At 43.0% G+C, this 51,615-nt stretch carries 49 protein-coding genes, 1 other RNA gene, 1 pseudogene and 1 riboswitch; of the genes and pseudogenes, 43 read left to right on the top strand and 8 right to left on the bottom strand.

Annotation, left to right across the window (positions count from 1 at the left end):
- Nucleotides 1-129: 129 nt before the first annotated feature.
- A pseudogene (locus ACTNB3_RS13075) lies at nt 130-741 on the top strand (cytidylate kinase family protein); the annotation flags it as partial.
- Here ACTNB3_RS13075 and ACTNB3_RS13070 read toward each other — a convergent pair.
- Together ACTNB3_RS13070 and ACTNB3_RS13065 are read right to left on the bottom strand one after the other, a co-directional pair.
- Nucleotides 741-1,301, bottom strand: coding sequence for a hypothetical protein (locus tag ACTNB3_RS13070; protein WP_441026216.1), 561 nt, complete (start codon nt 1,299-1,301; stop codon nt 741-743). The pseudogene ACTNB3_RS13075 and the gene ACTNB3_RS13070 overlap by 1 nt on opposite strands.
- Before the next feature lie 109 nt (nt 1,302-1,410).
- Nucleotides 1,411-1,749, bottom strand: coding sequence for a P-II family nitrogen regulator (locus ACTNB3_RS13065; RefSeq protein ID WP_441026214.1), 339 nt, complete (start codon nt 1,747-1,749; stop codon nt 1,411-1,413).
- A gap of 327 nt (nt 1,750-2,076) precedes the next feature.
- On the opposite strand from ACTNB3_RS13065, the gene ACTNB3_RS13060 reads away from it, so the two are divergent.
- The 4 genes from ACTNB3_RS13060 to tadA all read left to right on the top strand — a co-directional run bounded on the left by ACTNB3_RS13060 (nt 2,077) and on the right by tadA (nt 6,130).
- Nucleotides 2,077-3,144 (top strand): hypothetical protein, encoded by a 1,068-nt coding sequence (locus ACTNB3_RS13060; RefSeq protein ID WP_441026212.1) that lies wholly within the window; start codon nt 2,077-2,079, stop codon nt 3,142-3,144.
- A 15-nt stretch (nt 3,145-3,159) separates the two neighbouring features.
- The gene (locus ACTNB3_RS13055) at nt 3,160-4,584 is read left to right on the top strand and encodes a deoxyguanosinetriphosphate triphosphohydrolase (RefSeq protein WP_427820461.1); all 1,425 of its coding nucleotides are present in this window, start codon (nt 3,160-3,162) and stop codon (nt 4,582-4,584) included.
- Between the two features lie 66 nt (nt 4,585-4,650).
- On the top strand, nt 4,651-5,646 hold the full coding sequence (locus tag ACTNB3_RS13050; RefSeq protein WP_427806153.1) for a hypothetical protein: 996 nt from the start codon (nt 4,651-4,653) through the stop codon (nt 5,644-5,646).
- Nucleotides 5,627-6,130, top strand: a complete 504-nt coding sequence (gene tadA / locus ACTNB3_RS13045) for a tRNA adenosine(34) deaminase TadA (protein WP_427806152.1) — start codon at nt 5,627-5,629, stop codon at nt 6,128-6,130. Before ACTNB3_RS13050 ends, tadA begins: the two co-directional genes overlap by 20 nt.
- Before the next feature lie 45 nt (nt 6,131-6,175).
- On the opposite strand, the gene ACTNB3_RS13040 is transcribed toward tadA, so the two are convergent.
- From ACTNB3_RS13040 to ACTNB3_RS13030, 3 genes are all read right to left on the bottom strand, one after another.
- Nucleotides 6,176-6,598, bottom strand: a complete 423-nt coding sequence (locus tag ACTNB3_RS13040) for a bacteriohemerythrin (RefSeq protein ID WP_441017463.1) — start codon at nt 6,596-6,598, stop codon at nt 6,176-6,178.
- A 133-nt stretch (nt 6,599-6,731) separates the two neighbouring features.
- Nucleotides 6,732-6,995: signal recognition particle sRNA large type (gene ffs / locus ACTNB3_RS13035), an RNA gene on the bottom strand.
- A gap of 51 nt (nt 6,996-7,046) precedes the next feature.
- Complete coding sequence (locus ACTNB3_RS13030; protein WP_441026209.1) at nt 7,047-8,576, bottom strand: nitrite/sulfite reductase; 1,530 nt, start codon at nt 8,574-8,576, stop codon at nt 7,047-7,049.
- 146 nt (nt 8,577-8,722) lie between these two features.
- Here ACTNB3_RS13030 and ACTNB3_RS13025 point away from each other — a divergent pair, with 146 nt between their 5' ends.
- From ACTNB3_RS13025 to ACTNB3_RS13000, 6 genes are all read left to right on the top strand, one after another.
- A complete protein-coding gene (locus ACTNB3_RS13025; protein WP_441026207.1) occupies nt 8,723-10,537 on the top strand; it encodes a B12-binding domain-containing radical SAM protein in 1,815 nt (604 codons plus the stop codon).
- Nucleotides 10,538-10,726: 189 nt separating this feature from the next.
- Complete coding sequence (locus tag ACTNB3_RS13020; protein ID WP_427806148.1) at nt 10,727-12,256, top strand: VanW family protein; 1,530 nt, start codon at nt 10,727-10,729, stop codon at nt 12,254-12,256.
- A gap of 3 nt (nt 12,257-12,259) precedes the next feature.
- A complete protein-coding gene (locus tag ACTNB3_RS13015) occupies nt 12,260-13,240 on the top strand; it encodes an AIR synthase-related protein (RefSeq protein WP_427806147.1) in 981 nt (326 codons plus the stop codon).
- A gap of 46 nt (nt 13,241-13,286) precedes the next feature.
- Complete coding sequence (locus ACTNB3_RS13010) at nt 13,287-13,784, top strand: Lrp/AsnC family transcriptional regulator (protein WP_427806146.1); 498 nt, start codon at nt 13,287-13,289, stop codon at nt 13,782-13,784.
- Nucleotides 13,784-14,965 carry an aminotransferase class I/II-fold pyridoxal phosphate-dependent enzyme gene (locus tag ACTNB3_RS13005; RefSeq protein WP_427806145.1) on the top strand — a complete coding sequence of 394 codons (1,182 nt, stop codon included), beginning with the start codon at nt 13,784-13,786 and terminating at the stop codon, nt 14,963-14,965. Before ACTNB3_RS13010 ends, ACTNB3_RS13005 begins: the two co-directional genes overlap by 1 nt.
- Before the next feature lie 24 nt (nt 14,966-14,989).
- A complete protein-coding gene (locus tag ACTNB3_RS13000; RefSeq protein ID WP_427820456.1) occupies nt 14,990-15,487 on the top strand; it encodes a tRNA (cytidine(34)-2'-O)-methyltransferase in 498 nt (165 codons plus the stop codon).
- Between the two features lie 93 nt (nt 15,488-15,580).
- Here the strand turns inward: ACTNB3_RS13000 and ACTNB3_RS12995 are convergent, their stop codons facing one another.
- On the bottom strand, nt 15,581-16,465 hold the full coding sequence (locus tag ACTNB3_RS12995) for an aldo/keto reductase (protein WP_427806143.1): 885 nt from the start codon (nt 16,463-16,465) through the stop codon (nt 15,581-15,583).
- 255 nt (nt 16,466-16,720) lie between these two features.
- On the opposite strand from ACTNB3_RS12995, the gene ACTNB3_RS12990 reads away from it, so the two are divergent.
- The 10 genes from ACTNB3_RS12990 to atpC all read left to right on the top strand — a co-directional run bounded on the left by ACTNB3_RS12990 (nt 16,721) and on the right by atpC (nt 23,799).
- On the top strand, nt 16,721-16,948 hold the full coding sequence (locus ACTNB3_RS12990) for an AtpZ/AtpI family protein (protein ID WP_427806142.1): 228 nt from the start codon (nt 16,721-16,723) through the stop codon (nt 16,946-16,948).
- Nucleotides 16,949-16,973: 25 nt separating this feature from the next.
- Nucleotides 16,974-17,366 (top strand): ATP synthase subunit I, encoded by a 393-nt coding sequence (locus ACTNB3_RS12985; protein ID WP_441026204.1) that lies wholly within the window; start codon nt 16,974-16,976, stop codon nt 17,364-17,366.
- Between the two features lie 18 nt (nt 17,367-17,384).
- Nucleotides 17,385-18,101: a F0F1 ATP synthase subunit A gene (gene atpB / locus ACTNB3_RS12980; RefSeq protein ID WP_427806140.1), complete on the top strand. Its 717-nt coding sequence runs from the start codon at nt 17,385-17,387 to the stop codon at nt 18,099-18,101.
- A 67-nt stretch (nt 18,102-18,168) separates the two neighbouring features.
- Nucleotides 18,169-18,432 (top strand): ATP synthase F0 subunit C, encoded by a 264-nt coding sequence (gene atpE / locus ACTNB3_RS12975; protein WP_441017481.1) that lies wholly within the window; start codon nt 18,169-18,171, stop codon nt 18,430-18,432.
- A 46-nt stretch (nt 18,433-18,478) separates the two neighbouring features.
- Nucleotides 18,479-18,994, top strand: a complete 516-nt coding sequence (atpF, locus tag ACTNB3_RS12970; protein ID WP_427806138.1) for a F0F1 ATP synthase subunit B — start codon at nt 18,479-18,481, stop codon at nt 18,992-18,994.
- Nucleotides 18,982-19,527: an ATP synthase F1 subunit delta gene (gene atpH / locus ACTNB3_RS12965; RefSeq protein WP_427806137.1), complete on the top strand. Its 546-nt coding sequence runs from the start codon at nt 18,982-18,984 to the stop codon at nt 19,525-19,527. Before atpF ends, atpH begins: the two co-directional genes overlap by 13 nt.
- Before the next feature lie 41 nt (nt 19,528-19,568).
- The gene (gene atpA / locus ACTNB3_RS12960; protein ID WP_427806136.1) at nt 19,569-21,071 is read left to right on the top strand and encodes a F0F1 ATP synthase subunit alpha; all 1,503 of its coding nucleotides are present in this window, start codon (nt 19,569-19,571) and stop codon (nt 21,069-21,071) included.
- Between the two features lie 16 nt (nt 21,072-21,087).
- Nucleotides 21,088-21,960 carry an ATP synthase F1 subunit gamma gene (gene atpG, locus ACTNB3_RS12955; protein ID WP_427806135.1) on the top strand — a complete coding sequence of 291 codons (873 nt, stop codon included), beginning with the start codon at nt 21,088-21,090 and terminating at the stop codon, nt 21,958-21,960.
- A 36-nt stretch (nt 21,961-21,996) separates the two neighbouring features.
- The gene (gene atpD, locus ACTNB3_RS12950; RefSeq protein WP_441026202.1) at nt 21,997-23,388 is read left to right on the top strand and encodes a F0F1 ATP synthase subunit beta; all 1,392 of its coding nucleotides are present in this window, start codon (nt 21,997-21,999) and stop codon (nt 23,386-23,388) included.
- A gap of 12 nt (nt 23,389-23,400) precedes the next feature.
- Nucleotides 23,401-23,799: an ATP synthase F1 subunit epsilon gene (gene atpC, locus ACTNB3_RS12945; RefSeq protein WP_427806133.1), complete on the top strand. Its 399-nt coding sequence runs from the start codon at nt 23,401-23,403 to the stop codon at nt 23,797-23,799.
- Between the two features lie 41 nt (nt 23,800-23,840).
- Here atpC and ACTNB3_RS12940 read toward each other — a convergent pair whose 3' ends face one another.
- Nucleotides 23,841-24,614 carry a DUF6062 family protein gene (locus tag ACTNB3_RS12940; RefSeq protein WP_441026200.1) on the bottom strand — a complete coding sequence of 258 codons (774 nt, stop codon included), beginning with the start codon at nt 24,612-24,614 and terminating at the stop codon, nt 23,841-23,843.
- A 140-nt stretch (nt 24,615-24,754) separates the two neighbouring features.
- Between ACTNB3_RS12940 and ACTNB3_RS12935 the strand changes: the two genes are divergently transcribed.
- From ACTNB3_RS12935 to bcp, 18 genes are all read left to right on the top strand, one after another.
- Complete coding sequence (locus ACTNB3_RS12935; RefSeq protein WP_441026198.1) at nt 24,755-26,947, top strand: DNA topoisomerase III; 2,193 nt, start codon at nt 24,755-24,757, stop codon at nt 26,945-26,947.
- Nucleotides 26,948-27,016: 69 nt separating this feature from the next.
- Nucleotides 27,017-27,442: a hypothetical protein gene (locus ACTNB3_RS12930; RefSeq protein WP_427806130.1), complete on the top strand. Its 426-nt coding sequence runs from the start codon at nt 27,017-27,019 to the stop codon at nt 27,440-27,442.
- A 118-nt stretch (nt 27,443-27,560) separates the two neighbouring features.
- Entirely contained in the window at nt 27,561-28,067 is a 507-nt protein-coding gene (locus tag ACTNB3_RS12925; protein ID WP_427820464.1) for a shikimate kinase, read from the top strand.
- Nucleotides 28,068-28,320: 253 nt separating this feature from the next.
- The gene (locus ACTNB3_RS12920; RefSeq protein WP_441017493.1) at nt 28,321-29,613 is read left to right on the top strand and encodes a UDP-N-acetylglucosamine 1-carboxyvinyltransferase; all 1,293 of its coding nucleotides are present in this window, start codon (nt 28,321-28,323) and stop codon (nt 29,611-29,613) included.
- Nucleotides 29,614-29,749: 136 nt separating this feature from the next.
- A riboswitch (SAM riboswitch) is annotated at nt 29,750-29,852 on the top strand.
- A gap of 157 nt (nt 29,853-30,009) precedes the next feature.
- Complete coding sequence (gene metK, locus ACTNB3_RS12915) at nt 30,010-31,197, top strand: methionine adenosyltransferase (RefSeq protein ID WP_441026195.1); 1,188 nt, start codon at nt 30,010-30,012, stop codon at nt 31,195-31,197.
- Between the two features lie 93 nt (nt 31,198-31,290).
- Nucleotides 31,291-32,445 carry a sensor histidine kinase gene (locus tag ACTNB3_RS12910; RefSeq protein ID WP_427820450.1) on the top strand — a complete coding sequence of 385 codons (1,155 nt, stop codon included), beginning with the start codon at nt 31,291-31,293 and terminating at the stop codon, nt 32,443-32,445.
- Entirely contained in the window at nt 32,442-33,131 is a 690-nt protein-coding gene (locus ACTNB3_RS12905) for a response regulator transcription factor (protein WP_427806126.1), read from the top strand. The genes ACTNB3_RS12910 and ACTNB3_RS12905 overlap by 4 nt, the downstream gene beginning before the upstream one ends.
- 1 nt (nt 33,132) lies before the next feature.
- Nucleotides 33,133-34,506: a TrkH family potassium uptake protein gene (locus ACTNB3_RS12900; protein ID WP_441017496.1), complete on the top strand. Its 1,374-nt coding sequence runs from the start codon at nt 33,133-33,135 to the stop codon at nt 34,504-34,506.
- Between the two features lie 37 nt (nt 34,507-34,543).
- The gene (locus ACTNB3_RS12895) at nt 34,544-35,203 is read left to right on the top strand and encodes a potassium channel family protein (protein WP_427806124.1); all 660 of its coding nucleotides are present in this window, start codon (nt 34,544-34,546) and stop codon (nt 35,201-35,203) included.
- Nucleotides 35,200-35,994, top strand: a complete 795-nt coding sequence (locus ACTNB3_RS12890; RefSeq protein WP_427806123.1) for a TrmH family RNA methyltransferase — start codon at nt 35,200-35,202, stop codon at nt 35,992-35,994. Before ACTNB3_RS12895 ends, ACTNB3_RS12890 begins: the two co-directional genes overlap by 4 nt.
- Before the next feature lie 4 nt (nt 35,995-35,998).
- Nucleotides 35,999-38,101 (top strand): ornithine carbamoyltransferase, encoded by a 2,103-nt coding sequence (gene argF / locus ACTNB3_RS12885; RefSeq protein ID WP_441026193.1) that lies wholly within the window; start codon nt 35,999-36,001, stop codon nt 38,099-38,101.
- Between the two features lie 4 nt (nt 38,102-38,105).
- Nucleotides 38,106-39,086: a biotin--[acetyl-CoA-carboxylase] ligase gene (locus tag ACTNB3_RS12880; protein ID WP_427806121.1), complete on the top strand. Its 981-nt coding sequence runs from the start codon at nt 38,106-38,108 to the stop codon at nt 39,084-39,086.
- 17 nt (nt 39,087-39,103) lie between these two features.
- Nucleotides 39,104-39,442 carry a DUF6145 family protein gene (locus ACTNB3_RS12875; protein WP_427806120.1) on the top strand — a complete coding sequence of 113 codons (339 nt, stop codon included), beginning with the start codon at nt 39,104-39,106 and terminating at the stop codon, nt 39,440-39,442.
- Nucleotides 39,439-40,407, top strand: a complete 969-nt coding sequence (gene dusB / locus ACTNB3_RS12870; RefSeq protein ID WP_427820446.1) for a tRNA dihydrouridine synthase DusB — start codon at nt 39,439-39,441, stop codon at nt 40,405-40,407. Before ACTNB3_RS12875 ends, dusB begins: the two co-directional genes overlap by 4 nt.
- Before the next feature lie 175 nt (nt 40,408-40,582).
- Nucleotides 40,583-41,065, top strand: coding sequence for a transcription elongation factor GreA (gene greA / locus ACTNB3_RS12865; protein WP_427806118.1), 483 nt, complete (start codon nt 40,583-40,585; stop codon nt 41,063-41,065).
- Between the two features lie 52 nt (nt 41,066-41,117).
- Nucleotides 41,118-43,073, top strand: coding sequence for a lysine--tRNA ligase (gene lysS, locus ACTNB3_RS12860; RefSeq protein WP_441026190.1), 1,956 nt, complete (start codon nt 41,118-41,120; stop codon nt 43,071-43,073).
- Nucleotides 43,074-43,290: 217 nt separating this feature from the next.
- Complete coding sequence (locus ACTNB3_RS12855; RefSeq protein ID WP_427820051.1) at nt 43,291-44,610, top strand: ATP-binding protein; 1,320 nt, start codon at nt 43,291-43,293, stop codon at nt 44,608-44,610.
- Nucleotides 44,611-44,681: 71 nt separating this feature from the next.
- Nucleotides 44,682-45,140 carry a thioredoxin-dependent thiol peroxidase gene (gene bcp, locus ACTNB3_RS12850; protein WP_427820050.1) on the top strand — a complete coding sequence of 153 codons (459 nt, stop codon included), beginning with the start codon at nt 44,682-44,684 and terminating at the stop codon, nt 45,138-45,140.
- Nucleotides 45,141-45,537: 397 nt separating this feature from the next.
- On the opposite strand, the gene ACTNB3_RS12845 is transcribed toward bcp, so the two are convergent.
- The gene (locus ACTNB3_RS12845) at nt 45,538-46,992 is read right to left on the bottom strand and encodes an IS6 family transposase (RefSeq protein ID WP_441026188.1); all 1,455 of its coding nucleotides are present in this window, start codon (nt 46,990-46,992) and stop codon (nt 45,538-45,540) included.
- Nucleotides 46,993-47,621: 629 nt separating this feature from the next.
- Between ACTNB3_RS12845 and ACTNB3_RS12840 the strand changes: the two genes are divergently transcribed.
- The 4 genes from ACTNB3_RS12840 to ACTNB3_RS12825 all read left to right on the top strand — a co-directional run bounded on the left by ACTNB3_RS12840 (nt 47,622) and on the right by ACTNB3_RS12825 (nt 51,555).
- Nucleotides 47,622-48,119 carry a PBECR4 domain-containing protein gene (locus ACTNB3_RS12840; RefSeq protein ID WP_441026186.1) on the top strand — a complete coding sequence of 166 codons (498 nt, stop codon included), beginning with the start codon at nt 47,622-47,624 and terminating at the stop codon, nt 48,117-48,119.
- 346 nt (nt 48,120-48,465) lie between these two features.
- On the top strand, nt 48,466-48,639 hold the full coding sequence (locus ACTNB3_RS12835; RefSeq protein ID WP_427820049.1) for a hypothetical protein: 174 nt from the start codon (nt 48,466-48,468) through the stop codon (nt 48,637-48,639).
- Between the two features lie 7 nt (nt 48,640-48,646).
- Nucleotides 48,647-49,228, top strand: coding sequence for an NUDIX hydrolase (locus ACTNB3_RS12830; protein WP_441026184.1), 582 nt, complete (start codon nt 48,647-48,649; stop codon nt 49,226-49,228).
- A gap of 62 nt (nt 49,229-49,290) precedes the next feature.
- Nucleotides 49,291-51,555, top strand: coding sequence for a type I restriction endonuclease subunit R, EcoR124 family (locus ACTNB3_RS12825; protein ID WP_441026182.1), 2,265 nt, complete (start codon nt 49,291-49,293; stop codon nt 51,553-51,555).
- Nucleotides 51,556-51,615 lie beyond the last annotated feature (60 nt).

Below are 51,615 nucleotides of genomic sequence, written 5' to 3'. Positions count from 1 at the left end.
AGAACCGCGGGGCACGCGGGGATAGCTTATTGATACTTAGCCCTATCGGGTTATTGAGTAAGAAGCCCCTACTTCAAAGCTTTAGGGCTTAAGTAGTGGGAGCATGTCACTCCGGTGTTAGGAATTGCTATGATTCTTGTTATATTGAATTTGGGTGCACCGTTGGATTATCATCTGATTCTGGGAGCGGGAATGTTTACGGCTGTTTATATTCTGTCGCGTGCATTAGGAAAATATTTTGGCGCTTATTTCGGGGCGGCCGTTACAAAGTCTCCGCAGACAGTAAAAAAATATCTTGGTTTTACACTGCTCCCACATTCTGGAGTTTCTCTTGTATTTACGGGAATTGCGGTTTCCGTTTTGAGCGGTTCCGCGCCGGAATGTGCGCAGATCATACAGGGAACGATCGCGGCGGCAGCGGTGATCAATGAAATCATTGCAGTGATCATGGCGAAAAAAGGATTTGAATGGGCTGGGGAACTGAATCAGAGTGGTGCGGACAATGCATTGGAAGAGAAAGCTTCAGCTCCACTTGTTATTACAATCAGTCGGCAATACGGAAGCGGTGGACGAGATATTGCTATGAAATTGTCGAAAGATCTGGGGATTCCGTTTTATGATAAAGAGATCATCGAAATGGCAGCTCAGACCAGTTCGATTGAGCGTTCATTTTTTGAAAATTATGAGACGGATAAATCCAATAAAGTGCTGAACGAGCTGGCAAGTAATGTGACGAATCATTACTCATTGGATGACCGGGTGTTTGAACATAATGTGAAAACGATACGGAGGATTGCGGAGACGTTGCTTACGCAGTCACATCCGGCTGTGATGGCAACTAATCCTGCGAGGGAGCCGTTGAAGGTCATGGATACGTCTGGTTTGCCGTAGCGGATCCATGTTACGATCAGTGCTGCGAGGGTTGCGGCAGTCGCACAGAATACAATATGGAAAATGATAAATACGCCGATTGGAAGACCGTTGAATAATCCGTCAGCATCGGCAAGTTTGGTCGGATCTAAGAAGCCGGTTGAACCGATGATTCCGTTCCAGTCACTTCCATGCATGATTGCAAACCCGAATATAAAGAAGAAAAGACTTCCCAGGACAAAGTCCATCATATTTTTCATCAAAATGTTACCTGTGTTTTTGGCTCTTGTAAAACCGGCCTCACACATAGCAAAGCCTGCCTGCATGAAATAAACCAATATTGCACCTACAATTGTCCATACTACATTCAGAAGAAGCTCTGTTGCTGCCGTGGCTTCCATGCCGCTTTCAATTAATGCTGTTAATCCCATAATACTACCTCCTCTTTCTGTTATAAAAAAGGATACCTGATGCATCAGATGCACAGCTATCCTCATTGATAACAAATATGAATTTTTTTATTTATATGTACCATTTTGATTAAAGAGCTGCGGTACCGCGCTCATCAGTACGAATGCGGACAGCATCTTCCACTTCATACACAAAGATTTTGCCGTCGCCGTATGCTCCGGTTTGGATTTCCTCAACGATTTTCTGAATCAAAGGTTCTGCAACAGAAGGGTCAACGACTGTTTCAACTTTTACTTTCGGGAGAAGATTCACGCTGTATTCAGCTCCGCGATATATCTTTCTGTGCCCTTTTTGATTGCCGTATCCCATGATGTTGCTGATCATAACGCCGTTTGCGTTGGAAGCGTCAAGAATTGCTTTCAGGTCTTCAAGCTTCTCCGGCTGGATGATGATTTCCAGTTTTTTCATAATAACACCCTCCTTTTCTGGAAAACAAAAAGGCGCTTTCCGTGTTAGGAAAACGCCCTTGTTTTTGGATATCCGCTATTATACACAAGGGGAGTGATTTATCAAAGGTATTTTTATAAAAATTTTATAATTTGTAAATCATGAACAGAAATAAATAAAATGAGAGAAAAAAGTTGTGAAAATCGCAAGTGTAGAATATCCGAGTCAGGAGGAAGAAAAAGAGCAAAAAATAAAGAAAAAAATGACGACTGTTGACGGATAAATTGTCATTTGCTACAATAAAAAATAGGGAAAATGGTGCTGAATTAATAAGGAGGAGAAGATGGCATGATAAGTCTCACATTTGGGGAGCAAGTAAAAATTGTTTTAAGCAGAAAAGGTATGACAATCAAGGAGCTGGCAGAACAGATTGAGGAAAGAACTGGGAAAAAGATGTCCAGACAGAATCTGACACAGCGTCTTGGAAGAGATAATTTTCAAGAGCAGGATATGCGCATGATTGCAGACATTCTGGGGTGTTCGTTCCAACTCAGTATTCTTGCAAGTCAGGAAGCGGCAGAGAGGGCATCTGTAATTGAAGAAGTTCCACCGACAAGTAAAGAACTGGATAAGCTTGCAGCAAAGAAGGAAAGAAAAGCGGCACGTGCTGAAGCGAAGGAAGCGGAACGAGATATTACAGTGGGCGAGATCGTAGATATGATGGAAGAACCGCAGGAGCAGGAGGGAGAAAAAGAAGCTGCTCCGGCCACGGAACCTGTGGTAGAGCAAATGATTGATACAACGGTTGACACAGAGACAGAAACTGTAGTAGAGGAAATATCTGAACCTGAGGAAAAGACGGCAGGCGAGGAGGAAGCAGCTAAGGAAGCTGAAGTTAAGGAAGAACTGGTTCATGGCGAGCCGGAAGAAGATGCAATCGGAGAAGAAGTGCTGGAGGAGACAGTGGCAGAAGCACCGACAGAGGAGGAAAGAATATCGGAATCTGTGATGGAAGAAGCTACGGATGTACAGCCGGAAGCAGAGCCAGAGGAAACCATGAAAGGGGAAACAGCGAAGACTGAGCATAGGGAATCGCGTTTCTCCAGAATAACAAAGATTATTTCTTCGCCAAAGAGAGAAGAAAAGCGTCACGAAAAAGCAAAAGATTTTCAGCCGATCAAGAAACGTGTGGATGAAGATGAAGATCTTGTAAATGGTGATGTGAATCCGTATACAGGTCATGAATATCAATCGAACAGTGTTCGGATGCATCCGAAGCGCATCGGTTATGTTCAGGTTTATGACCGTAAGGAACATAAATGGACAGATATGACGGAATGGGCATTCCTTGGATTTGAAGAGCGTAAAAAAGCAACGCTTGGCAAGGATTATGAACCGCCAATCTATCTGGATTAATGACAGAGGGCTGTTATGGAGTGGGAAAAGCTTTTATCAGCAAAGAGGGACCGGCAGAGTGTACATCGTGCCGGTTCTGTTAAATCTACAGATTTGCGCAGTGAATTTGAGAAGGATTATCATCGAATCATAGGAAGTGCGTCGTTCAGACGGCTTCAGGACAAAACGCAGGTATTTCCTTTGGATAAAAGTGATTTTATTAGAACGCGTCTGACTCATTCACTGGAAGTATCATCATTTGCCAAGTCTTTGGGACAGAATATCGGTGAAAATATACTGACGTATGGCCTGGATCCGGGATTTAGTCCGAGAATGAAAGAGGATATCTGTAGTATTCTTCAATGTGCAGGCCTGATTCATGATATAGGAAATCCGCCATTCGGGCATTTCGGGGAGCTTGCTATTCGGGAATGGTTTGCAGAGAATCTGGGAAAACTGGAATTTTGCGGGCAAAAGGCAGAAGAACTGTTAGAACCGCAGATGCGAGAAGATTTATATCATTTTGAAGGAAATGCGCAGGCACTGAGGCTTGTGACTAAGCTGCATTATCTCGTGGATGAACGGGGAATGAATCTGACATATGCGCTTTTGGGGAGTATAATCAAATATCCGGTTTCTTCGCTGGAAATCAGGCCGGAGAGCGGGAATATTAAGGATAAAAAGTTAGGATATTATTATGCAGACCGAGATATTTTCTATGATGTACAGGAAACGACCGGGACCAATGGATGTCGGCATCCGCTGACGTTTATTCTTGAGGCTGCTGATGATATTGCATACAAAACGGCCGATATCGAAGATTCATTTATTAAAGGATTTATTTCGTTCCATAAGCTGAGAGAAGAACTGGAAAATCTTAATACGGAGACAGGAGAAACTGGAGGTCCGTTTGATGCGTTGTATGAACTTGACAAATTCTATATGAGGGGAAAAGAGCGCGGAGAACGGAAACCAGAGGAGTATGCGGTCAAGAACTGGATTGTTCGTGTACAAGGTTTCATGATTACTTGTGCAACCGATGGGTTTACATCGAATTATGAAGCGATCATGGATGGAAGATATGAACATGATCTTTTTTATGGGACGTATGGAGAAAAACTGATGGATCTGCTTGGAAGTCTGGCATTTCGCGAGGTGTTTACTTCGGCGCAGATTTATAAAATGGAAATGAAAGAGTCGGTTATGCTGAATTTTTTGATGGATAAGTTTTCGGCAGCTGTCATGAAATTTGATAACCCTTATGAGAAACCGGGAACAATCGATAAAAGGATTATTTCTTTTATATCAGATAATTATAAAAGTGCATATTATTTTCACAGTAAAGGAAAAAGTGAATCGGAAAAGCTGTATCTCCGTCTCCTGCTTGTGACGGATTATATTTGTGGAATGACGGACAGTTATGCAAAACGTCTGTATCAAGAACTCACAGCGATTTTTTAGTCATGATTTCGGATTATTCTGAATAAGTTAGAGTAGGTATGTTTTTTGAAGGAGTGCACTCTTGCTATGAAGAAATTTATCCGGTATCTGTATGAATATCAAAATGGGAAACGAATCAGAAATGTAGGATTTGTGCGGACAGAAGAATCTGATGATTCGGCAGTGATCCAGATTTACGGACAGGGATTTCCGGTGTCGGACGGACAGACACTGGAAATCTTCCTTTTTTATCTGATGGGAAATCAGACAGTGGGAATTTATATGGGCGAAATCCCGGGAACAAGATCTGCTTTTGGGTATCGACTTGCGTATTCTGCGGAAGACGCAGGTGGTATTGATTTTTTCAACAAGATTGAAGGAATGATTCTCCGGAAGAAAAGAAACGAGGAAGAAGAATGGTATGCGGCTGTTTGGAATGAACGACGGGTTGATGTTGAAAATATGATAAGACGGGAGGAAATATTGCGGCGGGAGACGAAAGAGGAAACGAAGCAGTCGGAGAAAGAAGAATTGCCGGAAGATGTGGAGCTTTCAAAGAAAGAGGACATTCCGGAGAATCCGGAAAGCTCCGGGGAGAAAGTGCCAGCGGATACGGAGGCTCCGGAGGAAGAAGAACTGACGGAAAATGTGGAACAATCAGAGCCTGTCGAGAAGCTGGAAGATGATAGGGAGTCCTTGACGGAAGAAGTAACAGAAAAGGAAGAAGGATACAGGGAACAGATTTTCAAAATCAGCAGACAGGACCTCGCCCAGCTTCCACGCAGGGAGTGGCGTCTGGCAAACAATCATTTCCTGCTTCACGGATATCACAACTATCATCATCTGGTTTCATTTCGGAAAGATGGGAGATGCTGGCTCGGAGTTCCGGGGATTTATCATCCCAGAGAGGAATGCGCAGCCGGTGCATTTGGATTTCGGCAGTTTATGAAGCCGGAAAAAGGAGAAATGGAATGGACAGAAGGAGAACGCAGTCAGTCGGAAGATTTTGGGTATTGGTGTCGTGAAATCAGTAATGTGATAAAAAAAACGAGGAGAGAAGAGGATGAAGAGACAGCTCACTGAGGATGAAAAGTATATGAGGGAAGCAATCAGGCAGGCAAAAAAGGCATGGAAAATTGAGGAAGTACCAATTGGCTGTGTGATTGTTTATGAAGGAAAGATTATTGGACGTGGATATAACAGGCGTACCACAGATAAAAATCCGCTTGCACATGCAGAAATTCTTGCCATCAAAAAAGCTAGTAGGAAAATGGGGGACTGGAGATTGGAAGACTGCACCTTATATGTGACGTTGGAACCATGTCAGATGTGTGCAGGAGCAATCGTACAGGCACGTATGAAACGAGTCGTGGTTGGATGCATGAATCCGAAAGCAGGATGCGCCGGGTCGATACTGAATCTTCTTCAGGTTGCAAAGTTCAATCATCAGGTGGAGCTGGAAACCGGCGTACTGGAGGAGGAATGTTCTCTGATGATGAAAGGATTTTTTAAAGAGCTCCGCGAAAAGCAAAAACGAAAAAAGGAACTGGAAAAAGAAAATCTCTGATTGGAAATTGAGGACTCCAATCAGAGATTTTAATGTCTTTATTTTTTACAGTTTTTCATCGTTGAGAGTCATATTCTTGTACTCTGCAACAGAACGGTCAAATCCTTTGATATGGTTATAAAGCCAGTCAACGACATTCTTCTGAACCTGCGCAACGAAAGCCTCGGACGGACCTTCCTCTTCCTCGAGCATAGCGTGAAGTTCGGAAACGACCTGACGGAGTTCTTCATGTTTCTGCTTATGTTCAGCAATTCCCGGGTATCCGATCTCTTCCTGAAGTTTTTCTTCAGCTGAAAAATGGAAATCAGTGTAGTCTGCAAGGTAACCCAGTGTCTGGATTGCAGTTACTTTACCGGAGCTCTGCTCACAGCTCTTCAATAAGTCATTAATTTTGTCAATCAGCTCTTTATGCTGAGAGTCGATCATCTCATTACCAGTTACTAAAGTTTCGTCAAATTCTGCGTACATCGCAATCTCCTCCTTGATTTACATCGGCATTTCAGAAAAATAATATCTGAAGTCGGTTCATATTATATAGAATAAGCGTAGTTGATTATCGGGGGAAAGTCAAGTGATACTAATAAGAAAACGAGATTATTTTTCGTGCGCTGTGCGTCGAACAATTTCCCCCCAAACGGTACTCCGGCTGTAAACTCAACCCAGGCTACCTTACGGCACCCAGAAGCATCTGCTTAGTGCTGCTTCGTTCCCGACCTGACACGGTTCACAGAGATCCGCCGCGTAAGACCCAGATATCAACGCCACGAACCGGAGGCAGCTTTGACAAGAAAAGCCCTCGGCACAGCATCACCCCTACTATAGCGGATTGTAGGTACAGGGTACCGCTAACACCCCGGCTGCACGGAATATAATTGTAACTTGTTTTCGCCAAAATGTCAACGGCTATGCTTTCATTTTATAAATATTTGCCTGCAATTTCTTTGAAGCGTTCCGGATTCTTTGCATACCAGTCATCATACAGCATACCGGAAGCGGAGATCTCTTCTCCAAGGTCTTTGAAAAATGCAGGGATATCGGTTTCCAGTATCGTTCCGAGCTGTTCGCCAAAACGTTCATGATTCTCTTCATCTTCTCCGTTGACCGTCATCACAAATGCAGAGACCGGTTTCCCGTCTACTTTCTTCATACCGCCGCGGAAGCCGATTTTGCCGATTTGGTGAGTTCCGCAGGAAGATGGACAGCCGGAAATGTGAATCTGAGGAAGAACACCGTCAGCAAAATCCCATTTTCTGGATTCGTTTACCAGAGTGGCAAGGAGAGCCTGAGAGTCACGGACACCTACCTGGCAAATAGAAGCGCCGATACATGCAACGGAAGACTCGAATACGGTTCCGGCACTGTCGGATGTGATCTCCAGAATTCTCTCAGCTTCCTTTCCGGTACAGTTTATGATATATGCGCCTTCGTCCGGAGTGAGGCGAAGCTCAACACCATCCATGTCACAGATTGCTTCATAAAGGTCAACCAGTTTTTCTGGAGAAGGGCATCCGCCGATTGGATGATACTTGACAGCGTATAAACCATTTTGCTTTTGAGCAATAATTCGGGGAGAAACCACTTCAGAACCATCGCTGAATTTTGGAGAAACGCTATCGGAGATATGAAGAGTCAGATCCGGACACTCTGCTTTTGCATCTTCTAGTTTCTTCAAATATTCTTCCGGCAGTTTGTCACCAAGCACATCCTGCATATAACGGGTTCTTGCTTTGGCACGATTCTCATAATTTCCATATGTGGTGAATAAACGAACCATTGCTTCAATATAATAGAGAATCTGGTCGGGACGGATTTTTTCAGCTACTGGAACCCCCATTTTAGGGTTGTTGCCCAGTCCACCTGCGCAGTACACGTCAAAGGTGCCGTCTTCTCTTGCGCAGAAACCAAGATCGCGGAATGTTGCGTGCGTCTGATTGGCAGGAGAATTTGAGAAACATACTTTTAATTTGCGGGGGAGTTTGACTGTTTTGATCAGCCCCATCAAGTAATCGGCAGCTGCATTGGCATATGGCATCACATCAAAATATTCGCCCTTTTCCACGCCACTCAGCGGAGAGACCATAACATTTCTTGGAAAATCACCGCCGCCTCCACGGGTCACGATGCCGGCGTCAAGCGCTGAAACGGACAGCTCACAGACTGTATCCGCGTTCAGATTGTGAAACTGGATGGTCTGACAGGTGGTAAAATGTACTTTGTCTATATGATATTTTCGGATTGCATCTGCAATAAATCCGAGCTTTTCTTTTGTGACACGTCCTCCAGATAGACGCAGACGAAGCATGCTGGATTTCCCGCCGCGCTGTGCATAGCTGCCGAATCCTCCGGAAAACCCCTTATATTCAGGAACTGTTACTTCGCCTGCATAAAATTTCCTTGTGACTGCTTCAAATTCTTCATAATCTTTTTGCCATTTGGTTGTCTGCATAGTTATACTCCTTTGATAAAGAATTTAAGATATCTATATAATAGCCAGTTTATATAAAAAAATCAATTTACTTTCAATATTTTACAAATGACTCGATTTGCTATATAGTGATGAGTAACAGCTAGTGGTAAGCGAGGAGGCAGAGTATGAAAGTTTTGTTAACTGCTATAAATGCAAAATATATACATTCTAATCTTGCTGTTTATAGTCTGAAAGCGTATGCCGAGGAGAAGATGCAAGGTACGGAGAAAGAGAATGATGTCAGGATAGAAATTGCGGAATATACGATCAATCAGCAGACGGATGAGATATTAATGGATATTTATAAAAGAAAGCCGGATATGCTATGCTTGTCATGTTATATTTGGAATTTGATCTATGTTGAAGAGATTGTGCGCGAAATACGCAAAATTTTGCCGGATGTGATCCTGTGGCTGGGGGGCCCGGAGGTATCTTATGATGCGGCAGATGTGTTGAGACGGCTCCCGGAAGTGGATGGTGTGATGATGGGGGAAGGCGAGAAGACTTTTGCAGAGCTTCTGATGCATTATAATAAAAGCAGTCGGAATCAGACAAAAGAACTGGCCGAGATTCCGGGAATCACTTATCGGCGGTTCTCAGATGTAATTCAGACGGAAGAGATAGGCGAAAATGAATGGCGGCCGGTAATGAATCTGAGTGATGTTCCGTTTGTATATCATAATATGAAAGATTTTGAAAACAAGATCATATACTACGAATCCAGCAGGGGATGTCCGTTTTCATGCAGTTACTGTCTGTCATCGGTGGATAAGTGCCTGAGATTTCGCAATTTAGAACTGGTAAAAAAGGAGCTGCAATTTTTGATTGATCATAAAGTACCGCAAGTGAAATTTGTTGACAGGACATTCAATTGTAGTCATAACCATGCGATGACGATCTGGAGCTATATCATGGATCATGATAATGGCATTACGAATTTTCATTTTGAAGTTTCTGCGGATCTTCTGAATGAAGAGGAACTGGAACTGATGAGCCGGATGCGCCCGGGACTGATTCAGCTGGAAATTGGGGTACAGTCTACAAATCTTGAGACGATCCGTGAAATACACCGTACAATGCGTTTTGGAGAAGTGGCGCGGATCGTGAAGAGAATTCATTCATTTGGAAATATTCACCAGCACCTGGATCTGATTGCCGGGCTTCCGTTTGAAGACTATGAAAGTTTTGAAAGATCGTTTAATGATGTTTATGCTCTGCAGCCGGAGCAGCTTCAGCTGGGATTTTTAAAAGTGCTGAAAGGATCCTATATGGAAGAACATAAAGAAGAATATGAACTGGCTGCGAAAAGTCTTCCGCCTTATGAAGTGCTGCACACAAAGTGGCTGCCCTATGATGATATACTACGACTTAAAGGAATTGAAGAGATGGTTGAAATGTATTATAACAGCAGACAGTTTTGCCATAGTTTACCGTATATCATCCGTTTATATGAAAGCCCATTTGCTTTTTTTGAGGATCTGAGCCGCTTTTATGAAGAAAGAGGAATGAATCTTGTGAGCCATTCCAGAGTAACTCGTTATGAGATACTTCTGGATTTTACAGAAGAACGGGATCCCGAACATACGGAGGAATATCGACAGTTGATGACGTTGGATTACTTCCTTCGGGAAAACGCGAAAAACCGGCCGGAATTTGCAGGAGAAGAACGAATTTCAAAAGAAGAGGAAAAGGAATTCTATGATCAGGAAGCAAAGAAACACCGGTATCTGGCTGGATATGAGGACTACGACAGAAGGCAACTGCGAAAAATGACACATCTCGAAGCGTTTTCCTTTGATGTACTTGGAAATATGAGTTCCAGACGGGTGATTCTGTTGTTTGACTATCAGAACAGGAGTCCGCTGAATCATGAGGCAGCGATTTATACGATCTGTGAAGAGGTCTATGAAAAAAGCGAGGCTTGTGTATTGCAAAAATGAGGCAAAGAGTATAGAATGTAAAGAAATATGCATGTAGAGGTGAAAACAATGTTCAATCGTAAAAAGACACAGAGAGCAGCAGCAGTGATCATCCTCGTAGTCATTGCGGCGATGGTGGTTACGATGGTACTGCCGTATTTGATTTAGGAGCGGTAAAACAAGAAGTGCAGCAAAGAGGGGAAACTGGCAATGCCGAAGCGTAAAAGAAAACCGCATTTGAGCAAAAAAGCGAGAAGAAGGAAAAGACAGAGAATCGCCTATCTAAGCGGTTTGTTTTTGCTGTGTATTTTGCTGGTTTGCGGTATCTCTTATGGTTTGCTTTATCGTTATGTGAATAAAACAGAGGAAGATAAAATCAGTAATCATATCTACATAGGGAAAGTAGAACTGTCTGGTATGACAAAAGAGCAGGCAAAAGATGCTGTAGAGAAAAAGATGGCGGAATACAGACAGCTCAAAGTAACTCTCAAAGTTGGAGAACAGACCGCTAAGACAACACTTGGTGATCTGGGAATTGAAATGAAAGATGTGGATAAGCTGATAGAAGAGGCAGTCTCTTATGGGAAAGAGGGATCAGTCTGGAAGCGTTTCCGGCAGATCCGGAAGCTGGGAAAAAATGAACTGGTGCTTGACGACACGTATCAGCTGGATGGAGAGAGTGCAAAATCAGTTTTAACTGAAAAGGCGCTTCCTATGGAGACGCGTGCTGTGGATGCTACGATTACTCATAAAGGTTCCGGATTTGAGATTACGGATGAGGCGGCGGGAAATAAGATTAAAATCGAAGAATCTCTGGCGAATCTTGAAAAATATTTAAATGAAAAATGGAAATATAAAGAAATTACGCTGGAACTGGTTCAGGAATCGGAAGCACCCTCGGTGACAAGAGCAGATCTGGAATCAATCCGGGATGAACTGGGGTCTTATTCCACACAAGCCGGATACGGTGACCGGGTGAAAAATATCCGAAGAGCAGCAGAGCTTCTCAATGGAACACTTTTGATGCCGGGCGAAGAACTCTCGGTAGAACAGACCTTGGCACCGTATACAGAAGAGAATGGATATGTGGCCGGCAGCGCTTATGAGAACGGGCAGGTCGTTCAAAATATCGGAGGAGGTCTCTGTCAGGTATCTACGACGCTGTATAACGCGGTTCTTTATTCGGAACTGGAAGTTACTGAGCGATGTGCACATTCTATGATCGTCAATTATGTGGAGCCATCGAGGGATGCGGCAATTGCAGAAGGTGTGAAAGATTTTAAATTTAAAAATAATTATGATACCCCGATCCTGATTGAGGGATACGTTGACAGTAATAATAAGGTCTGGTTCTATATTTACGGAAAAGATACCAGGGCCGAAGGCCATTCAGTAGAATTTGAAAGTGAAACACTCGAGCGCACAGAATATTCGAAGAAATATGTAGAAGATCCGGATAGTGCGATCGGTTCGATGGAAGAAGAGGGAACAGCAATCAATGGACGTACGGCAAGGCTTTGGAAAGTTGTTTATGAGAATGGACAGGAGGTCAGTCGCGACGTTATTAATAACAGTACATATAAAGCTTCGGAAGTAACAGTGAAAGTCGGAACGGCTTCGGGAAGTGCAGAAGCATCCAAGCTGATAAGAACTGCAATTCAGAGTCAGAATGAAGATAAGATCCGGGAAGCTGTAAGTGAGGCAAGAACACTTCAGAGTGGTTCCGGGGAAGGAGAATAGCGGATGAAACCGGGAAAGATATCGCAGACCGTATACAGACGGTCCGTCTTGAAACAATTGAATACAGACGTACATGCGGCATTTTTTCCGCCGGCTAAGGAGGAGTGCTGTTATGGGATTAAGGCTGATCCGGGTGAGATGATTCTTTCATCTGGCGTTTCTCTCTATGGCAATGAAAAAGATTTGTGTGTGTTTGCCATAGCACAGGTATGTAATGCGCTTGCGACAAGAGGAGCATCACCGAAAGGAGTCAGCATTCAGATCATGTTGCCTGAATTTGCGTATGAATCCAGATTGAAAGCGATGATGCAGACATCTTCGGAAGCTGCAAAAGAATATGGCATAGAGATTCTTGCGGCAGACGTACAGAATGTTCCTGGAATACAGACGACGATCGTGAACGTGACGGCAGTGGGAACGACAAAGAGAATACTGCAGAGCTGCAAGGCGCCTGCAGGGCAGGATATTGTGCAGATCAAGTGGATCGGTCTGGAGGGAACGTTAAGAATATTAAAGGCCAGACAGGAAAGTCTTGCTAAGCATTTTCCATCTGCGTTTTTGAAACAGACTGCGTCTTATGAAAAAGAGCTCATTTCGCTCAAAGAAATGAAAGCTGCTGATGCCATAGGCGTATCTGCCATGCATCAGATTGGAGACGGTGGAATCCTTGCGGCACTCTGGGAACTGGCAGAAGGAGCGGATATCGGTCTTTCTGTAGACATGAGGAGGATTCCCGTAAAACAGGAAACAATCGAAGTGTGTGAATATTTTCATCTCAATCCTTATCAGCTTACCAGTACGGGAAGTATCCTGGTAATTACGCCGAAAGGGGAAGAGTTGGCAGATACGCTTACAAGGGAAGGAATGGCGGCAGCCGTGATCGGACATACGACGGCGGGCCGTGAAAGAATCATCCTGAACCAGGGAGAAATACGGTATATTGATCGCCCTGCACCGGATGAATTGACGAAGATTTTAATTTAGACGGGATCGACATGACCCGTTATCGGATATTCTGGAGGATAGAATCATGGAAAATAAAGAAACAAGAAGAGCAATTCTGAATTATATTGAGCGTAATAGCAAAGCGAACCTTGGCGAACTTGCTATTATGCTGGGAACGGATGAAGTAACGGTAGCAAATGAGATTGCCGCTATGGAGAAGGAAAAGATCATTTGTGGATATCATACGATTATTGACTGGGATAAAGCAGGTTCAGATATGATTACGGCATTGATCGAAGTAAGAGTGACCCCGCAGAGAGATCAGGGCTTTGATAAAATTGCTGAGAGAATTTACAATTTTCCGGAAGTGACTGCTGTGTACCTGATTTCAGGCGGTTATGATTTGATGGTCATTCTGGAAGGATGGACATTGAAAGGGGTATCTCAGTTTGTGTCTGAGAAACTGGCGCCGATCGAATCAATTATTGGAACATCTACATATTTTATCTTGAAGAAATATAAAGACCATGGAACCATCATGGTACCGCAGAAGAAGGAAGAAAGGATGTTGGTGACACCGTAATGAGAAATCCATTATCACAGAAAGTAGTACAATTAGAACCATCAGGGATTCGTAAGTTTTTTGATATTGTAAATGAAATGAAGGATGCGATTTCACTGGGCGTTGGAGAACCGGATTTTGATACGCCATGGAGAATCCGTGAAGAAGGAATCTATTCGTTGGAAAGAGGACGTACATTTTATACATCGAATGCAGGGCTTAAGGAACTGAAGATCGAGATTGCAAATTATCTGAAAGACAGGGTAAATGTAGAATATGATCCTTATCACGAAGTCCTCGTGACTGTAGGAGGCAGTGAAGCGATTGATATGATGTTTCGTGCTATGCTGGATCCGGGAGATGAAGTGTTGATACCGCAGCCGAGTTATGTGTCCTATCTTCCGTGTGCATTTATGGCAGACGGAGTGCCGGTTGTAATTCCCCTGAAGAACGAGAATCAGTTTAAACTGACGGCAGAAGAACTGGAAGCGGCGATTACACCGAAGAGCAAGATTTTGGTCATGCCGTTCCCGAATAATCCCACGGGAGCAATTATGACTTCCGAGGATCTGAAGCCGATTATGGATGTGGTGATCAAGCATGATCTGTTTGTGCTCTCGGATGAAATCTACTCTGAATTAAGTTATATGGGAGATCATGTTTCCATTGCAAGTTTTCCGGGAATGAAAGAAAGAACGATTCTGGTTAACGGCTTTTCAAAGGGGTTTGCCATGACCGGATGGAGATTGGGGTATGCCTGCGGACCGGCAGAAATCATTGCACAAATGACAAAGATTCATCAGTATGCAATTATGTGCGCACCGACAAACAGTCAGTATGCAGCAGTGGAAGCGCTCAGAAACTGCCGCGGAGAAGTGGCTAAGATGCGCGAAGCTTATAATCAGAGAAGACGTTTTCTGGTTCATGAATTGAGAAGAATGGGATTGGAATGTTTTGAACCATACGGTGCTTTTTATATTTTCCCAAGTATCAAGGAATTTGGAATGACTTCGGAAGAATTCGCCACAAGATTCCTTGAAGAGGAGAAGGTGGCGGTCGTTCCGGGCACCGCTTTCGGAGCCAGCGGAGAAGGATTCGTGAGAATTTCTTATGCATATTCTCTGGAAGATCTGAAAGAAGCGCTTGGACGTCTGGAACGGTTTATTACAAGGCTGCGTACACAGAAAATAAAAGAAGTCTAACTTTTATGACAGAGGAGAACTGGGATGCTGAATATTGTATTGTTTGAACCGGAGATACCTGCGAATACAGGCAATATTGGCCGCACCTGTGTTGCGACGAACACCAGGCTGCATCTGATAGAACCACTTGGTTTTAGGCTGGATGAGAAAAGCCTGAAGCGTGCGGGAATGGATTACTGGAAGGATCTGGATGTTACCACATATATCGATTACCAGGATTTTATGGAGAGGAATCCGGGAGTGAAGATTTACATGGCGACCACGAAATCTCCGAATTTATATACGGACGTGCATTATGAGCCTGACTGCTACATTATGTTCGGAAAAGAAAGCGCCGGAATTCCTGAGGAGATTCTGATTCATCATAAAGAGGATTCGATACGGATCCCGATGGTAGGAGACATTCGTTCATTGAATCTGGGAAATTCTGTCGCGATTGTATTGTATGAGGCGTTGAGACAGAACGGATTTGCGGGGATGAATACAGAGGGACATCTTCACAGACTGGAATGGGATGTATAAGAAGAAAGGTTTTGCATCGTAAAATAACAGTCGGGAAACAGATAAGAACTTGTCTGTTCCCCGACTGTTTTAATGTGTTGAAAAATCTTATCCTTACTGCTCAGGATTACTTTTGCGAGTCGGAATGTAGAAATCAGGATGTTCACCCAGCCATGTGGTCTGAGGCATACAGGTCATGATCCACATATCTTCTTCGGAAATAGAAAAATCAAAGATATCCATATTACTCTTCATATGTGCTTCGGTAGAAGCTTTTGGAATCGGAATGATGCCTTTTTGAAGAAGAAAACGGAGGTTGATCTGAGGAATACTTTTTTGATATTTTTTAGCGAGCTTCGCAAGAAGTGCATTCCCGGCTAAAGCATTTTCGCGGCCTCGTCCGAGCGGGCTCCAAGCCATCGGACGGATATCGTGGGCGAGTAAGTAGCTGACGGCTGCTTCCTGAGAATACCCGGGATGAAGTTCCAACTGGTCGACCACCGGTTTTATTTTGCATCCGGAAAGTAGATTGTCCAGGTGATGCGGAAGGAAATTGCTGCACCCAAGACTCCTGATTTTACCCTCTGCATGCAGATCTTCCAGCGCCCGCCAGGTTTCCAGGTCCAATTCTTTCCAGTTTTCATTTTCGTCGCCGGTCTGGCGTGGCCAATGGATCAGGTAAAGATCCAGATAATCCATCTGAAGACGATCCAGCGTTGCTTCAAATGCCCTTTTGGCATTTTCATAGCCCATTTCATCGATCCATAATTTGCTTTCAATAAAAAATTCTTCACGTGGAATACCACTTTCTTTGATAGCCTGACCGAGCACTCTTTCTGTCTCATAGATGGAGGCCGTGTCAAAGAAACGGTATCCGGTTCGGATGGCAGTGCGGATGATTTCCAGATTGTCTCCGTCTTTCTCATTGTAAGTTCCGAAGCCGAAGCAGGGGAGTGATGTACCGTTGTTTAACGTATAACAGTCATTAATTGAATTCATATGCAACCTCTTTTCAAAAAAATCTGATTTTATTTTAAATGTAAGACAGAAAAAATGCAAGTTTTATTATGTACGCAAAAAAGAACAATTATTTGCTATCTTTCTATGATTTTACCAAAATACATCCCTTGTTTCGGACAACATTTTTTAAAAAATGTATAAAAAAAATTAAGCTTTAGAATTAAATTGCTAGACATCGGACACGAAAACAGATATAATAGGATACAGAGAAATTTCAGAAAGTGGGGAATCGGTATGAATTATAAACAAAGTGTGTTCCGTACTTTAGCCTTAATTTCACAGGTGGGTATAAGTATACTGGTCCCTATTTTGTTGTGCACGTTTCTCGGAGCATGGCTGGAGGAGAGAATATCTTTTCCGGTTTTTATCCCATTAATTATTGTTGGTGTGCTGGCGGGGGGAAGAAATGCATATTATTTAGTCAGGCATGCAAATGAAGATCCGGAAGACAGAAAAGAGTAGGATTGGCAGGAAGAAGGGAACGGGTATGGAGAGATCAGATGAGAGAGTGTTGAAAGACATGATCATGACCATGGTCATATACGGAATTATAGCACAGATTATCTGTCTGTTTATACCGGGAGATCATCTGAGGATGGCGGTAGGGCTCTGGATCGGAGTCGCGACCGGAATCGGGATGGCAATCCATATGAAGCAGTCTTTGGATGAGGCATTGTATCTTGACGAGAAGGGCGCCTCAAAGTACATGCAGAAAGCGTATGCGAAAAGGTATATTGCAGTGATCATTCTGTTTATAGGAGTCACTTACTTTAACCTTGTTAATATATTAACGCTTATTGCAGGAGTAATGGGATTAAAAGTTGCAGCATATTCGCAGCCGATTATGCACAAACTTTTTCAAAAGCTTAAAAAATCTTAAGTAAAGGAGGTTAAAAATGTGGGGAATAGCTTAGGGATACTGGCGGCGAAAGAACCGGATTTCCAAATCCACGGTCTCGTCAAGTTCGAACTGTTTGGACAAGAGCTTTGGCTAACCACCACCCATGTCAGTATCTTGATCGTTATTGCGTTAATGCTGATATTTGCGCTGGTTGTCCGTTCTAAGCTAAGTAATGCGGAAGGCAAGCCGGGAGCGTTACAGAATGTTGCGGAGTTTATTGTTGAAATGCTCGACAATATGACATACGGCAGCATGGGCAAGGAACTGGGAACAAAGTACCGGAATTACATTGGAGTGCTGTTCCTGTTCCTGATCGTATCGAATATTTCCGGACTTTTAGGACTCAGGCCGCCAACGGCAGATTATGGCGTTACATTGCCGCTTGGTCTTATCAGTTTTACTTTGATTCAGTACAACAATATCAAGTACAACAAAGCTGGAGCATTTACGAGTTTGTTCCAACCGTTGCCACTCTTGTTCCCGATTAATCTGATCGGTGAGATCGCAGTGCCGATTTCGCTTTCACTGCGTTTGTTTGGTAACGTGCTTTCCGGAACGGTTATCATGGGACTCTTATATGGACTGTTATATAAGATTACATGGGGCTGGCCGGGAATTTTACACGTATACTTTGACCTGTTCTCAGGTTGTATTCAGGCATACGTGTTTGCAATGCTGACAATGGTATTTATTAAAGACAAGGTACCCGATTAGCAGATGCTGAAAAAAATTCAAATCCAGAAAGAGATTAAGACAAAAAGAAAACAGGAGGAAGATTATTATGAATATTTCTAATGAAGGTTTAATTTTAGCGTGTTCAGCAATTGGAGCAGGTCTTGCGATGATCGCAGGTATCGGACCTGGAGTTGGACAGGGTATCGCTGCCGGACATGGTGCAGCAGCAGTAGGACGTAATCCGGGAGCAAAATCTGACGTAACATCTACCATGCTTTTAGGACAGGCCGTAGCAGAGACAACCGGTCTTTATGGTCTGGTTATCGCATTGATTCTCTTATTCGCTAACCCACTGCTTGGAAAACTGTAAAAAGAGTGGTTATGCCTTGACAAAATAAGAGAAAGGAGGCCAGGCTTTGGAGCGTTTATTTAACTTGGATGCGCAGCTTCTTTTTGATGCAGCCGTAATGGCCTGCAGTATGTTTGTACTGTTCACATTGCTCTCTTATCTGTTATTCGATCCGGTTCGTAAGGTTCTGGAAGATCGTCGGAAGAGAGTTGCAGCGGAGCAGGAAACTGCAAAGAAAGAAAAAGAAGAAGCTATCGTATATAAAGAAGAATATGAGCAGAAATTAAAAGAAGTCGATAAAGAAGCTCAAGAAATCCTGAGTGAAGCCCGCAAGAAAGCGATGAAAAACGAAGCAAAGATCATCGCTGAGGCGAAGGAAGAGGCGGCTCGCATTATTGAACGCGCGAATGTTGAAATTGAACTGGAGAAGAAACGTGCTCTGGATGATATGAAGCAGGAGATGATCTCGATCGCGTCTATGATGGCTGGAAAGGTTGTTGCAGCTTCCATTGACACTAGTGTTCAGGATAGTCTGATTGATGATACATTAAAAGAAATGGGTGAACAGACATGGCTAAGTTAGTATCAAAGGTTTACGGCGACGCCCTGTTTGAAGCTGCCCGTGAAGCCGGACGTATGGATGATATGTATGAGGAGGTTTTGGAACTTCAGAAGCTTCTTCAGGCAAACGAAGAACTCCAGAAGATGATGGAGAATCCGAAAGTCATACGTGAGGATAAGGAAAATGTCATTGAAACCGTCTTCCGCGGTCGGATTTCCGATGAGATCGTGGAATTGATGAAACTGATGATTGCCAAAGGGCGTTACAGTAATATTGAATCCGTGTTCGATTATTTTATCGGACTGGTAAAAGAAGAAAAGAAAATCGGAATTGCCTATGTGACAACAGCGGTAGAGCTGACAGATGGGCAGAAGGATGAGATAGTCAGACGGCTGCTTGAAACAACAAGATATGAATCATTTGAAATGAATTATGCGGTTGATGCATCATTGATCGGCGGAATGGTTATTCGTATCGGTGACCGTGTTGTGGATTCAAGTATCAAGACAAAGCTGTACGAGCTGTCAAAGAGCCTGAGAAAGATACAGGTTTGATTTATCCTTGAAAATTTAGAGAAAGAAGGTGGATTCGCTCCATGAACTTAAGACCAGAAGAGATTAGTTCTGTGATTAAAGAACAGATTCAGAGATACGCGTCTGAGCTTAATGTTTCTGACGTGGGAACCGTTATTCAGGTAGCGGATGGTATTGCGCGTGTCCACGGCCTTGAAAATGCGATGCAGGGAGAACTTCTGGAGTTCCCTTCTGAAGTATATGGTATGGTGCTGAACCTGGAGGAAGACAACGTTGGTGCCGTTCTTCTGGGAGATCACAAGAACATTAATGAAGGGGATACCGTTAAGACGACCGGACGAGTTGTTGAGGTTCCGGTAGGCGACTGCATGCTGGGTCGTGTAGTAAATGCACTTGGACAGCCAATTGATGGCAAAGGACCGATTCAGGCGGAGAATTACCGTCAGATCGAACGAGTAGCACCGGGTGTTATTACCCGTAAATCAGTAGATACCCCTCTGCAGACCGGTATCAAAGCGATCGACTCCATGATTCCGATCGGACGTGGACAGCGTGAGCTTATCATCGGTGACAGACAGACCGGTAAGACTGCCATTGCGATTGATACGATTATCAATCAGAAAGGGCAGGGAGTAAAATGTATCTATGTAGCAATCGGACAGAAGGCTTCTACCGTTGCTAACATTGTAAAGACACTGGAGAGCTATGGCGCTATGGATTACACCACCGTAGTAGCTGCGACAGCAAGTGAACTGGCACCTCTGCAGTACATTGCACCATATTCAGGATGTGCAATGGGTGAAGAATGGATGGAGAAGGGCGAAGACGTTCTGATCGTTTATGATGACTTGTCCAAACATGCAACTGCATACCGTACACTTTCCTTGCTGCTTCGTCGTCCGCCAGGACGTGAGGCTTATCCTGGAGACGTTTTCTATCTGCATTCAAGACTTCTGGAAAGAGCTGCGCGTCTTTCTGATGAACTTGGCGGAGGTTCTCTTACTGCACTTCCGATCATCGAGACTCAGGCAGGTGACGTATCAGCTTACATTCCGACCAACGTAATTTCAATTACAGATGGTCAGATCTATCTGGAAACAGAAGCTTTCAATGCCGGTTTCCGTCCGGCTATCAACGCGGGTCTTTCTGTATCACGAGTTGGTGGTTCCGCACAGATCAAGGCTATGAAGAAGATTGCAGGTACGATCCGTACAGACCTTGCTCAGTATCGTGAGCTGGCATCTTTCGCCCAGTTCGGTTCTGATCTTGACGCTGATACGGCAGAACGTCTTGCACAGGGCGAGCGTGTTCGTGAAATTCTGAAGCAGCCACAGTATCAGCCGATGCCGGTTGAATACCAGATTATTATCATTTACGCTGCTGTTAAGAAGCTGATTCTTGATATCCCGGTTGAGGATGTTCTTCGTTTTGAAAAGGGATTATTTGAATATATTGACACAAAATATCCGGAAATTCCAGAATCTATCAGAACAAAGAAAGTTATGACTGAGGAAGTAGAAGAGACACTGAAGAAGGCAATCAGCGAATTTAAAAAAGAATTCTAGGAAGAGGTGACAGATCATGGCATCTATGAGAGATATCAAGCGGCGTCGGACCAGTATCCAGAGTACGCAGCAGATTACAAAAGCCATGAAGCTTGTTTCTACCGCTAAATTACAGAAAGCAAGAAGCCGTGCCGAGGATTCGAAAGCATATTTTAATTGTATGTACCAGACAATGACCTCATTGCTTGCCAAAGCAGGCAATCTCGATCATCCGTATGTAAAATCAAATGGTTGCGAGAAAAAAGCGATCGTTGTAGTTACTTCTAACCGAGGTCTTGCCGGAGGGTACAATTCAAATATCGTAAGACTGATTACCGGCAGTGATTTTAAGAAAGAGGACGTTCGCATTTATGCGGTCGGAGGAAAGGGACTGGAACTGCTGAAGCACAGAGGGTACGAAGTGGTTGCCGATTATTCGGAGATCATTGAAGAACCGGTTTATGATGATGCGAAAGTAGTTGCAACCCGACTTCTTGACGATTTTGCCAAGGGCGAGATCGGAGAGATTTACCTTGCCTATACTTTCTTTAAAAATACGGTCAGCCATATACCGACTCTGATGAAAGTGCTTCCGGTTGAAGCACAGGAGGCAGAGGAAGGGGAAGAGGAAGCAAATGCAGTGGACAAGATTACTCCGATGAATTTCGAACCGGAGGAAGAGGAAGCTGTCCGGCTTCTTGTTCCAAAGTATATCAGCAGCATTCTGTATGGCGCTTTTATAGAAGCGGTTGCAAGTGAAAATGGTGCCCGTATGCAGGCAATGGATTCTGCTACAAGCAATGCAGAAGAAATGATTAATGATTTGGAATTGAAATATAACAGAGCACGTCAGGGTGCTATTACTCAGGAACTTACGGAGATTATTGCCGGTGCGGAAGCAATCGGTTAGTAATCAAGCAAGGGCCTTGTAAGTAAGGAGGAAAAAATGGCAGATAAGAATATAGGGAAGATCACCCAGGTTGTCGGTGCCGTACTTGACCTCAAGTTTTCAGAAGGAAAATTACCGGAAATCAACGAAGCGGTTGAAATTACGAGAAAAGACGGAAGAATCCTTGTGGTAGAAGTTGCACAGCATCTGGGTGACGACACAGTAAGATGTATTGCCATGGATTCAACGGACGGTCTGGTTCGCGGTATGGAAGCCGTTGCAACCGGAGGACCGATTTCCGTACCAGTTGGCGAAGCAACACTTGGCCGTATCTTCAACGTACTTGGTAAGCCAATCGACGAAAAGCCTGCACCGGAAGATGTAGAGTATATGCCGATTCACAGAAAAGCTCCAAGTTTTGAAGAACAGGCAACAGAGACCGAGATGCTGGAGACCGGTATCAAAGTCGTTGACCTTCTTTGCCCATATCAGAAGGGTGGAAAGATCGGTCTGTTTGGAGGTGCCGGAGTAGGAAAAACGGTACTTATCCAGGAACTTATTACAAATATTGCAACAGAACATGGTGGCTATTCTGTATTTACAGGTGTAGGTGAACGTACCCGTGAGGGAAATGACTTATATGGTGAAATGACAGAATCCGGAGTTATTAAGAAAACGGCCATGGTATTCGGACAGATGAACGAACCGCCTGGAGCGCGTATGAGAGTAGGTCTTACCGGACTGACTCTTGCTGAATACTTCCGTGATAAAGGTGGAAAGGACGTACTTCTTTTCATCGACAATATTTTCCGTTTCACACAGGCAGGTTCTGAGGTATCTGCGTTGCTTGGACGTATGCCTTCAGCCGTAGGTTACCAGCCGACACTGCAGACAGAGATGGGGGCTCTTCAGGAGCGTATTACTTCAACAAAGAGTGGTTCTATCACATCCGTACAGGCTGTATATGTACCGGCCGATGACTTGACTGACCCGGCTCCGGCTACAACATTTGCCCATCTGGATGCGACGACCGTACTTTCACGTGCTATCGTAGAACTTGGTATTTATCCGGCTGTAGACCCGCTGGAGTCTACATCCCGTATTCTCGACCCGCATATTGTTGGCGAGGAACACTATAAAGTTGCCCGTGGTGTACAGGAGATTCTTCAGAAATACAAAGAACTGCAGGATATTATCGCAATTCTTGGTATGGATGAGCTTTCAGAAGAAGATAAGCTGGTTGTATCTCGTGCTCGTAAGATTCAGAGATTCCTGTCCCAGCCGTTCCATGTAGCTACGCAGTTCACCGGCCTGGAGGGACGTTATGTTCCGATCAGCGAGACGATTCAGGGCTTCAAGGAAATTCTGGAAGGAAAGCATGATGATATTCCGGAAGGATATTTCCTGAATGCAGGTAATATTGATGACGTGCTTGCCCGTGTGAAATAGGAGGGACGTCCTATGGCAGAAAAGTTTAAACTGAGTATCATTTCTCCGGACAGAGTGTTCACAGAAGGCGAAGCTGAATTCCTGGAATTCACAAGCACAGAAGGAGAGCTCGGTATCTATGCTCAGCATATACCGCTTACGACCATTCTGGAACCGTGTGTGATGAAAATTCACAATGAAGGGGAAGTGAAGAAAGCAGCAATTCTTGGAGGATTTGTAGAAATCCTGAAAGATAAGATTACCGTACTTGCTGAAGATGCCCAGTGGCCGGATGATATTGATGTAGCCCGTGCAAAAGCGGCAAAGAAACGCGCGGAAGATCGGCTTACTGCAAAACAGGAAGGAACAGATATGCTTCGTGCAGAAGCGGCACTGAAACGTGCAATTGCACGAATCAATACGGTGGATTAATAAGAATAAAAGGGAGCTTTTGGCTCCCTTTTGTTTTACGATTATTTAGCCTGATACGGAGGATCTGCAGGATAACCGCTCCCGATTTTTTGCATGGCACGTTGTACGGAATCTCTGGAATTTTTCCAGTCAGCATCTTGAAAACGATAATCAAATTTCTTTTGGAACCAGTCGATATCCTCCTGTATACGTTCCAGATTCTTTTCCATCTGAGGGAAGAGAATCGAACGCAGTTCTTCCTGCTTTTTATCATTTAAGTAAAGCGAGGAAGCGTCCAGCAGTTTCGCAAAATGTGTAAGACAAAACCCTTTGCTGCTCTTTACAAGCTCCATGAATTCAGGTTCCCCCTTTTTAAAAAGTTCAAAAAAAGTTGCCAGATAGCGGTCATGAGTCTGATGCATATAGTCACAGATATAACAAGAATGATTCTGCTTTTGGATCCATATGCTGACGTTATTGCTTCCGCTGACTGCGGAAGTGTTTTTGCGGAAACGATCAGCCAGATTTGGTTTGGCGGAAGAGGAATAGTTCTTCATTTCCTTTTTTAGTTCACCGGTGAGCTTTTTCAAATGAGTTTCCAGAATTAAAGCACTGCCAAGCCTGTTCCCATAAGAAAACATTTTTTGATAGTGTTCACGACAAAAACCGGCTTGATCGGTTGCAGCGCGAATATCATCGCGCATATAGGATGCGCCTGATCCAAGAACAAAATCGAGGGCATGCTGTTCGAGGTCTCTTTCAATGAAACAAAACGGGCATTCATCATTTGCACGAAATGCATCCATTAAGGGAATAGTGTATAATTGTTCTTTCATATGTAAATTCCTTTCAGTAAAATGAGATAAAGAGTTTATATAATATTTATTTTACTTTATTGGATATCGTTATACAATCATGTTATTATAAGATGATAAAAATAAATTGAAAAGTTAGATAGATGGAACGGAGGAATAGGATGAAATCGTTGGTTATTGCCGAGAAACCGTCTGTAGCCCGTGATATTGCACGGGTATTAAAGTGCAGTAAAAAGCTGAATGGAGCAATTGAAGGAAATAGGTATATTATAACCTGGGGGTTGGGACACCTGGTAACGCTGGCAGATCCGGAAGATTATAATGTGAAATATAAAGAATGGAAGATGGAACATCTTCCTATGATGCCCAATCCCTTTAAATTAGAAGTAATCGGACAGACCGGAAAACAATTTTCAGCAGTCAAGAACCAGATTCACCGAAAAGATGTAGAGGAAATTATTATCGCTACAGATGCAGGGAGAGAGGGAGAACTGGTGGCCCGTCTGATCCTTGAAAAAGCGGGGAGTAAGAAACCGATTAAACGTCTGTGGATATCCTCTGTTACAGACAAAGCGATTTCTGACGGATTTGCGCATCTGAAAAATGGGCATGACTATGATTCGCTGTATGATGCGGCAATGTGCCGGGCAGAAGCTGACTGGCTGGTCGGAATTAATGCTACGCGTGCGTTAACCTGTAAATATAATGCACAGCTTTCCTGTGGTCGTGTTCAGACACCGACACTGGCTATGATTGCAAAAAGAGAAGCACAGATTAAGGAATTTAAGCCGGTTCCATTCTATGGAATGACGGCAAAAACGGGCGGACTGACATTAACATGGCAGGATCAAAAATCAAAAAGTTACCGGTCATTTGATAAAGAGCGAATGGAGAAACTGGTGTCGCAGCTTAGAGGGGAAGAAGCTGTAGTGACTGCGATTAAAAAGACACCGAAGAAAACACCGGCTCCGCTATTGTATGACCTTACAGAGCTTCAGCGAGATGCAAATAAAAAATATGGTTTTTCTGCCAAGGAAACACTGAATATTATGCAGCGATTATACGAAAATCATAAGGTGCTTACTTATCCGAGAACAGATTCACGCTATCTGAGCAGCGATATTATACCGACTCTGAAAGACAGGCTGGCAGCATGTCAGACAGGCCCTTATCGGAAAATGGCTCTCATGGCATCCAAACAGACTCTGCCGGGAAAACCTGCGTTTGTAAATGACGCAAAGGTATCGGATCATCATGCCATTATTCCGACTGAGCAATCGGCACAGTTAAGTTATATGACAAATGAGGAATGGAAAATATATGATCTGGTAGTAAGAAGGTTTATGGCAGTGTTCTTTCCTCCGTTTCAATATGAACAGACTCAGGTAACTGTAGAAATTGCAGGAGAGCATTTTGTTGCGTCCGGCAAAATAATAAAGAGTCAAGGATGGAAGGAAGTGTATGGAGATCTTCAGACGACGGAGGACGAAACGGAAAATGAAGAGGATCGAAGCTTAAAAGATCAGACTTTGCCGGAGATAAAAGAAGGAGATCGTTTGCCGGAACTGTATATTTCTATGACAGAAGGAAAGACAAAGCCGCCGGCTCCATTCAACGAGGCAACTCTGCTTTCCGCTATGGAGAATCCGATCGCTTTTATGGAATCCCACGACAAGAAAATGGCGCAGACTCTGGGAGAGACAGGCGGACTCGGAACGGTTGCCACAAGAGCAGATATCATTGAGAAATTATTCGGAAGTTTTCTTCTGGAAAAACGAGGGAAAGATATTTATCTCACATCCAAGGCAAAACAGCTTTTGGAATTGGTTCCGGAAGAACTGAAAAAGCCGGAACTTACAGCTGATTGGGAAATGAAACTGTCACGTATTGCAAAAGGACAGATGAAGAAACAGACATTTATGAAAGAGATTGAAGGATATACGCAAGAAATTCTGGATGAGATCAAATGTGGTGAGGGAACTTTCCGTCATGATAACTTGACAAATACAAAATGCCCCAGATGCGGAAAACGTATGCTGGCAGTAAAAGGCAAAAACAGTGAGATGCTGGTTTGTCAGGACAGAGAATGCGGATATCGCGAGACGGTTGCAAAGACGACAAATGCTCGCTGTCCTGTATGTCATAAGAAAATGCAGCTCCGCGGAAAAGGTGAAAGTCAGATTTTTGTATGTGTTTGCGGGCACAAAGAAAAACTGACAGCATTCCAGGAAAGGCGTAAAAAAGAAGGCGCCGGTGTCAGCAAAAAAGATGTGCAGAAATATCTGAAAAAGCAGAAGGAAGAACCGGTCAACAACGCATTTGCAGATGCATTTGCCAAATTGAATCTCAAATAGAAAGCAAAGCACCATCTGACACGATTCACATATAATAAAGTATATTCTGATGAAATGGAAGTGCCTGAGATGGACATAAAGATGCCTTATTATATGACATATCCGATGCCGTTTCTGTTTGATGATGAAAAGGAAGCAGATCGTGATTATGAATACCTGAGAAGCATGTATCCGGAACTTGCAAAGCAGATTATCCCTTATGTTGAGGAAGAATGCGATCGGTTGGATTATGAAGGAAGTATGATTTTTGATGAATATCCGGATAAACTTCAACTCCGTTTAATCTGTAGCAGAGTTTATGAAAAAGTAATGGAACAAGAGAAAATCAAGGAATTCTCTCTGGAGGATAATCAGATACAAGAGCAGGTGAGAAGACCGGTCCGGAGTCGCAGAAAACCAGACCGGATCAGGGATATCATAGAATTATTGACATTTCATGAGCTGATGCGAAGAAGAAACAGGCATAGAGAGCAGCAAAGAAGGCGCTACTGGTAAATAAGATGCCATTCCAAACTATTATAGAAAAAGATTGATAAAATACAGAGGTATGTGCTATAATAGCTGAGCGGCAAAATCAGGAGGCTATGTGATTAGAAAAAATGCGGAGGTACATATGAAAAATATTGTTTTTATCGGAATGCCCGCAGTAGGCAAAAGTACAGTAGGAGTCGTTGTGGCGAAGCGGCTTGGTTATGAATTCATAGACACTGATTTGCTGATACAGAAACAGGAACAAAGGCTGTTGAGGGAGATTATTGAACAGGAAGGAATTGATAATTTCCTGAAGATTGAAAATCAGGTAAACAGAGATATCGAGGTGGAACATGCAGTCATTTCTCCCGGAGGGAGTGTTGTCTATTGTGAAGAAGCTATGCGCCACTTTAAAGAAAATGGAATTATTGTTTACCTGCAGGTGTCGTTTGACACTATTAATTCCCGCTTGAAGAATGCAAAAAAACGCGGTGTAACGCTCAGGAACGGCCAGACGCTCAAAGATCTATATGATGAAAGGATCAGCCTTTTTGAAAAGTATGCTGACATTACCGTTTCTGAAGAAGGATTAGAGCTGGAAGAAACCATAGAAAAGGTACTTGATGAGCTGGAGAGCATGGAAAAATAGTAGAAAAAGTTTCAAAAATGTTACGAAGTGGTTACATCCGGTTCATATATCAATAGAAAAAATTTTACAAAATTATATTAGTGTGCTATACTATTCAAGAAAGAGATGAAAAGTACAAAAGTATCCCCATACATTTCTTCACAGTTGTGGCAAATTTATAATAGTATGAGGGTTTTTGTTTTTGAGATAATAATAGATAAGTGACATAGATAACAACATTTAAGAGGGAAGAAAACGTCTGTAGAGGTGTAATATGGAACAGTATATAATTAAGGGTGGCAATCCATTGGTTGGCGAGGTTGAAATTGGTGGAGCAAAGAATGCAGCACTCGCTATTTTAGCTGCGGCAATAATGACGGATGAGACTGTAATGATCGATAATCTTCCGGATGTAAATGATATCAATGTATTATTGGAAGCCATTGAAGGGATTGGAGCCAGAGTTCAGAGAATCGACCGGCATACAGTTAAGATCAATGGAAGCCATATTACCGATTTTGACATCGAGTACGACTATATTAAGAAGATCAGAGCTTCTTATTATTTGCTCGGAGCTCTGCTTGGAAAATATAAAAGAGCGGAGGTTGCTCTTCCGGGTGGATGTAATATCGGAAGTCGTCCGATCGACCAGCATTTAAAAGGATTCAGAGCACTCGGAGCATATGTGGACATTGAACACGGAAAGATCATTGCCGAGGCTGATCATCTGAGAGGAAAACACATCTATTTTGACGTGGTCAGTGTCGGAGCTACGATCAATGTAATGATGGCTGCATCCATGGCAGATGGCCTTACAATTATGGAAAATGTGGCAAAGGAGCCGCATGTTGTTGATGTTGCCAATTTCCTGAACAGCATGGGTGCGAATATTCGCGGGGCAGGAACGGATGTTATTAAGATCCGTGGCGTGTCTAAGCTTCATTCTACAACGTATTCCATCATTCCGGATCAGATTGAGGCGGGAACATTTATGTTCGCGGCAGCAGCGACCCGCGGGGATGTAACTGTGTTAAATGTCATTCCAAAACATCTGGAAGCTACGATCGCAAAGTTGGTTGAGATCGGCTGTGAAGTAGAAGAGTTTGATGACGCGGTTCGCGTGGTTTCGAAAGGAGCTCTGCGCAATACGCAGGTTAAGACACTTCCTTATCCGGGATTCCCGACAGATATGCAGCCGCAGATCGGTGTTACACTTGCTCTTTGCAAAGGGACAAGTACGATTACAGAAAGTATTTTTGAAAACCGTTTTAAATATCTGGATGAGCTGGCAAGAATGGGCGCGAATGTCAAGATTGAAGGCAATTCCGCGACGATTGAAGGCGTGAATGGATTTTCAGGAGCCAGAGTCAGCGCACCTGACCTCAGAGCCGGAGCCGCACTGGTAATAGCCGGACTTGCGGCAGATGGAATTACGATTGTGGATGATATTGTTTATATCCAGAGAGGGTATGAACGGTTTGAAGAAAAACTTAGAAGTCTCGGAGCACAGATTGAGAAGGTAAGTACAGAGCGGGAAATTCAGAAATTCAAACTGAAAGTATGTTAATTGTACTGAGAATATTGAAAAAAGCATACAGATATTAAAAAATGTAGGGAGCACAGCAGCAAAAATGTTGTGTTCCCTATTGACGTATATAACAACAAGTGATATGATGTGTAGCGGAACAGAATAAAGAAGCTTTCTCTTATTCAGAGTGGTGGAGGTACAAAGGATCTGTGAAGCCACGGCAACCCCATTTTAACAATGGAAGGTGCCAACCTGAGCGAGTAATCGAACAATAAGAGGATTGATGATGAAATATCGGGTCAGTCCTTTTGGGACTGATTTTTTTTGACACATTGGATTCGAATAGATGATCCGGTATGTCAAATCCTTAAAAAGGAATACGATTTTGTGTACAATCATATAAGAGAGAGTGGCAGAAAAAGAAAGGAAAAGAAGATGGAAAGAGTATTATTTACTTCAGAATCAGTAACCGAAGGACATCCGGATAAGATGTGCGACCAGATCTCAGATGCAATTCTGGACGCACTTATGGAGCAGGATCCGATGAGCCGTGTGGCATGCGAGACCTGCACGACGACAGGACTTGTTATGGTCATGGGGGAGATCACAACAAATGCATACGTGGATATTCAGAAAATCGTGCGCGATACAGTAAGAGAAATCGGATATACCAGAGGAAAATATGGATTCGATGCAGATACCTGCGGAGTCATTACTGCAATTGATGAGCAATCTGCGGATATTGCTCTTGGGGTTGACAAGGCCTTAGAAGCAAAAGAGAATAAAATGTCAGATGAAGAACTGGAAGCAATCGGTGCAGGAGATCAGGGAATGATGTTCGGGTATGCGTCCGATGAAACAGAGGAATATATGCCATATCCTATCGCTTTGGCACATAAGCTTGCACTCCGTCTGACGAAAGTAAGAAAGAATGGAACGCTTCCGTATCTTCGACCGGATGGTAAGACACAGGTTACCGTGGAATATGACGAGAACGGAGTACCGGCACGTCTTGACGCAGTGGTATTATCTACACAGCATGACCCGGAGGTGAGTCAGGAACAGATTCATGAAGATGTGAAGAAATACATTTTCGACGAAATCCTTCCGGCAGAAATGGTTGATGAGAATACCAAGTTTTTCATCAATCCGACTGGACGTTTTGTAATCGGAGGTCCTCATGGGGACAGCGGACTGACCGGACGTAAGATTATTGTGGACACTTACGGCGGAATGGCACGCCATGGCGGCGGAGCATTTTCCGGGAAAGACTGCACGAAGGTAGACCGTTCAGCAGCATATGCGGCAAGATATGTTGCAAAGAATATTGTGGCAGCAGGACTTGCAAAAAAATGTGAGATTCAGCTCTCCTATGCAATCGGTGTTGCTCAGCCAACTTCGGTTATGGTCGATACCTTTGGAACAGGAAAGATTTCTGATAATAAACTTGTGGAGATCATCCGTGAGAACTTTGATCTTCGCCCGGCAGGCATTATCAAAATGTTGGATCTCAGACGTCCGATCTACAAGCAGACAGCTGCATATGGACATTTCGGACGCAATGACCTGGATCTTCCGTGGGAAAAACTGGACAAGGCAGAAGAATTGAAGAAGTATTTATAGAATTTTTAGAAAAATTTATGGGCGCTTTGATGTGAAGCGCCCGTTTTTGTGCTATTCTATATTCAGTAATGTGCAGAAAGGACAGATTTGAATATGAAGTTACGCACGAGACTTGTGATTTCATTTGTAACGATTATTACACTTCCGACTATACTGACAGCACTTCTTACATGGGGAATCGCACAGTATCAGATCGGTGTGATCGTGAAGAATTATGGGAGCAGTGGAACAGAGTATAAGAGTTTTTCGAATTCGCTTGAGTTTCTGGGGCAGATGCCGGAGGTCAGGAGTTTTATCCTGCATACCTTGTTCTCAGTTATAATGATTCTTGTACTTACAGCAGTGATTCTGATTTTCTGGGTTTATGGAGGAATCATCAGTCCGATCAATAAACTGCAGGAAGCTGCGAAGAATATCAAAGAGGGAAATCTTGATTTTGAACTGAAACCGGAGAAAGATGATGAGCTGGGGCAGCTTATGCAGGCATTCGAGGAGATGAGGATACGCCTTAAGGATAATGCGGAAGAGAAGCTGCGGTATGACAAAGAGAGTAAGGAACTGATCAGTAATATTTCACATGATCTGAAGACGCCGATTACAGCGATCAAGGGGTATGTAGAAGGGATCAGAGATGGAGTAGCGGATACACCGGAGAAGATGGACAAATATCTCGGAACCATATATAATAAAGCCAATGAGATGAATCTTCTTATCAATGAGCTGACGCTCTACGCGAAGATTGATACGAATCGAATTCCGTATAATTTTGCGCCGCTGTCGGTAAATGCTTATTTTGATGACTGCGCGGAAGATCTTGCGATGGAACTGGATTCCAAGAATGTGGAGTTCGGGTATTTTAACTATGTGGAGGATGATCAGAAGATCATTGCTGATCCGGAGCAGCTTAAGAGGGTTATCAATAATATTATCAGTAACTCGCTTAAGTATATGGAGCGTGAACATGGACTGATCAATCTCCGGGTGAAGGATGTTGGAGACTTTATTCAGGTGGAGCTGGAGGATAACGGGAAGGGCATTGCAGCAAAAGATCTGCCGAATATATTTGACCGCTTTTACCGGACGGATGCATCCCGGAATTCATCCAAGGGTGGAAGTGGAATCGGTCTTTCGATCGTTAAGAAGATTATTGAAGATCATGGAGGAAAGATCTGGGCAACCAGCCGTGAAGGAACGGGCACAGTCATGTACTTTGTGATCAGAAAATACCAGGAGGTACCAAACGTATGAGCAGAATACTGATTATTGAGGATGAAGAAGCAATTGCAGATCTTGAGAAGGATTATCTGGAATTGAGCGGGTTCGAAGTGGAAGTTGCGAATGACGGAGTGACCGGTCTCGACAAAGCATTGAATGAAGATTATAATTTGCTGATTCTGGATCTGATGCTGCCGGGAGTAGACGGATTCGAAATTTGCAGAAAAGTCAGGGATGAAAAGAATACACCTATCATTATGGTTTCCGCTAAAAAGGATGATATTGACAAGATACGAGGGCTTGGTCTCGGAGCAGATGATTACATGACGAAGCCATTCAGCCCGAGTGAACTTGTTGCGAGGGTGAAAGCGCATCTTGCACGGTATGAAAGGCTGATCGGCAGTGCGGTTGAAGAAAACAAAGTGATTGAGATTCGAGGTCTCAAGATTGATACGACAGCGCGAAGAGTATGGATCAATGGCGAAGAAAAACCGTTTACTACAAAAGAATTTGACTTGCTGACATTTCTGGCAAGTCATCCGAATCATGTTTATACAAAGGATGAACTGTTTAGTGAGATCTGGGATATGGAATCCATTGGAGATATTGCAACGGTGACAGTTCATATCAAGAAAATCAGAGAGAAGATTGAATACGATACTTCCAATCCTCAGTATATAGAGACCATCTGGGGAGTAGGATACAGGTTTAAGATGTAATATGGAAAAATTAAAAAAAATCAGATTAACGACGACGCAATTACTTGCGACCGGGTTTCTGGGAATTATTTTATTGGGCGGTATCCTTTTGTGGCTGCCCATTTCCAATACTCGGCCTATTTCATTGATCGACGCACTCTTCACGGCGGTTACATCAGTATGCGTGACCGGACTTGTAACGGTCACTCCGGCAGTACAGTTTACTTTATTTGGGAAAATCGTGCTGTTGATTCTGATACAGATCGGCGGTCTGGGAATCATTGCCTGCGTAACAGCATTCTTTATTATCATGAAAAGACGTATTTCACTGAAAGAGAGGGTCGTGATCCTGGAAGCCTACAGCATGGAATCCTTATCCGGAATGGTTGCCATGATCTTAAGAATCTTAAAAGGGACCATCTGTCTGGAAGGAATTGGAGCATTGCTTTATTCATTCCGGTTTGTGCCGGAATTTGGTGTTGTGAAAGGGATTGGATATTCAGTTTTTCATGCGGTGTCTGCATTCTGCAATGCCGGTATTGATATTCTGGGTGATTCCAGTTTTATTCCGTATGCGGATAGTGTAGTGGTGAATTTCACGACCATTTTGCTGGTTGTACTTAGTGGACTTGGATTCACGGTATGGCAGGATCTTGGACAGAACCTGAAAAAAGTATGGAAAAAAGAATTAGAACTCAGAAGATTATTTAAAAAACTCCGTTTGCATTCCAAGATCGTACTGATCATGACATCTGTGTTGATTGTATCAGGCACACTGGCCTTTCTGCTTCTGGAATACAATAATCCGGGGACGATCGGAGATATGAGTTTTGGAGAAAAACTGATGTCTTCTTTGTTTCATTCGGTGTCAACCAGAACGGCAGGCTTTGCAACTGTACCACAGGGGGAACTGACGCAGGGAACGATGTTTACGACCTGCATACTGATGTTTATCGGAGGGTCTCCAGGCGGAACAGCAGGCGGAGTGAAGACGACAACGATTGCAATGCTGATCCTGTGCTGTGTGTCTGTCCTTCAGAATAAGAAAGATGTGGAATGTTTTGGAAGAAGAATTCAGGCGGACAATATCAGAACGGGAATCTGTGTTGTTATCCTTGCGTTTGTATCGCTGCTTGCAGGAACGACACTGCTCACAATATTTGAGGGAGATGTGGACTTCATCCGGATTATGTATGAGACTACGTCAGCGATAGGGACGGTCGGTCTGTCAGCTGATCTGACGTCACAGCTCTGTACGGCAAGTAAATTTGTAATCATGGTCCTGATGTATATCGGAAGACTTGGGCCAATTACATTTGCACTTGCTTTCGGGACAGGAAGAAAATCGAAGAATCATATTCGTCAGCTTCCGGTTCAAGGGATTTTGATCGGATAAGAAAAACATGCCAAACGGCAGCAGAAGGAGTGGGAAAATGACAAAACAGTTTGCAGTATTAGGACTTGGAAGTTTCGGATACAGTATGGCCATTACTTTAGAAGAACTTGGATGTGAAGTGGTCGCTGTAGATTCTTCGGAAGACAAGGTACAGCAGATCGCAGATGAAGTGTCATATGCGGTCTGTGCAGATATTCAGGATAAAGATTTTATCAAAGCATTGGGAGCAAGGAATCTGGACGGTGTGGTCGTTGCGATTTCCGAAAATCTGGAAGTGAGTATTCTGGCTACGCTTCTGGCGAAAGAACTTGGAGCACCGTATGTGTTGGCGAAGGCGCAGAGTGATATTCATGCGGATATTTTGAAGAAGCTTGGCGCCGACAAGGTAGTATTCCCGGAACAGGAGATGGGAAGAAGAGTTGCCAAAACACTCGCCACCAAGAATTTCACAGACTGGATCTCACTTTCAACGGATTTCAGCATGGTAGAAGCGCCGCTTCCGGAAGCGTGGGTCGGTAAATGTCTTCTTGAATTGAATGTCAGAGAAAAATTCGGAATCAATGTAGTAGGAATCATCCGTAATCAACAGGTGACCGTGAATATACAGCCGCAGGAATGCCTGGAAGCAGGAGATATGATGATCCTGATTGGAGAAAATAAAGTTTTGAATGATATCAGTAAAGGAAATTTAGTATGATAACCAGTACGGGAAATGGCAGAGTCAAGCAGTTGATTCAGTGGCAGAAAAAAAGAAAAGCAAGAGATAAAGACGGAGTATTTCTGGTTGAGGGACTCCGGATGTTTGTGGAAGCACCACGGGAAAACGTGCGAGAGCTTTATGTGTCCGAGAGCTTTTACCAGAACCAGGAGGAGAAATTGCAGCTGGATGAGTGGAAAGCAAAGCTGGAGATTCTTTCGGACCATGTGTTTGACCATGTATCGGATACCATGACTCCGCAGGGGGTGCTGTTGGTGATGGAACAGCGGAAATATACCCTGGAAGAGATGCTTTCAAACGGAAGAGGGCAGGAAGAACCACTTCTGATGGTGTTGGATAATCTTCAGGATCCGGGCAATTTGGGGACGATCTTGCGGGCCGGAGAAGCAGCCGGAGTGACCGGTGTCATTCTCAGCCGGGATTGTGTGGATATTTATAATCCAAAGGTGATTCGTTCTACGATGGGATCGATCTACCGGATGCCGTTTGTATATGTAGACCAGCTTCCGGAAGTGGTTTCCATGCTGTCTGGCAGTGGGATCCGGACCTATGCGGCCCATTTGGATGGAAAGAACAGCTATGAGAAAGAGAATTATAAGAAAGGGACTGCATTTTTGATTGGAAATGAGGGCAACGGACTGCGAAAAGAAACGGCAGACGCGGCCGATATTTATGTACGAATTCCGATGTGCGGAAAGGTGGAATCCTTAAATGCAGCGATTGCCTCGTCGGTTTTGATGTTTGAGGCGGCAAGACAGAGAAGGGAGTAAATCTATGAAACCTGTAATTGATCTGGAAAAAGAATATGGTTTGGTATTCGACGGAGGAGGAGCGCGCGGAGCATATCAGATCGGTGCGTGGAAAGCGTTGGAAGAAGCAGGAGTAAAAATTCAGGCAGTGGCAGGTACATCGGTGGGCGCGTTAAATGGCGCCCTTGTCTGTATGGGGGATCTGGGAAAGGCAGAAAATATCTGGAAAAAAATGTCATTTTCACAGGTGATGGATGTAGATGACGGGCTCATGGAAGCGCTTTTTGATGGGGAAGTTCCGGTTAGAGAATTCCTGAAAAAAGTTTGGGCAAAACTCTCTGACGGTGGAGTGGACATCACCCCATTAAAAGAATTAATTCACGAATGTGTGGATGAAGAAAAAATCCGCAGTTGTGGGAAAGAGTTCTGTCTGCTTACATTTTCTCTGTCAGATTTTAAAGAACTGGATCTCAGTGTCGAGGATATTCCGGATGGACTTCTTGAAGATTTCCTGCTTGCAAGCGCGTACCTCCTGGGCTTTAAAAACGAACCGCTTCATGGGAAGACCTATATTGACGGTGGAGTGATTAATAATGTTCCGACAAATTCCCTGTTAAAAAGAGGATACAAGGATATTATTCAGATAAGGATTCTGGGACCGGGGCGTGTACCAAGAGCAGTTCTCCCTGAAGAAGGCAGCTTTTATGAAGTGATACCGCGGGTGAGTCTGGGAAGTATTCTGGAATTTTCTGAAAAACGCAGCCGTCAGAATATGAAAATCGGGTATTATGATACAAAAAGAATGATTTTTGGCCTGGAAGGCTCAATTTACTATATTGAACAAACACACGAAGAGTGCTATTATGTAGAAATAATGAAACTTATCAGTGAATTGGAAAAGGCAGAATACCGTATGAAGCTGAAGCTTCCCATTGGCTGCTCCGATAAAGAACTGTTTCTCGGCATGCTGGAAGCAAGTGCAAAACTGATGAGAATTCAAAAATACAATATCTACAAGGTAGACGAACTGTGGGATATCGTATGTGAACGTTTTGAACGTTATTCTGAAACAAGGCTGACACAGCTTCCTGGTTTTGTTTACGTAATTGTGGGGATAAGAAAGGAATACAAGATGGACTTAAAAGGAAGAAATTTTTTGACACTGAAAGACTATACCCCTGCGGAAATCGAATATCTGCTTGATCTGGCGGCAGATCTGAAAGAGAAGAAGAAAAAGGGAATACCGGTAGATACACTCAGGGGTAAGAATATTGCGCTGATTTTTGAAAAAAGCAGCACAAGAACCCGTTGCTCTTTCGAAGTTGCGGCACATGATCTTGGTATGGGAACCACATATCTTGATCCTTCATGTTCTCAGATCGGAAGTAAAGAAAGTATTGAAGACACGGCCCGCGTACTCGGAAGAATTTATGACGGTATCGAATACCGCGGATTTGGCCAGGAGATCGTGGAAGAGCTTGCAGAAAATGCAGGAGTACCGGTATGGAATGGCTTGACAAATGAGTATCATCCGACCCAGATGCTTGCAGATCTTCTTACAATCAGGGAGCACCTTGGCAGAATCAAAGGACTGAAGCTGGTCTATCTTGGTGATGCAAGATACAATGTTGGAAATTCTTTAATGATTCTCTGTGCAAAGATGGGAATGGATTATGTAGTATGTGCACCTGAGAAATATTTCCCGAATCCGGAACTGGTTGAAGAATGCCGGGGATATGCAAAAGAATCCGGAGCAACGATCAGCTTGATTGAAGATGTAAAGGAAGCGACCAAAGGGGCAAATGTAATTTACACAGATGTATGGCTTTCTATGGGAGAACCGGATGAAGTCTGGACAGAGCGTATCAAAGACCTCAGAGGATATAAAGTAACCAAAGAAGTAATGGCAAATGCAGATAAAGATGCTATTTTCCTGCACTGCCTGCCGTCTTTCCACGATCTGAAGACGAAGCTTGGCAAAGAAAAATGTGGCAAGCACGGAATGACGGAAATGGAAGTTACGGATGAAGTTTTTGAGTCAGAACAGTCAGTTGTATTCGATGAAGCTGAGAACCGTATGCATACAATTAAAGCGGTGATGGCAGCAACATTGGGCGCGGAATTATAAATATATGAAAACAGAAATTTTGAAAATGCTCCGACAGACAGATGAATATCTGTCGGGGCAGCAGATTTGCGATACATTTCAGGTGTCAAGAACGGCAGTTTGGAAGGCAATCAACCAGCTGAAAGAGGAAGGGTACGAGATTGAAGCGGTGCGGAACCGCGGATACCGGCTCGCTTCCTGGCCGGATGTGCTTTCGGAAAAAGAAATTGCAAGCTGTCTCAAGTCAGCGTGGGCAGGCAGAAATCTGGAATTCTGGAAGGACATAGATTCCACCAATACACGGGCAAAAGAGCTGGGAGAAAAAGGGGCGCCGCACGGCACTCTGGTCGTGGCAGAGCAGCAGACTGCGGGAAAAGGAAGAAGAGGCAGGAGTTGGGTATCGCCGGCCGGTAGCAGTATTTATATGACACTTCTTTTGCGGCCTGAAGTAGAGCCGTCACGTGCACCGATGCTGACACTTTTGATGGCATATTCGATCGCTGAGGCCTTAAGAGAAAGTGAACAGATCGATGTTCAGATCAAATGGCCGAATGACCTTGTATTAAATAAGAAGAAAATCTGCGGAATCCTTACAGAGATGAGTGCAGAGGTGGATTATGTCCATTATGTCGTGATTGGTGTGGGAATTAATGTAAATACAGAAGAATTTCCGGAAGAGATTGCCCGAATGGCGACGTCCCTTCGCGTGGAACTGGGAAGAGAATTTCGTCGGGCCGAGATCATCTCTTCTATTATGCAGAAATTCGAGAATTATTACGAAGCATTCTGTAAGGATGGAAACCTGTCATGTATCGTGGATGGATATAACCGTATTTTAGTAAATAAGGACAGCGAAGTGCGGGTTCTGGAACCCGGCAATGAATATAACGCAAAAGCACTTGGAATCGATGATACGGGTGAATTGATTGTGGAGAAGGAAGATAAAAGCCGGACCAGAATTTTTTCCGGTGAAGTATCCGTGCGCGGAATTTACGGGTATGTATAATAAAAGGAGAAATGATCATGTATCAGGATAAAATTGTCCTTTGCGGGGCAAATTCATATGAAGAGAAATATTATTTGAATCCGGATTTTGAAAATCTGCCGCAGCATATCAAGGATGAACTGAAGATCATGTGTGTATTGTATGTTCATGATGTGGGCGGGATCCTTACACTGGTTTTTGAAGAGGATGGCGAGCTGTGCTTTGAAGTCACATCCCAGGAGGGAGATCCGATGTTTGATGACATTGGAAGCCAGCTCAAGATTAAACAGATTCAGCATGATGAAGAGAAGCAGGAACTTCTGAACCAACTCCAGCTTTACTATAAAGTATTTTTTCTGGGAGAAGAACTGGAATGACAAGAACACTGAAAATCGGAAATGTGGAATTGAAGAACCGCTATATACTGGCGCCGATGGCAGGGGTAACAGACCTGCCATTTCGTTTACTATGTAAAGAACAGGGCGCCGGGCTTTTGTGCATGGAAATGATCAGTGCGAAAGCACTGCAGTATAAAAATCGTAATACAAAAGCACTGCTTCAGATCGATCCAAGAGAGTATCCTGTTTCGCTCCAGCTCTTCGGGGCTGATCCGGGCATCATCAGTGAACAGGCGAAGGCAATCGAGGAGCTACCGTTTCAGATACTGGATATCAATATGGGGTGTCCGGTTCCAAAAGTTGTCAAAAACGGAGAAGGCTCGGCACTGATGAAAAATCCCAGGCTGGTGTATGATGTTGTTTATAAAACGGTAAGAGCAATTTCGAAACCGGTTACGGTTAAAATACGGAAGGGCTTTGACGAGGAACATGTAAATGCGGTGGAAATAGCAAAGATTATTGAGGAAGCAGGAGGGGCAGCAGTTGCGGTTCACGGAAGGACGAGAGAGCAGTACTATTCGGGAAAAGCAGACTGGGACATTATACGGCAGGTCAAAGAAGCTGTTTCCATTCCGGTCATCGGAAATGGGGATGTAACAGGTTCTTTAGCAGCGGAACAGCTTTTGGAAGAAACCGGATGTGATGGCGTGATGATCGGGCGGGGGTGTCAGGGTAATCCATGGATCTTCAGAGAGTTGAATGAATATGAAGAAACTGGCAAAGTGCCTCACAGGCCATCAAAGAAAGAAATCAAAGAGATGATGCTTCGCCATGCGCAGCTTCAGATTGAATTGAAAGGAGATTACCTTGGAATCCGTGAGATGAGGAAGCATGTGGCGTGGTATACGAAAGGTATGGAAGGGTCTGCGAAACTCCGGGATGAGATCAATCGTGTTGAAAGCTATGAAGAGCTGGAAAAATTGCTGAATGAGAGAATCTGTTAGAAAAAATAGAGAGAATCCGGCGAAACCGGCAGTAAAAATTATTGACATGAAACACGCAATTATGTATAATAATGGAATTGTGAAAGTATCTTTAGATAAACATCATTTCTTCAGAGAATATGATGTTTATTCTAGCATAGAGATGCTGTTTTAGTGATAAGAGGAGATGGAAAGTATGGAAGCAAAGAAGACATTACTCACTTATACAGGACTGAAAAAACTGGAGGATGAGCTTGAGAATCTGAAAGTTGTTAAGAGAAAAGAAGTCGCTGCAAAGATCAAAGAAGCAAGAGAGCAGGGTGACTTGTCCGAGAACGCTGAGTATGATGCTGCAAAAGATGAACAGCGTGATATCGAAGCACGTATCGAAGAACTTGAAAAGATCCTGAAAAATGCTGAGATTGTTGTAGAAGATGACGTGGATCTTGAAAAGATCAACATCGGATGTACGGTAGATGTATATGATAGAGAATTTGAAGAAGAGATGGAATTCAAGATTGTAGGTTCTACAGAAGCGAACAGTCTTGCAGGAAAGATTTCCAATGAATCACCGGTAGGAAGGGCTCTGATCGGAAAGAAAGTCGGAGATGTTGTGGCTGTTGAGACACAGGCCGGTGTGATTGAATATGAAGTTTTAAAGATTAACCGTTCTATTTAGTGAATGAAATGTAAGTGCCGAAGGCAGCAGTTTCTTATAAGATGCCTGCAGCATGCAGAGAGGAGAAGAAGAAGTGGGAGCACAGCAGAATAACAACGGGCAGGAACAGGATATTAATCATTTGAGAAAGGTACGCCGTGAAAAACTGGCGGAACTTCAGGCAAACGGACAGAATCCGTTTGAAATCACCAAATACGATGTAACCCATCACAGCATGGAAGTAAAAGAACATTTTGAAGAATTGGAAGGCAAGCATGTTGTACTTGCGGGACGTATGATGTCCAAGCGTATCATGGGAAAAGCATCCTTCTGCAACATTCAGGATTTACAGGGAAACATCCAGTCTTATGTTGCAAGAGACAGTATTGGAGAAGAAGAATACAAAGCTTTCAAAAAAATGGATATCGGTGATATCGTAGGTCTGGAAGGCGAAGTGTTTAAAACCAAGACCGGTGAGATCTCTATTCATGCATCTGCAGTGAAGCTTCTTTCCAAGAGTCTGCAGGTTCTTCCGGAGAAATTCCATGGTCTGACCGATACCGATATGCGTTATCGTCAGAGATATGTGGATCTGATCATGAACCCGGAAGTAAAAGATACATTTATCAAACGTTCTAAAATCATCAGCTCTATCCGTAAATACCTTGACAGACAGGGATTCATGGAGGTAGAAACTCCGATGTTGGTTGCAAATGCCGGAGGAGCAGCCGCAAGACCGTTTGAGACACACTTCAACGCGCTGAACGAAGATTTCAAGCTTCGTATTTCTCTGGAACTTTATCTGAAACGTCTGATCGTAGGCGGATTGGAAAGAGTATATGAGATCGGCCGTGTATTCCGTAACGAAGGTCTGGATACCAGACATAATCCGGAATTTACTCTGATGGAATTATATCAGGCTTATACCGATTATAACGGAATGATGGATCTGACTGAGAACATGTACCGTCATGTGGCACAGGAGGTTCTTGGTACAACGAAGATCGTATATAAAGGTGTCGAGATGGATCTCGGAAAGCCGTTCGAGAGAATCACCATGGTTGATGCAGTTAAGAAATATGCCGGCGTTGACTGGAATGAAGTGCATACACTGGAAGAAGCAAGAGCCGTTGCGGATGAACATCATGTAGAATACGAAGAAAGACATAAAAAAGGCGATATCCTCAGTCTCTTCTTCGAAGAATTTGCAGAAGAACATCTAATTCAGCCAACCTTCGTAATGGATCATCCGATCGAAATCTCTCCGCTGACCAAGAAGAAACCGGAGAATCCGGAATATGTAGAACGTTTCGAGTTCTTCATGAACGGCTGGGAAATGGCAAATGCTTACTCTGAGTTGAACGATCCGATCGATCAGAGAGAACGTTTCAAAGCACAGGAAGAACTGCTTGCACAGGGTGATGAAGAAGCGAACACGACGGACGAAGATTTCCTGAACGCATTGGAAATCGGTATGCCGCCTACAGGTGGTATCGGATTCGGTATCGACAGAATGTGTATGCTGCTGACCGGCGCAGAGGCAATCAGAGACGTACTTCTGTTCCCGACGATGAAAACCCTCGGCGGCGCTGAGAAGAAAGCGGAAAAAGCGGAAAAGGCAGTTCAGGAAGAAGCAAAAGCAGAAGAAAAAATTGATTTTTCCAAGGTAAAAATCGAGCCGTTATTTGAAGAAATGGTTGATTTTGATACATTCAGCAAATCTGATTTCAGAGCTGTAAAGGTGAAAGAATGTGAAGCAGTGCCGAAGAGCAAAAAACTTCTGAAATTCGTCTTAGATGACGGAACAGGCGTGGATCGTGTGATTTTAAGCGGTATTCACGAGTATTATGAGCCGGAAGAGCTGGTAGGAAAGACTTGTATCGCAATCACAAACCTGCCTCCGAGAGCGATGATGGGCATTGATTCCTGCGGTATGTTAATCAGTGCAGTACACGAAGAGGATGGAAAAGAAGGACTGAATCTTCTGATGGTGGATGATAAGATTCCGGCAGGAGCAAAACTGTATTAATGTAAATGAGAGCACTTCTTAGAGTTTTTGATCTGAGAGGTGCTTTTTTTCGTATATAATCAAAACGGAGTTATGATGTTCCCTATATTTGCTGGAAAAATGCTTCTGGAAAGAGAAAAGTCATTCGAAAAAGTTGATAGAATCCCAAAAACTCCCTTGAAAAAATTTGATCTTTCAGTATACTAAAAGTCAGACAGGTTAAGGAGATGAAAACGCTATGCTGAAAAGAAAGATAGAACAAAGTTTGAATGAATGGAAGAATACCGCAAATCATAAGCCACTGATTATAAAGGGTTGTCGTCAGTGTGGAAAAACCTACTCTGTTCTGGATTTTGCTAAAAAAAATTATAAGCATGTTGTGTATTTGAATTTTTTTGAGAATCCGGACTATGCTTCTGTGTTTTCCGGTTCTTTGGAAATTGATAATATTGTGATGATGTTGTCCGCATTGTTGGGAAGTGCGGCAGTATTTGAGGCAGGTGAAACGGTTCTGGTTTTGGATGAAATTCAAGACTGCCCGGAGGCGAGAACGGCCTTAAAGTTTTTCCGAATGGATGGACGGTATGATGTCATAGGAACCGGCTCTCTGCTGGGAGTCAAGGGATATGGTAAGGAACCAAAATCTATTCCGGTAGGGTCGGAAACCGTGATTGATATGTATCCGCTGGATTTTGAAGAATTCCTGTGGGCCAATGGGGTTGGAGCGCCACTTGTTGAGATGCTGAAAAAGAATCTTGAAATGGAAACACCTGTGCCGGATGCCCTGCACAATCGTATGAAGCAGCTGCTTTTGCAGTATACGGTGGTAGGTGGTATGCCGGATGCCGTACAAACTTTTGTAGATACAAAACAAATGGACAAAGTGTTGCGAATACAGAGAGATATTGTTCGTTCCTATGAGGATGATATGGTGAAATACGCGGAGAAAAAAGACAAATCCCGTATTAAGGAATGTTTCCAGTCTATCCCAAGACAACTCAGTAAAGAGAATAAGAAATTTCAATATTCGGTCATAAAGAAAGGTTCAACAGCCTCAAAGTATACAGGCAGCCTTCAATGGATTGAGGATGCAGGAATCATTGCACGGTGCTATAATCTTTCGATTACGGAGCTTCCTTTGGACGGAAATGCGGAGGAAGAGGTATTCAAGGTTTATATGCGGGATTGCGGTCTGTTTGTCAGTATGTTGGAGGATGGCACACAATATGATATTCTGCAGGGCAATCTTTATGGATACAAAGGCGCAATCTTTGAGAACCTGATCGCGGATATTTTCACAAAAATGGGGCGAAAGCTGTACTATTTCCACAAAGACAGCGGTCTGGAAGTGGATTTTGTTATTCGATACAAAGGAGAATGTACACTGGTCGAAGTGAAAGCAGTTAACGGAAACACGAAAAGCACAAAAACGATTCTTAAACACCCTGAAAAATATCATGTAAACAGTGCAATCAAGCTGGGAGATTATAATGTGGGCAGGTCAGGACAGATACTGACACTTCCGCTGTATATGGCATTTTTGTTAAGGACGTTTTGATCCTTTCTTAGGTGAAATCATGGAATAATATCATTACGCAAAAGAATAATCTTATAGGAGGACTAAGAATTATGTTGGAAACAGGAACAACAGCTCCGGATTTTACGCTTCCGGACCAGAATGGCAAGAATCATAGTTTAAAAGAATACAGAGGGAAAAAAGTGATCTTATATTTTTATCCGAAAGATAATACTCCGGGCTGTACTAAACAGGCGTGTGGGTATTCTGCCTTGCTGCCTCAGATTGAAGAAAAAGGTGCAATCGTGTTAGGCGTCAGCAAAGACTCTGTGGTAAGTCACAAACGTTTTGAAGAAAAGCAGAATCTTTCCATTACGATTCTGTCTGATCCGGAGCGGAAGGTAATCGAGGCTTATGATGTCTGGAAAGAGAAGAAGAATTATGGCAAAGTTTCCATGGGAGTGGTACGCACAACCTATCTGATTGATGAGAACGGTATCATCATCATGGCAAATGATAAAGTGAAAGCTGCGGATGATTCAGAAAAGATGCTGGAAATATTGAGCCAATAAGGAGATGCATAGACGGCATCGGTGTAACAGCAGGGAATAGGAAGGAGAATAAATAGATATGGGATGTAATTCGGAGACACTGTTTAAGACTTTGAAAATATCCGATAAAAGCGGCTATATAAAGTTACCGATTTTGCCCAGAAAGTTGTTCTGAAAGAGCTTCAGGAAGTATATCCGGAATATATATCGGAGCAAGACAAGTATCTTCCTACGGCTCTGATTGCAGGCATCCGAACAGCTGTTGAAGGGTGCGGCGGAGATATTCTTCTTGTGAGAATCGGTAGTGTAAAGTAGCCTATGAAAAATTGGAGCTGAAAAAATGGTTCCATTGGAACCTTGATAATTGCAGATATGTTAGTATTGGGCGGTGTCCGGATATTTACCTCCGGCTCGGAATCTAAGAACAGATAGAAGTTTCTCTTTGCTGTTTTAGGATTGCCTGCTGGCCAAGGTAGATGAGAAGCTGCCATTTACCGGGCATGTTCCCGGCACCTTCCAGTAGCTCCACTTTGTTGAGAGGTTCTTTACCGCCGGATATCTCATGGGGACGTAAGAAGTTATAATAAGCAACCCAAAGAGAGACGCTGTGGACAGCGCCATCTTCTGTACCATAGCCGCAGGTAGTGCGGTAGGATTCTTTGAAGGTACGATTCAGGCGTTCGATGAGCTGCTTGAACGGACGGTATTCCTTGGATACTTCGTCATCATTGGTAAGACCGATGACTTGAGTGATGAATACATCCCAATCCTTTTCAATTTTGAACTGCTGAGCAGCAAGTGGATAGGCACTATAACCATCAGCGATGAATTTCAAGGATTTGCCAGGGAACTCCTTAAACTTATCAAATGCCATCCTCATGGTAAGGATACAAGGGCCGACATCTCTGGATGTTGAGACCTGATACCCGAGAATCGATCGTGATACCTTATCCATGATGAGCCAGACATAGGATTTCATGCCTTTGATTTTTATGTAGGTTTCATCGGCGCCCAGTTCATTGGAAGGGTTGTAGTCGTAGGAATCCACGAAAGGCCGTATGATGACAGCAGCGGTTTTGGCATAGTTGTTGACCATGGTGTGTGAGATTTCAATCCCGTGGATTTCTTTCAGAGCCTGTACAGTCTGGCGAAGAGACAGCTTGAGGTTCACACGGCAGGTAAGGCACAATCCCATGATATAGGCATTGTTCTTCTTATACTTGAAAGAGGTTGCCCATTTCGGAAGCTGATTCAGATCCATGTCGAAGAAGTTCACGGAAAACTCGCGGTAGAGGTATCGCAGCTTGTATTTCCAGTATTCTGATTTTGGAAGGTCTTTTGGAAGCTTATTCAGATTCCGCTTGTAATAGGAGCAGTTGTCATTGATGCATTTGTGGACACGGAAGTGCTTACGATCTTTTACCGGCTGAAGGGCATGACCGCAGTAGGGACACTGAAGCTTAAGTGGAGTAGTTACTTTCTCGCCATTGACAAAGGTCTGGCCGCAGATTTTGCATTTGAACTGTCCACGACCACCAGTATTGTCGTAGATGTACTCATGCGGAGCTCCGCAAAGAGGGCACGCGATATCTTCAGGAACAGTACGGTTCTTACCTTTTTGAGCTTTTATCGGTTTCACGGCTTTGCCATAACGGAGCAGGTAGTATTCGTTCCAGAGTCTCCAGTCTTGTTTGATGAAGGGTTTGATGACAGGAAGCTTATCAGTGAGGAATTTCTGGTACTTAGGACTGTGGATTTCATCATGAGCCCATTGTTTCAAAGGAATATATCTGCAGATAAAGAGAATAAGCCAGCAGATTTGCTGATATTGTTCTTGAATGATGTTAAGTAAATAGAGTATAATGTTATCCATAGCAATGATTTACCTTTCGTATTTTGTTGAGTTTGGTAGCCTACATTATACACGAAAAAGGGGGTCATTGCTTTTTTATATGCAAAAAGTGGTGAAGTCCTTGAAAATATAAGGTTTTAAAGAAAAATAGGACTGTAAAACTTTACAGTACCTGAGAATCTTTTATGATGAGAAAATGAAAAAACAAGTTGATATTTTCTGGAATCATGAGTATAATATAGGTACCAAGAGAGGAATCTCTTCCTGGAAATAGGACACGAAGCATAAGGTGTTTGCTTCCGTTGCACTGGCAACGTTAAAACTTTGCAATTACTCTTAAGCATAGAGGATAATCAAGCCGAGCAGGTGAGAGGCCTGTGATCTGGTGGCAAAGCACCATAACGAAACCAGTTTTTAAGAAATTATGGAGAAACCTTAGATGCGAAGGTTTCTCTTTTGCGTTAAGGAGAAGTATGAAGTGTAGAGTACAGAATACAAGAATATTGACTCCGGAAGAATTGTTAACAATATTGTGCAAAAGCGCATTATTATATTCAGAATATGCCGAAACAACTTTATTATTCATATTTAGGGAGAAAAAGTCAGATACATATGATTATTATGAGGTCAGATTTTGAAAGAATAATTTTATGCATTTAGCAGGAATAAAAAGTGATAAATTGAGTGCAAATGAATTTTATGAGGCTTGTGTAGGAGGAACAATTACCAGAGAAGATTGTAATCCACGAAAAGACGCGAATACTATGTATTCAAAAGTGGCTATTATGGAACAAATGCTGGATTTGCGAAATAGTAAGTGCTATAAAATTGGTGAAAAGAATCTGATAACGAGGGATAACGATTTTGAAATGGCTATGGGTAATATGAATGGAGTAATGGGTTATGATTCGAGGATAAGGATAAAGGGAACAAATAAGGTGGATAGAACAAAATCACCAATCCCTACTACTCTATTAAATAATTCCATTACAGATTATTGCTCAAGACCGCAGAAAATCATGTTTATTTTGCAGAAGTCTGATGGAGAAAGTACATATAACAAATTATTTTATGAAATAAAGAGGGATTTGTTTCAAACTGAGAAAGAGTTTTTCACAGATGGTTTGAAAAGTTTAATTTCAATATAGATTAACCATGCAGAGTGCATCATCTTTACGGTGGTGCATTTTTTATTGTCTCAAAAGGCCATTCCCATTGTACTTTTTGTCCATTCTTTGGGGAACGACTTAATCCATAGAAAGCCGTAGAATACTATTTGTAAGGAAGCACAAAAACGCTTCTTAACCACCCTGAAAAACACCATGTAAATAGTGCAATCAAGCTGGGAGACTATAATGTGGGCAGGACAGGATAGGTTCTTGCACTTCCGCTGTATATAAAATTTGTGTTAAGGACATTCTGATTCTTTCTAAGGTGAAAGTGTGGTATAATATCATTACGCGAAAGAATAATCTAGCAGGAGGACTAAGAATTATGTTGGAAATAGGTGCAGTTGTTTGTGACGAACGGCGTTATGGAAGCCGCCAGCCAAAAAAGCGGAGATGGGATTTTGCTTGTACTGGCGATTGTTCTGGGACTTATTTGTCCTCCGATTGGTTTTATACTTATGATGATTTTTGTATTCAGGTAAAAGATGATAAGAGGTGACAACAGTTTGGAATTTGTAGACATTGTAGATGAATATGGAAAACCCACAGGAGAGACGGTGGAAAGAGGGAAAGCTCACTCGGAAGGAATCCGGCATCGCACGGCACATGTCTGGATCATACGCAGGAATGGAAAACAGACAGAAGTGCTGCTGCAGAAGCGCTCTTTGAAGAAAGATTCGTTCCCGGGGCAATTCGATACCTCTTCTGCGGGACATATTCAGGCCGGAGACGAGCCGCTTGATTCCGCACTGCGGGAGCTTCGAGAAGAACTGGGCATCACAGCCGACAAAGAAGAACTCCGTTTCGTGGATACTTTCAAAATTCAATATGAAACAGAATTCTATGGAAAAATGTTCCGGGATAACGAGATTGCATTTGTATTTATATACGAAAAACCGATAGATATTTCAGAACTGATACTGCAGGAAGAGGAATTGGATGCGGTGGAATGGTTTGAACTGGAGTATGTGTATGAACAATGCTGTACACATAATCCGAAATTCTGTGTTCCAATCGGAGGGCTTGAAGTGATACGGAATGATTTGAAAGGTGGAAAAATTGGGAGAAGCATTTCGTATCCTACCTAGAGGAAAAGTGTGATACAATGTGGTTATTAAAAGAATAATTCTGTAGAGAGGTGGAGTTTTCCATGAACAAACAACAATTAGCTTCCCGTATTTGGGAATCTGCAAATAAAATGAGATCAAAAATTGAAGCTAATGAATACAAAGACTATATTCTTGGCTTTATTTTTTATAAATTCCTTTCTGATAGAGAAGTGGATTTCCTGAAGAAAAATGACTGGGAAGAGGAAGATTTTGTTGAATTGGTCGAGGAAGATACTGAGACTGTAAACCAGTGCAGGAGAAGCCTGGGATATTTCATTTCTTACAAGAATCTGTTTTCGACCTGGCTTGGTATGGGAAAGAATTTTGATGTATCAAATGTAACTGATGCATTATCTGCATTTGACAGACTGATCAATGAGTCGCATAAAAATGTTTTTGATGGAATTTTTGATACACTTCAGACGGGGCTTTCTAAACTGGGTGAAACTAGTAACGCAAAGAGGATTGTTTTTATCGTAGATGAATGTCATCGCAGTGTTTTTGGCGAAATGCTTTCGACGATTAAACACACCTTCCCAAGGGCAATCTTTATTGGATTTTCCGGTACACCTATCTTAGAAATCAATAAAAAGAAAGATACTACAACAGCAGATGTCTTTGGAAATGAACTGGAAGGTACCAGGTATACGGTGGCGGATGGGATGAGAGATGGCAATGTACTCGGTTTTGATACAATTCCGCAGCCTACATATAAAGACAAGAATTTGAGACTGGCGATAGCTTTGGATAAAGCAAAGGTCAGGAGCGAAGCAGAAGTTTTCGGGAATCCGGCGAAAGAAGCAATTTATAATCACTGGATGAATGAAGTCCCTATGGGGGCGGAATTGGGAGACAATGGGGAAGTATTAGAAAGTATTGAAGGGCAGCTGACAGATGCGCAGTATGACCGGGAGCAGCATCGAAAAGCAGTTGTAGATGATATTTTGGAAAATTGGATCAGCCAGAGTCATAATGGAAAATTCCATGCCATGTTAGCTACCAGCAGTATTCCAGAAGCGATCCAGTACTACAAAGAAATCAGATCCAGAAATCGTGGCTTGAAAATCACCGCAGTATTTGATCCTCATGATGGGAATCATGAAGGATCCATTGAGAAAATCGATGGAATCAAAGAGATTCTGGAAGATTACAATCATGATTTCAGTGTGCGGTTCAATATTCCGGGATATGCGGCTTTTAAAAGAGATGTGTGTGCAAGACTGGCACACAAAGATGCTTATGTGGCTATTGAAAATGAGCCGGAGAAATGCCTGGATATTTTGATTGTTGTAGATCAGATGCTGACCGGGTATGATTCAAAGTGGCTGAATACTTTATATATGGATAAGTTCTATAAATGGTCAAATATTGAAATGATCATTCAGGCTTTTTCAAGAACTAACCGTGTGTTTACTGAGGATAAGCCGCATGGAATCATTCGTTACTACAGAAGACCGTATACCATGAAAAATGTGGTGGAATATGCATTTGAACAGTATTCAGGGAATAAGCCATACGGAATCTTTGTGCCGAAATTGAAAGAAAATCTGGAAAGTATGAATCGATGTTTTGAAGAGATTAAAACTTTATTTGAATCTGCCGGTATTTCTGATTTTTACAAGCTCCCGGATGAAAAGGCGGAAAAACAGAAGTTTTCGAAATTATTCCGAGAACTCAATAAGCATCTGGAACCGGCTAAGGTACAGGGATTTGTATGGAAACAGACTTCTTATGAAATTGAACAACCGGGTGGAGTGAAAGAAATAGTTTGTCTGGAATTTGATCAGCAGACATTTGAAATATTGCTTGCGCGTTACAAAGAGCTGAGAAGACCAGGCCCTGATGGAGGCTGTGAAGAGGAAGCGTGTGATATTGAACCCTATTTGATGGCACTTTCTACAGAAAAGATTGATTCGGATTATATGGACAGCAGGTTCAAGAAATATGTGAAGATGTTAAATGAGAATGCCGATGAAGAGACCATTCATAATATGCTCAATGAATTGCATCGTTCCTTTGCAAGTCTTACACAGGAAGAGCAAAAGTTTGCTAATATTCTGCTGAAGGATATCCAGAATCATGAATTGATTGTCAGTGAAGATAAAAGTGTCCGGGATTATATAGTAGAATATCAAATTCGTGCGAAAAGTGATCAGATTCATAATTTTGCCTCCAGATTGGGAATGGTAGTGTCAAAAACTACCTGTTTTTTTGTTCCAAAATTCAATAAAAACCTTGATTTTATGGGAGAATGCGGTAGTGTAAAATATTTTGTGTTTTTGAAAAAAATGGCTCCTTTTTGGTAAGAATTCAGATATGACAATTTTTATCGAAAAGGAGTATTTTTATGCCAGTTGCAAAGGAAC

It is taken from the genome of Bariatricus sp. HCP28S3_D3 (assembly GCF_052065755.1).
Classification (GTDB): Bacteria; Bacillota; Clostridia; order Lachnospirales; family Lachnospiraceae; genus Allocoprococcus.
The sequence above is the reverse complement of the archived record's forward strand: the minus strand, read 5'-3'. Positions and strand labels throughout refer to the sequence as shown.

Excerpts from the sequence above, each read along its gene's own strand:
- ACTNB3_RS13070 (WP_441026216.1), bottom strand. The coding sequence starts at position 1,301 with ATGGGATTAACAGCATTAATTGAAAGCGGCATGGAAGCCACGGCAGCA.
- ACTNB3_RS13065 (WP_441026214.1), bottom strand. The coding sequence starts at position 1,749 with ATGAAAAAACTGGAAATCATCATCCAGCCGGAGAAGCTTGAAGACCTG.
- ACTNB3_RS13060 (WP_441026212.1), top strand. The coding sequence starts at position 2,077 with ATGATAAGTCTCACATTTGGGGAGCAAGTAAAAATTGTTTTAAGCAGA.
- ACTNB3_RS13055 (WP_427820461.1), top strand. The coding sequence starts at position 3,160 with ATGGAGTGGGAAAAGCTTTTATCAGCAAAGAGGGACCGGCAGAGTGTA.
- ACTNB3_RS13050 (WP_427806153.1), top strand. The coding sequence starts at position 4,651 with ATGAAGAAATTTATCCGGTATCTGTATGAATATCAAAATGGGAAACGA.
- tadA (WP_427806152.1), top strand. The coding sequence starts at position 5,627 with ATGAAGAGACAGCTCACTGAGGATGAAAAGTATATGAGGGAAGCAATC.
- ACTNB3_RS13040 (WP_441017463.1), bottom strand. The coding sequence starts at position 6,598 with ATGTACGCAGAATTTGACGAAACTTTAGTAACTGGTAATGAGATGATC.
- ACTNB3_RS13030 (WP_441026209.1), bottom strand. The coding sequence starts at position 8,576 with ATGCAGACAACCAAATGGCAAAAAGATTATGAAGAATTTGAAGCAGTC.
- ACTNB3_RS13025 (WP_441026207.1), top strand. The coding sequence starts at position 8,723 with ATGAAAGTTTTGTTAACTGCTATAAATGCAAAATATATACATTCTAAT.
- ACTNB3_RS13020 (WP_427806148.1), top strand. The coding sequence starts at position 10,727 with ATGCCGAAGCGTAAAAGAAAACCGCATTTGAGCAAAAAAGCGAGAAGA.
- ACTNB3_RS13015 (WP_427806147.1), top strand. The coding sequence starts at position 12,260 with ATGAAACCGGGAAAGATATCGCAGACCGTATACAGACGGTCCGTCTTG.
- ACTNB3_RS13010 (WP_427806146.1), top strand. The coding sequence starts at position 13,287 with ATGGAAAATAAAGAAACAAGAAGAGCAATTCTGAATTATATTGAGCGT.
- ACTNB3_RS13005 (WP_427806145.1), top strand. The coding sequence starts at position 13,784 with ATGAGAAATCCATTATCACAGAAAGTAGTACAATTAGAACCATCAGGG.
- ACTNB3_RS13000 (WP_427820456.1), top strand. The coding sequence starts at position 14,990 with ATGCTGAATATTGTATTGTTTGAACCGGAGATACCTGCGAATACAGGC.
- ACTNB3_RS12995 (WP_427806143.1), bottom strand. The coding sequence starts at position 16,465 with ATGAATTCAATTAATGACTGTTATACGTTAAACAACGGTACATCACTC.
- ACTNB3_RS12990 (WP_427806142.1), top strand. The coding sequence starts at position 16,721 with ATGAATTATAAACAAAGTGTGTTCCGTACTTTAGCCTTAATTTCACAG.
- ACTNB3_RS12985 (WP_441026204.1), top strand. The coding sequence starts at position 16,974 with ATGGAGAGATCAGATGAGAGAGTGTTGAAAGACATGATCATGACCATG.
- atpE (WP_441017481.1), top strand. The coding sequence starts at position 18,169 with ATGAATATTTCTAATGAAGGTTTAATTTTAGCGTGTTCAGCAATTGGA.
- atpH (WP_427806137.1), top strand. The coding sequence starts at position 18,982 with ATGGCTAAGTTAGTATCAAAGGTTTACGGCGACGCCCTGTTTGAAGCT.
- atpA (WP_427806136.1), top strand. The coding sequence starts at position 19,569 with ATGAACTTAAGACCAGAAGAGATTAGTTCTGTGATTAAAGAACAGATT.
- atpG (WP_427806135.1), top strand. The coding sequence starts at position 21,088 with ATGGCATCTATGAGAGATATCAAGCGGCGTCGGACCAGTATCCAGAGT.
- atpD (WP_441026202.1), top strand. The coding sequence starts at position 21,997 with ATGGCAGATAAGAATATAGGGAAGATCACCCAGGTTGTCGGTGCCGTA.
- atpC (WP_427806133.1), top strand. The coding sequence starts at position 23,401 with ATGGCAGAAAAGTTTAAACTGAGTATCATTTCTCCGGACAGAGTGTTC.
- ACTNB3_RS12940 (WP_441026200.1), bottom strand. The coding sequence starts at position 24,614 with ATGAAAGAACAATTATACACTATTCCCTTAATGGATGCATTTCGTGCA.
- ACTNB3_RS12935 (WP_441026198.1), top strand. The coding sequence starts at position 24,755 with ATGAAATCGTTGGTTATTGCCGAGAAACCGTCTGTAGCCCGTGATATT.
- ACTNB3_RS12930 (WP_427806130.1), top strand. The coding sequence starts at position 27,017 with ATGGACATAAAGATGCCTTATTATATGACATATCCGATGCCGTTTCTG.
- ACTNB3_RS12925 (WP_427820464.1), top strand. The coding sequence starts at position 27,561 with ATGAAAAATATTGTTTTTATCGGAATGCCCGCAGTAGGCAAAAGTACA.
- ACTNB3_RS12920 (WP_441017493.1), top strand. The coding sequence starts at position 28,321 with ATGGAACAGTATATAATTAAGGGTGGCAATCCATTGGTTGGCGAGGTT.
- metK (WP_441026195.1), top strand. The coding sequence starts at position 30,010 with ATGGAAAGAGTATTATTTACTTCAGAATCAGTAACCGAAGGACATCCG.
- ACTNB3_RS12910 (WP_427820450.1), top strand. The coding sequence starts at position 31,291 with ATGAAGTTACGCACGAGACTTGTGATTTCATTTGTAACGATTATTACA.
- ACTNB3_RS12905 (WP_427806126.1), top strand. The coding sequence starts at position 32,442 with ATGAGCAGAATACTGATTATTGAGGATGAAGAAGCAATTGCAGATCTT.
- ACTNB3_RS12900 (WP_441017496.1), top strand. The coding sequence starts at position 33,133 with ATGGAAAAATTAAAAAAAATCAGATTAACGACGACGCAATTACTTGCG.
- ACTNB3_RS12895 (WP_427806124.1), top strand. The coding sequence starts at position 34,544 with ATGACAAAACAGTTTGCAGTATTAGGACTTGGAAGTTTCGGATACAGT.
- ACTNB3_RS12890 (WP_427806123.1), top strand. The coding sequence starts at position 35,200 with ATGATAACCAGTACGGGAAATGGCAGAGTCAAGCAGTTGATTCAGTGG.
- argF (WP_441026193.1), top strand. The coding sequence starts at position 35,999 with ATGAAACCTGTAATTGATCTGGAAAAAGAATATGGTTTGGTATTCGAC.
- ACTNB3_RS12880 (WP_427806121.1), top strand. The coding sequence starts at position 38,106 with ATGAAAACAGAAATTTTGAAAATGCTCCGACAGACAGATGAATATCTG.
- ACTNB3_RS12875 (WP_427806120.1), top strand. The coding sequence starts at position 39,104 with ATGTATCAGGATAAAATTGTCCTTTGCGGGGCAAATTCATATGAAGAG.
- dusB (WP_427820446.1), top strand. The coding sequence starts at position 39,439 with ATGACAAGAACACTGAAAATCGGAAATGTGGAATTGAAGAACCGCTAT.
- greA (WP_427806118.1), top strand. The coding sequence starts at position 40,583 with ATGGAAGCAAAGAAGACATTACTCACTTATACAGGACTGAAAAAACTG.
- lysS (WP_441026190.1), top strand. The coding sequence starts at position 41,118 with ATGCAGAGAGGAGAAGAAGAAGTGGGAGCACAGCAGAATAACAACGGG.
- ACTNB3_RS12855 (WP_427820051.1), top strand. The coding sequence starts at position 43,291 with ATGCTGAAAAGAAAGATAGAACAAAGTTTGAATGAATGGAAGAATACC.
- bcp (WP_427820050.1), top strand. The coding sequence starts at position 44,682 with ATGTTGGAAACAGGAACAACAGCTCCGGATTTTACGCTTCCGGACCAG.
- ACTNB3_RS12845 (WP_441026188.1), bottom strand. The coding sequence starts at position 46,992 with ATGGATAACATTATACTCTATTTACTTAACATCATTCAAGAACAATAT.
- ACTNB3_RS12840 (WP_441026186.1), top strand. The coding sequence starts at position 47,622 with ATGCATTTAGCAGGAATAAAAAGTGATAAATTGAGTGCAAATGAATTT.
- ACTNB3_RS12835 (WP_427820049.1), top strand. The coding sequence starts at position 48,466 with ATGTTGGAAATAGGTGCAGTTGTTTGTGACGAACGGCGTTATGGAAGC.
- ACTNB3_RS12825 (WP_441026182.1), top strand. The coding sequence starts at position 49,291 with ATGAACAAACAACAATTAGCTTCCCGTATTTGGGAATCTGCAAATAAA.